The sequence below is a fragment of the Leeuwenhoekiella marinoflava DSM 3653 genome, assembly GCF_900129005.1.
Lineage (GTDB): Bacteria > Bacteroidota > Bacteroidia > Flavobacteriales > Flavobacteriaceae > Leeuwenhoekiella > Leeuwenhoekiella marinoflava.
In genome coordinates this window covers 57,672-115,342 of sequence record NZ_FQUN01000005.1, presented here as the reverse complement: position 1 = coordinate 115,342, position 57,671 = coordinate 57,672, and the positions used below count along the sequence as shown (strand labels likewise).

53 protein-coding genes (1 of these 53 only partly in view) are annotated in these 57,671 nt (G+C 35.5%); 31 read left to right on the top strand and 22 right to left on the bottom strand.

All coding sequences use genetic code 11. The annotated features are described in order from the left end of the window. Positions 1–796, bottom strand: partial view of a DHH family phosphoesterase gene (locus tag BUB91_RS04175; RefSeq protein ID WP_073097395.1) — the 5' portion only. 221 nt of this gene lie to the left of the window's left edge; the window shows 796 of its 1,017 coding nt (coding positions 1–796); its start codon is at positions 794–796; the stop codon falls past the left edge of the window. Between the two features lie 79 nt (positions 797–875). Between BUB91_RS04175 and BUB91_RS21220 the strand changes: the two genes are divergently transcribed. The 3 genes from BUB91_RS21220 (at position 876) to BUB91_RS04165 (ending at position 2,428) form a co-directional block, all read left to right on the top strand. Further along, the gene (locus BUB91_RS21220; RefSeq protein WP_241652563.1) at positions 876–1,184 is read left to right on the top strand and encodes a metallophosphoesterase family protein; all 309 of its coding nucleotides are present in this window, start codon (positions 876–878) and stop codon (positions 1,182–1,184) included. An 87-nt stretch (positions 1,185–1,271) separates the two neighbouring features. Further along, complete coding sequence (locus BUB91_RS21215) at positions 1,272–1,898, top strand: alkaline phosphatase D family protein (protein WP_241652564.1); 627 nt, start codon at positions 1,272–1,274, stop codon at positions 1,896–1,898. A 110-nt stretch (positions 1,899–2,008) separates the two neighbouring features. Next, complete coding sequence (locus BUB91_RS04165) at positions 2,009–2,428, top strand: nucleoside-diphosphate kinase (protein ID WP_073097393.1); 420 nt, start codon at positions 2,009–2,011, stop codon at positions 2,426–2,428. Positions 2,429–2,495: 67 nt separating this feature from the next. Here the strand turns inward: BUB91_RS04165 and BUB91_RS04160 are convergent, their stop codons facing one another. From BUB91_RS04160 to recF, 3 genes are read right to left on the bottom strand one after another with little or no spacing between them, the layout of a single operon-like run. Further along, positions 2,496–2,792, bottom strand: coding sequence for a DciA family protein (locus BUB91_RS04160; RefSeq protein WP_073097391.1), 297 nt, complete (start codon positions 2,790–2,792; stop codon positions 2,496–2,498). Beyond that, positions 2,792–3,211, bottom strand: a complete 420-nt coding sequence (locus BUB91_RS04155) for a hypothetical protein (RefSeq protein WP_073097389.1) — start codon at positions 3,209–3,211, stop codon at positions 2,792–2,794. The genes BUB91_RS04160 and BUB91_RS04155 overlap by 1 nt, the downstream gene beginning before the upstream one ends. After that, entirely contained in the window at positions 3,208–4,287 is a 1,080-nt protein-coding gene (recF, locus tag BUB91_RS04150) for a DNA replication/repair protein RecF (protein WP_073097387.1), read from the bottom strand. Before recF ends, BUB91_RS04155 begins: the two co-directional genes overlap by 4 nt. A gap of 151 nt (positions 4,288–4,438) precedes the next feature. On the opposite strand from recF, the gene BUB91_RS04145 reads away from it, so the two are divergent. From BUB91_RS04145 to BUB91_RS04115, 7 genes are all read left to right on the top strand, one after another. Next, positions 4,439–5,203, top strand: coding sequence for a tetratricopeptide repeat protein (locus tag BUB91_RS04145; protein WP_073097385.1), 765 nt, complete (start codon positions 4,439–4,441; stop codon positions 5,201–5,203). Positions 5,204–5,215: 12 nt separating this feature from the next. Next, complete coding sequence (gene ribH, locus BUB91_RS04140; RefSeq protein WP_073097383.1) at positions 5,216–5,707, top strand: 6,7-dimethyl-8-ribityllumazine synthase; 492 nt, start codon at positions 5,216–5,218, stop codon at positions 5,705–5,707. Positions 5,708–5,854: 147 nt separating this feature from the next. Beyond that, positions 5,855–6,136, top strand: a complete 282-nt coding sequence (locus BUB91_RS04135) for a riboflavin synthase subunit beta (protein WP_073097381.1) — start codon at positions 5,855–5,857, stop codon at positions 6,134–6,136. An 89-nt stretch (positions 6,137–6,225) separates the two neighbouring features. Beyond that, positions 6,226–8,112 carry a DNA mismatch repair endonuclease MutL gene (gene mutL, locus BUB91_RS04130; protein WP_073097379.1) on the top strand — a complete coding sequence of 629 codons (1,887 nt, stop codon included), beginning with the start codon at positions 6,226–6,228 and terminating at the stop codon, positions 8,110–8,112. 42 nt (positions 8,113–8,154) lie between these two features. Then, the gene (locus tag BUB91_RS04125) at positions 8,155–8,922 is read left to right on the top strand and encodes a rhomboid family intramembrane serine protease (protein WP_073097377.1); all 768 of its coding nucleotides are present in this window, start codon (positions 8,155–8,157) and stop codon (positions 8,920–8,922) included. A gap of 3 nt (positions 8,923–8,925) precedes the next feature. Beyond that, positions 8,926–9,810 carry a rhomboid family protein gene (locus BUB91_RS04120; RefSeq protein ID WP_073097375.1) on the top strand — a complete coding sequence of 295 codons (885 nt, stop codon included), beginning with the start codon at positions 8,926–8,928 and terminating at the stop codon, positions 9,808–9,810. Beyond that, the gene (locus BUB91_RS04115) at positions 9,810–10,835 is read left to right on the top strand and encodes an endonuclease/exonuclease/phosphatase family protein (protein WP_073097373.1); all 1,026 of its coding nucleotides are present in this window, start codon (positions 9,810–9,812) and stop codon (positions 10,833–10,835) included. Before BUB91_RS04120 ends, BUB91_RS04115 begins: the two co-directional genes overlap by 1 nt. Here BUB91_RS04115 and BUB91_RS04110 read toward each other — a convergent pair. After that, positions 10,830–11,453, bottom strand: a complete 624-nt coding sequence (locus tag BUB91_RS04110; protein WP_073097370.1) for a WbqC family protein — start codon at positions 11,451–11,453, stop codon at positions 10,830–10,832. The two genes, BUB91_RS04115 and BUB91_RS04110, sit on opposite strands and share 6 nt — an antisense overlap. Positions 11,454–11,677: 224 nt before the next feature. Between BUB91_RS04110 and BUB91_RS04105 the strand changes: the two genes are divergently transcribed. Beyond that, complete coding sequence (locus BUB91_RS04105) at positions 11,678–13,924, top strand: tetratricopeptide repeat-containing hybrid sensor histidine kinase/response regulator (RefSeq protein ID WP_073097368.1); 2,247 nt, start codon at positions 11,678–11,680, stop codon at positions 13,922–13,924. On the opposite strand, the gene BUB91_RS04100 is transcribed toward BUB91_RS04105, so the two are convergent. Together BUB91_RS04100 and BUB91_RS04095 are read right to left on the bottom strand one after the other, a co-directional pair. Next, positions 13,911–14,444: an ExbD/TolR family protein gene (locus BUB91_RS04100; protein WP_073097366.1), complete on the bottom strand. Its 534-nt coding sequence runs from the start codon at positions 14,442–14,444 to the stop codon at positions 13,911–13,913. The two genes, BUB91_RS04105 and BUB91_RS04100, sit on opposite strands and share 14 nt — an antisense overlap. A gap of 55 nt (positions 14,445–14,499) precedes the next feature. After that, positions 14,500–15,795 carry a carboxypeptidase-like regulatory domain-containing protein gene (locus BUB91_RS04095; RefSeq protein WP_073097364.1) on the bottom strand — a complete coding sequence of 432 codons (1,296 nt, stop codon included), beginning with the start codon at positions 15,793–15,795 and terminating at the stop codon, positions 14,500–14,502. A 264-nt stretch (positions 15,796–16,059) separates the two neighbouring features. Here BUB91_RS04095 and BUB91_RS04090 point away from each other — a divergent pair, with 264 nt between their 5' ends. Next, a complete protein-coding gene (locus BUB91_RS04090; RefSeq protein WP_128759299.1) occupies positions 16,060–16,704 on the top strand; it encodes a hypothetical protein in 645 nt (214 codons plus the stop codon). 78 nt (positions 16,705–16,782) lie between these two features. Here BUB91_RS04090 and BUB91_RS04085 read toward each other — a convergent pair whose 3' ends face one another. Further along, complete coding sequence (locus BUB91_RS04085; RefSeq protein ID WP_073097360.1) at positions 16,783–17,049, bottom strand: hypothetical protein; 267 nt, start codon at positions 17,047–17,049, stop codon at positions 16,783–16,785. Between the two features lie 174 nt (positions 17,050–17,223). Between BUB91_RS04085 and BUB91_RS04080 the strand changes: the two genes are divergently transcribed. Together BUB91_RS04080 and tamL are read left to right on the top strand one after the other, a co-directional pair. Then, the gene (locus BUB91_RS04080; RefSeq protein ID WP_073097358.1) at positions 17,224–22,206 is read left to right on the top strand and encodes a translocation/assembly module TamB domain-containing protein; all 4,983 of its coding nucleotides are present in this window, start codon (positions 17,224–17,226) and stop codon (positions 22,204–22,206) included. Continuing rightward, positions 22,199–24,493 (top strand): translocation and assembly module lipoprotein TamL, encoded by a 2,295-nt coding sequence (gene tamL, locus BUB91_RS04075; RefSeq protein WP_073097718.1) that lies wholly within the window; start codon positions 22,199–22,201, stop codon positions 24,491–24,493. Before BUB91_RS04080 ends, tamL begins: the two co-directional genes overlap by 8 nt. Before the next feature lie 6 nt (positions 24,494–24,499). On the opposite strand, the gene BUB91_RS04070 is transcribed toward tamL, so the two are convergent. Continuing rightward, a complete protein-coding gene (locus tag BUB91_RS04070; RefSeq protein ID WP_073097355.1) occupies positions 24,500–25,234 on the bottom strand; it encodes a phosphatase PAP2 family protein in 735 nt (244 codons plus the stop codon). A 121-nt stretch (positions 25,235–25,355) separates the two neighbouring features. Beyond that, positions 25,356–26,300 (bottom strand): ion channel, encoded by a 945-nt coding sequence (locus tag BUB91_RS04065; protein WP_073097353.1) that lies wholly within the window; start codon positions 26,298–26,300, stop codon positions 25,356–25,358. 227 nt (positions 26,301–26,527) lie between these two features. Between BUB91_RS04065 and BUB91_RS04060 the strand changes: the two genes are divergently transcribed. Then, positions 26,528–27,001: a ferritin-like domain-containing protein gene (locus tag BUB91_RS04060; RefSeq protein ID WP_073097351.1), complete on the top strand. Its 474-nt coding sequence runs from the start codon at positions 26,528–26,530 to the stop codon at positions 26,999–27,001. Positions 27,002–27,052: 51 nt separating this feature from the next. Here the strand turns inward: BUB91_RS04060 and BUB91_RS04055 are convergent, their stop codons facing one another. Both BUB91_RS04055 and BUB91_RS04050 read right to left on the bottom strand, forming a co-directional pair. Then, positions 27,053–27,802 (bottom strand): YyaL domain-containing protein, encoded by a 750-nt coding sequence (locus BUB91_RS04055; RefSeq protein WP_128759300.1) that lies wholly within the window; start codon positions 27,800–27,802, stop codon positions 27,053–27,055. A gap of 43 nt (positions 27,803–27,845) precedes the next feature. Further along, a complete protein-coding gene (locus tag BUB91_RS04050) occupies positions 27,846–28,871 on the bottom strand; it encodes a thioredoxin domain-containing protein (RefSeq protein ID WP_073097347.1) in 1,026 nt (341 codons plus the stop codon). A gap of 301 nt (positions 28,872–29,172) precedes the next feature. Between BUB91_RS04050 and BUB91_RS04045 the strand changes: the two genes are divergently transcribed. The 3 genes from BUB91_RS04045 (at position 29,173) to BUB91_RS04035 (ending at position 33,232) form a co-directional block, all read left to right on the top strand. Then, on the top strand, positions 29,173–29,973 hold the full coding sequence (locus BUB91_RS04045; protein ID WP_073097345.1) for a 2Fe-2S iron-sulfur cluster-binding protein: 801 nt from the start codon (positions 29,173–29,175) through the stop codon (positions 29,971–29,973). A gap of 64 nt (positions 29,974–30,037) precedes the next feature. Beyond that, entirely contained in the window at positions 30,038–31,030 is a 993-nt protein-coding gene (locus BUB91_RS04040; RefSeq protein ID WP_073097343.1) for an FAD binding domain-containing protein, read from the top strand. Positions 31,031–31,057: 27 nt separating this feature from the next. Continuing rightward, positions 31,058–33,232: a xanthine dehydrogenase family protein molybdopterin-binding subunit gene (locus tag BUB91_RS04035; RefSeq protein ID WP_073097341.1), complete on the top strand. Its 2,175-nt coding sequence runs from the start codon at positions 31,058–31,060 to the stop codon at positions 33,230–33,232. Between the two features lie 72 nt (positions 33,233–33,304). On the opposite strand, the gene BUB91_RS04030 is transcribed toward BUB91_RS04035, so the two are convergent. Then, positions 33,305–34,339: an XdhC family protein gene (locus BUB91_RS04030; RefSeq protein ID WP_073097339.1), complete on the bottom strand. Its 1,035-nt coding sequence runs from the start codon at positions 34,337–34,339 to the stop codon at positions 33,305–33,307. Positions 34,340–34,630: 291 nt separating this feature from the next. On the opposite strand from BUB91_RS04030, the gene BUB91_RS04025 reads away from it, so the two are divergent. The 5 genes from BUB91_RS04025 (at position 34,631) to BUB91_RS04010 (ending at position 40,276) form a co-directional block, all read left to right on the top strand. Further along, complete coding sequence (locus BUB91_RS04025; protein ID WP_073097336.1) at positions 34,631–36,469, top strand: glycoside hydrolase family 15 protein; 1,839 nt, start codon at positions 34,631–34,633, stop codon at positions 36,467–36,469. 496 nt (positions 36,470–36,965) lie between these two features. Then, the gene (locus BUB91_RS04020; protein WP_073097335.1) at positions 36,966–38,069 is read left to right on the top strand and encodes a formylglycine-generating enzyme family protein; all 1,104 of its coding nucleotides are present in this window, start codon (positions 36,966–36,968) and stop codon (positions 38,067–38,069) included. A gap of 103 nt (positions 38,070–38,172) precedes the next feature. Further along, positions 38,173–39,243, top strand: coding sequence for a glycoside hydrolase family 43 protein (locus tag BUB91_RS04015; RefSeq protein ID WP_073097334.1), 1,071 nt, complete (start codon positions 38,173–38,175; stop codon positions 39,241–39,243). 111 nt (positions 39,244–39,354) lie between these two features. Beyond that, positions 39,355–39,579, top strand: coding sequence for a hypothetical protein (locus BUB91_RS20735; RefSeq protein WP_128759301.1), 225 nt, complete (start codon positions 39,355–39,357; stop codon positions 39,577–39,579). Continuing rightward, on the top strand, positions 39,557–40,276 hold the full coding sequence (locus tag BUB91_RS04010; RefSeq protein WP_073097332.1) for an MFS transporter: 720 nt from the start codon (positions 39,557–39,559) through the stop codon (positions 40,274–40,276). Before BUB91_RS20735 ends, BUB91_RS04010 begins: the two co-directional genes overlap by 23 nt. 180 nt (positions 40,277–40,456) lie before the next feature. Here BUB91_RS04010 and BUB91_RS04005 read toward each other — a convergent pair whose 3' ends face one another. The 3 genes from BUB91_RS04005 to BUB91_RS03995 form a co-directional block, all read right to left on the bottom strand. Continuing rightward, positions 40,457–42,979 (bottom strand): M14 family zinc carboxypeptidase, encoded by a 2,523-nt coding sequence (locus BUB91_RS04005; protein WP_073097330.1) that lies wholly within the window; start codon positions 42,977–42,979, stop codon positions 40,457–40,459. A 194-nt stretch (positions 42,980–43,173) separates the two neighbouring features. Beyond that, the gene (locus BUB91_RS04000) at positions 43,174–43,548 is read right to left on the bottom strand and encodes a PUR family DNA/RNA-binding protein (RefSeq protein ID WP_073097328.1); all 375 of its coding nucleotides are present in this window, start codon (positions 43,546–43,548) and stop codon (positions 43,174–43,176) included. Between the two features lie 67 nt (positions 43,549–43,615). Next, entirely contained in the window at positions 43,616–45,373 is a 1,758-nt protein-coding gene (locus tag BUB91_RS03995) for an ABC transporter ATP-binding protein (RefSeq protein ID WP_073097325.1), read from the bottom strand. A gap of 244 nt (positions 45,374–45,617) precedes the next feature. On the opposite strand from BUB91_RS03995, the gene nusB reads away from it, so the two are divergent. From nusB to yajC, 3 genes are read left to right on the top strand one after another with little or no spacing between them, the layout of a single operon-like run. Next, positions 45,618–46,565 carry a transcription antitermination factor NusB gene (nusB, locus tag BUB91_RS03990; protein ID WP_073097323.1) on the top strand — a complete coding sequence of 316 codons (948 nt, stop codon included), beginning with the start codon at positions 45,618–45,620 and terminating at the stop codon, positions 46,563–46,565. Positions 46,566–46,607: 42 nt separating this feature from the next. After that, the gene (locus BUB91_RS03985) at positions 46,608–47,075 is read left to right on the top strand and encodes a DUF1573 domain-containing protein (protein ID WP_073097320.1); all 468 of its coding nucleotides are present in this window, start codon (positions 46,608–46,610) and stop codon (positions 47,073–47,075) included. A 10-nt stretch (positions 47,076–47,085) separates the two neighbouring features. Beyond that, entirely contained in the window at positions 47,086–47,379 is a 294-nt protein-coding gene (yajC, locus tag BUB91_RS03980; RefSeq protein WP_073097317.1) for a preprotein translocase subunit YajC, read from the top strand. Positions 47,380–47,518: 139 nt separating this feature from the next. On the opposite strand, the gene BUB91_RS03975 is transcribed toward yajC, so the two are convergent. From BUB91_RS03975 to BUB91_RS03955, 5 genes are all read right to left on the bottom strand, one after another. Continuing rightward, complete coding sequence (locus BUB91_RS03975) at positions 47,519–48,358, bottom strand: ferritin-like domain-containing protein (protein ID WP_073097315.1); 840 nt, start codon at positions 48,356–48,358, stop codon at positions 47,519–47,521. Between the two features lie 25 nt (positions 48,359–48,383). After that, the gene (locus BUB91_RS03970; RefSeq protein ID WP_073097313.1) at positions 48,384–49,109 is read right to left on the bottom strand and encodes a ferritin-like domain-containing protein; all 726 of its coding nucleotides are present in this window, start codon (positions 49,107–49,109) and stop codon (positions 48,384–48,386) included. Positions 49,110–49,416: 307 nt separating this feature from the next. After that, complete coding sequence (locus tag BUB91_RS03965) at positions 49,417–50,028, bottom strand: M15 family metallopeptidase (RefSeq protein ID WP_073097311.1); 612 nt, start codon at positions 50,026–50,028, stop codon at positions 49,417–49,419. Positions 50,029–50,040: 12 nt separating this feature from the next. After that, positions 50,041–50,322 (bottom strand): DUF3817 domain-containing protein, encoded by a 282-nt coding sequence (locus tag BUB91_RS03960; protein ID WP_073097309.1) that lies wholly within the window; start codon positions 50,320–50,322, stop codon positions 50,041–50,043. After that, the gene (locus tag BUB91_RS03955) at positions 50,323–50,940 is read right to left on the bottom strand and encodes a YqaA family protein (RefSeq protein WP_073097307.1); all 618 of its coding nucleotides are present in this window, start codon (positions 50,938–50,940) and stop codon (positions 50,323–50,325) included. A 137-nt stretch (positions 50,941–51,077) separates the two neighbouring features. On the opposite strand from BUB91_RS03955, the gene BUB91_RS03950 reads away from it, so the two are divergent. After that, positions 51,078–51,797 carry an SDR family oxidoreductase gene (locus tag BUB91_RS03950; RefSeq protein ID WP_073097305.1) on the top strand — a complete coding sequence of 240 codons (720 nt, stop codon included), beginning with the start codon at positions 51,078–51,080 and terminating at the stop codon, positions 51,795–51,797. Between the two features lie 79 nt (positions 51,798–51,876). Here BUB91_RS03950 and BUB91_RS03945 read toward each other — a convergent pair whose 3' ends face one another. Then, the gene (locus BUB91_RS03945) at positions 51,877–52,260 is read right to left on the bottom strand and encodes a hypothetical protein (RefSeq protein ID WP_073097303.1); all 384 of its coding nucleotides are present in this window, start codon (positions 52,258–52,260) and stop codon (positions 51,877–51,879) included. Between the two features lie 254 nt (positions 52,261–52,514). Here BUB91_RS03945 and BUB91_RS03940 point away from each other — a divergent pair, with 254 nt between their 5' ends. The 4 genes from BUB91_RS03940 to BUB91_RS03925 all read left to right on the top strand — a co-directional run bounded on the left by BUB91_RS03940 (position 52,515) and on the right by BUB91_RS03925 (position 57,667). Beyond that, complete coding sequence (locus BUB91_RS03940) at positions 52,515–54,044, top strand: DEAD/DEAH box helicase (protein WP_073097301.1); 1,530 nt, start codon at positions 52,515–52,517, stop codon at positions 54,042–54,044. 81 nt (positions 54,045–54,125) lie between these two features. Beyond that, positions 54,126–54,770 (top strand): DUF2490 domain-containing protein, encoded by a 645-nt coding sequence (locus BUB91_RS03935; RefSeq protein WP_164917822.1) that lies wholly within the window; start codon positions 54,126–54,128, stop codon positions 54,768–54,770. A gap of 23 nt (positions 54,771–54,793) precedes the next feature. After that, positions 54,794–55,111: a hypothetical protein gene (locus tag BUB91_RS03930; protein ID WP_073097297.1), complete on the top strand. Its 318-nt coding sequence runs from the start codon at positions 54,794–54,796 to the stop codon at positions 55,109–55,111. 147 nt (positions 55,112–55,258) lie between these two features. Then, positions 55,259–57,667 carry a TonB-dependent receptor gene (locus BUB91_RS03925; protein WP_073097295.1) on the top strand — a complete coding sequence of 803 codons (2,409 nt, stop codon included), beginning with the start codon at positions 55,259–55,261 and terminating at the stop codon, positions 57,665–57,667. Positions 57,668–57,671: the final 4 nt, after the last annotated feature.

The following is a 57,671-nucleotide window of genomic DNA, read 5'->3' as shown; positions in this document are numbered from 1 at the left end:
TGTTTTCTAATGAAAGACCATAATTCACAAAACCTTCGGTATCTCCTTTTTGATAATCGTGGGCATCTAATTCCTCTTGAGAAAGCGTGATATAAGCAGCTCTGTATTCTTCTAGGCGGTGTAAGTTCGTAAGCGCTGTGCCTAATAATTGTAATCTTGAGAAATTATTAGCGTCGTAAATTTTCTCATGAATAAAGGCATTATCTGCGCCTTTTTCTATAAGATCTGCAATAACGCGATGTGTAGTAGCGGTTGTTGATCTAAATCTAAACGAGCCGGTATCGGTCATGATACCAGTGTATAAACAGGTCGCCATTTTTGCATCAACTAGATCAGTAGCATTAAGCATTTCAAACGTATGGTAAACCATTTGGCAGGTAGCGCAAACTGTGATGTCGCTATAGGTGACAACTGCGTAATCGTCTGGTTGCTGATGATGGTCTATCATTACAAATTTAGCAGTAGCCTTTTGCAGTGTAGTTTCCATCTCTGCAACTCTAGATAAAGCATTAAAATCTAGCGTAAAAATGAGTTCTGCTTCCTTGATAAGTCTTACTGCTTTCTTGTTTTGTAAATCATATTTTACAACCGTATTTTCAAAAGGTAACCATTTTAAAAACTTGGGGTAATCATTAGGTGAAATAACGTTAGCTGAATGACCGGTTTTATTTAAATACTGATAAAGTGCAAGAGTAGAACCCATTGCGTCACCATCAGGATTTTTATGAGGAATTATTACAATTTTTTTCGGTGTAGCTAAAAGCTCTTTAAGTAAGGCTAATTCTGATTCTTTCATAGGTGGCGAATATACAATTTCTTCATCTAGACTTAATATGGGAAATCTTATTTTTGAAATATTCTAACTCGTACTTTCAATGTTTAAAATTTCTAAAACCAATATTTATCTTCTTTTAATAACGCTTTTTTACTTTAGTTTTTTAGAAGCCCAAGAGCAAAATCCAGATGTTTTTAGAATCGCTTTTGGTTCTTGTAATAAAGTAGATTTACCCAATCCGTTTTGGGAAGATATGGGCAATCGTAATCCCGATCTTTTTATCTGGGGAGGTGATGTGATTTATGCAGATACCGAAGATATGTCTAAGATGGAAGCGATGTATGCAGAGCAAAAAAGCAATCCTGCGTATCGCGATTTTATAGTACATACCGAAGTTTTAGGGACTTGAGATGATCACGATTATGGTATAAATGACGGTGGTGCAGCTTACGCTAAAAAACACGAGAGTCAGAACTTATTTCTTGATTTTCTAGATGTGCCTGATGATGCACCTTCACGGAAGAAAGAGGGAATATATAATTCGAAAACTTATTCAAAAAATGGAAAGTTTATAAAAATAATTGTCTTAGATACCCGCTATTTTAGAACGTCGCTTGAAGCTTCAGCAAATCCTGATAAGCGTTATGAACCGCATCGAGCTAAAAATGGAACTATTTTAGGGGAGCAGCAATGGCAGTGGTTTAAAAAGCAGCTTGCAGAAAAAACGGACTTTACAATTATAATGAGCAGTATTCAATTATTGAGTGCTGAACACGGTTTTGAAACTTGGGGTAATTTTCCGAAGGAAGTAAAGCGGTTTATAAAAGTTGTAAAAAGATCAAATGCTAATGCTGTTTTGGTTTTAAGCGGTGATCGGCATATTTCAGAATTTTCTAAAAAGGTTATGAAAGATCTCGATTACCCCTTAATTGATTTTACTTCAAGCGGATTGACACATTCTTATACAGCTTATGATGGAGAGCCTAATAAGTACCGAGTAGGCGAGGTGGTAAGTGTCAGAAGTTATGGTTTGGTAGATATAAGCTTGAATTCAAATAGAATAGATATGAAAATCATCGGTGTAGGCGGTGAGATTTTAGGCGAAATGCAACAGGATTACTAATAATCGCTAAGCTACTCGCTATTGTAATTAAAAGAATTACTTTTGCACCGATTTTAAAAACAAGAAATTTTGCTTCTATATTGAAAAGCAAAATTATTAAAACACAAAAAATGGCAACAAACAGAACGTTTACCATGATTAAGCCAGATGCTGTTGAAAACGGACACATCGGTGCAATATTAGAGAAAATAACAGCTTCAGGATTTCGTATTGTAGCTTTAAAATTAACTCAGATGACTGTTGCAGATGCAAAAGAGTTTTATGCAGTGCACAGCGAGCGTCCTTTTTATGGCGAGCTTGTTGAGTTTATGAGCAGAGGACCTATTGTTGCTGCTATATTAGAAAAAGAAAATGCTGTTGAAGATTTTAGAACTTTAATAGGTGCTACTAACCCTGCTGATGCAGCGGAAGGTACTATTAGAAAGTTATATGCTACTTCTTTAGGGGAAAATGCAGTACACGGTAGTGATAGTGATGAGAATGCTGCTATTGAAGGTGCTTTTCATTTTTCAGGTAGAGAGTTGTTCTAATTCTTTATCATTTAGACCTAAAAAAAGCGACTCATAGGTCGCTTTTTTTAGGTCTACTTTTTTGTAATTATCTCAAGATTAATTTCTTAATAATTTCTCTGTCTAATTCTTCATTGAGATTACGTTGAATTTTTTCTTTTCCGTAGCTTAGTTCTTCTCGTAGCACAGATGAACTCAACTGAATAATCAAGCGATCTCCGTCTAATTTTATTTGTGTGGTATATTTTGCGATAGCTGGTCCCATTACATTGCGCCAAGCTTCAGCGACATCAACTTTGTCTATTCCTTTTTGAAGTTTATTTTTTTCTACAAATGCGCCCAATACATCTCGCATAGATTTAGGGTCTGCTTCACGTCTAGCCATTAATCAGTAATATTTATTTTTTCAAATTTAGAATAGGTATAAATCATACCTCGGTTATTTTTAACCTGTAATTCGTTACCATCTGCTTTTAAAACAGTTTCTATCCACTTATCAAATGGAGTGCTGTAATTTAAACGTAATGAGTCGTTTATTATTCTTGCAATAATAGTTTCTTTGGTATCACTATTTACAAAAGTACCATCTATTCGCGGAAGCACTTTAGTTCTAAAACCTATGCTATCTTGTAGCTCTATATAATCTACCCGCTCGTTGAATTTGTAAGCTCTATCATTTCCGAAAGGAGAATCAACAGATTTTATTTCCCAATAGCCATTAAGGTTTTTAAGTTGCTCTTTGGGATTATTTTCGGCACAGCCAAAAAGAGCTAATGCTAAGATGCTTATTAGTATTTTTCTCAAAGTTTAAAAAGTTTATAGGTTTGATGAATTTCTTTTACAATTGCTTCGGTGCGATCTGCGTGCGTATCACTTATAAATAACTGTCCGAAATTTTCATCGTTGACCAGATCTATAATTTGCATTACCCGACTCTCGTCTAACTTATCAAAAATATCATCCAATAACAAAATAGGCGTGGTGTTACTTTGTGCTTTTATGAAATCAAACTGCGCCAATTTTAAAGCGATGAGATATGATTTTTGCTGTCCCTGACTGCCAAATTTCTTGATGGGATGCGACTCGATTTTAAAACTCAAATCATCCCGATGTGTTCCTGCGCTGGTGTATTGCAAAGCACGGTCCTTCTTAAGGTTTTCTGTGAAAAGTTTGTCTAAAGGAGCATCGTTAAGTTGGCTTTTGTACTTCAATTTTACTTCTTCTTTGTCTCCACTTATTGCAGCATAGCGCTTTTTAAAAATTGGAGTGAAGGCTTCTAGAAAGGCTTTTCGTTTTTCATAAATAACGTTACCCAGAGCAGTCATTTGCTCATTATATATCGCTAAGGTTTCCGGGTTGAACGTATGATTTAGGTTGAAATATTTCAGTAAAGCATTGCGTTGAGAAAGAGTTTTATTGTACTTGATCAGTGTGTCAAGATAGTTCTTATCGCTTTGCGAAATAACACCATCCATAAATTTACGACGGGTCTCACTGCCTTCAATAATTAAATCCCTGTCTGCTGGCGAAATGATAACGAGTGGTAAAAAACCTATATGATCAGAAAAACGCTCATAAACTTTAGCATTGCGTTTGATTACCTTTTTTTGACCTCTTTTAGCACTTACTATCACCTTTTCTTCCCGGTCATGTTTTTCGTAAATTCCATCAATTACAAAAAAATCAGCAGCGTGATTGATGTTTTGAGTGGTGATGGGATTAAAGTAGCTTTTTCCGAAAGAAAGATGGTAGACTGCATCAAGTATATTTGTTTTTCCAACCCCGTTATTCCCTACAAAACAGTTAATTTTTGAATCGAGTGTAAAAGACGCAGTTTCAAAATTTTTATAGTTAATAAGCGAAAGAGCTTTGAGAATCATAAAGTAATATGCGAGTTTAAAATACTAAAACCCTGTAAAATAAAGGGTTGAAATATAATTGTAGCTTATGCAAATTATTGAAAAATAACAAAACAATACGCTATTAATATTGAATAAAAATTTTATTTTTGCGCCCAACAAAAGTTAAAGTATGGCCACATATCAAAAAAGGGGTTATAAACCTAAGACCAAAGAAGAAGTAGAGGAGCAGGTGCACGAAGAAAGTGCAACGGCAGAAGTTTTTGATTCACTTGATGAAGGTGCAACCAGAACCGAAGCTTGGGTAGAAGAAAATCAAAAACCTATTTTCATTGGTATTGCAGTAATTGTACTTGCAGTGTTAGGGTATCTGGCATTTGAAAAATTTATTCAAGAGCCTAAAGAGTTAGAAGCATCTAATGAGATGTATCAAGCTCAGAATTATTTTAACGAAGCTATAGAGGGTAGCGTAGAAAAAGATTCTTTATTTAGTCTTGCTCTTAATGGAGGTGAAGGTAAATATGGTTTTCTTGATATTATAGATAATTACGGAAGTACAAAAGCCGGTAATCTTGCACATTATTATGCGGGGATGGCATTTTTGAATACTAATAAATATCAGGAAGCTATAGATCAGTTAGAAGATTTTAGCAGTGATGATATGATGCTTGCGCCTCTTGCTAAAGGGGCTATAGGTGATGCATTTATGCAACTGGAGCAGCCTGAAGATGCACTTTCTTATTATGAGAAAGCTGCAGAAATGAAAGCAAACGACTTTACAACCCCACGCTTTTTAATGAAAGCTGCACAAACTGCAATTGCTCTTGGCGAAAATGACAAAGCTGCTTCTTTTTTAAATACTATTGAAGAAGATTATAGCGAGTCTGCAGAAGCAGCAAACGTGCCTTTGTATTTAGGTATGACAAAAGCTGATTAAAAAATATAAATTATGGCTACAACAGACTTGTCTGTTTACGATAAAACAACAATCCCAAGCGCGAAAGATTTTCGGTTTGGGATTGTTGTTTCTGAATGGAATCATGACATCACAGAAGGTCTTTTTCAAGGTGCTTTTGATACATTTATAGACTGCGGCGTTCTTAAAGAAAATGTCGTAAGATGGAATGTCCCGGGAAGTTTTGAATTGATTTATGGTTGCAAAAAAATGCAGCAGTGTTATGATATGCTCGATGCGGTTATTGCTGTAGGAAGTGTTATACAGGGGCAGACGAAGCATTTTGATTTTGTTTGTGACGGGGTAACTCAGGGTATAAAAGACTTGAATATTCAGAGTGATATTCCTGTTATTTTTTGTGTCCTTACCGATAATACGATGCAACAGGCTATAGATCGTAGCGGAGGTCAGCACGGCAATAAAGGTGTAGAAGCTGCAGTTGCTGCTATTAAAATGGCGCAATTACGTAAAGATGCAAAATTTTAGTCAACCTACTTTTTAAAATTCGTATTGCAATAGTTTGCGTAACTTTAGCTTAAGGCAAATCTAAAAGTTGGAATGCTTTTTGAATATCAAAGTCCGAAGCTTTGCAAAGCTTTCTATCAATTATTGTAACTTTGAATTTTAAGAATTATGGGAATTTTAAAAACACGTAAGAATAAGAAATACAGCTACAGTCCTCGTTATTTTGAGGGAGAAGGTAGTCCTTACAAATTAGAATCTAAATTTGATAAGTACCGCAAAGCTACGCTGGAGTCTAAAGGTTTAAAATCTAAGTTCAACACAGCAATAGACGATTTTAAATACAATCCAGATCAACGTGCAAACCGGCTTACCTTATATATTGTTCTTGTACTTGTTTTTCTATTCTTAGTTGTTATCGATTTTGATTTGAGTATCTTTTTCGGACAATAATTATTTAAAATTCTCAAGCTCACTTTTTAATTAAACGATACCCGCAATACCTATAACAGGTATCTTTAGGGCTTAAGTAAACACACTTCATGTTTGATATCATTAAGCTTTTACCCGATCACGTAGCAAACCAGATAGCTGCCGGTGAAGTTGTGCAGCGACCAGCTTCTGTGGTAAAAGAGTTATTAGAAAATGCCATAGATGCCGGTGCTTCACAGATCAAATTAATTATTAAAGAAGCAGGTCGTACGCTTGTTCAGGTGATAGATGATGGTAAAGGGATGAGCACGACAGATGCACGTCTGAGTTTTGAGCGTCACGCTACTTCAAAGATCAATTCTGCAGATGATCTTTTTGCATTGAATACAAAAGGTTTTAGAGGCGAAGCTCTGGCTTCAATAGCGGCAGTTGCACACGTAGAATTAAAGACTAGACCTGAAGGTGAAGAGGTAGGAACTCAAATAGAAATTGAAGGTAGTGTTATCAAATCTCAGGAGGTTTGTGCGACACTTCAAGGAACCTCTATAGCTGTAAAAAATTTATTTTTCAATATTCCCGCAAGGCGAAATTTCCTTAAATCAGATTCTGTAGAATTACGTCATATAATTGACGAGTTTCAGCGTGTAGCATTAGCTCATGAGTCTATTGTGTTTATGTTATATCACAACGATAGCGAACTATTTAATTTACCTAAAGCGAATAAACGTCAACGAATTGTAGGTGTTTTTGGGCCAAAAACCAATGAGAAACTGGTGCCGGTTACTGAAGATACAGAGATTGTAAATATTGACGGATTTATCGTAAAACCTGAATTTTCGAAGAAAACTAAAGGAGAACAGTTTTTCTTTGTCAATGATCGTTTTATCAAACATCCGTATTTAAATCATTCGGTGAGTGCTGCTTTTGATGGTTTGTTACCAGATCGTGCGCGAGCGAGTTATTTCATCTATCTAAAAGTTGATCCTAAATCAATCGATATCAATATTCACCCAACTAAAACAGAGGTGAAGTTTGAAGATGAACACGCGATTTATACACTTTTACGCGCAGCAGTAAAACACAGTTTAGGTCAGTTTAATATTGCTCCGGTACTTGATTTTAACCGAGAATCTAATATGGATACTCCGTATTCCTATAAAAATAAAGAAGCGCAAGTACCCAAAGTAGAAGTAGACCGTCATTTTAATCCGTTTGAGCAAGAGCAGAAAGTGAAGACCAATAGCTTTACTGGAACTCCTCATTACGAAAAGAAAAGTGCAGCGGGATGGGAGAATATTTACGAAGGACTTGATAAAAGAAATAGTTCTAATTCTTTCAGTCATTTACAAATAGAAAATGAATCGGAACCGGAATCTCTTTTTGTAGAACACGAGAGCAAAGGGTTTAACGATTTAAAAGAAACGGATAGCGATTCAGCAAATACCTATCAGCTACATAATAAATATATCGTAAGCGCGATAAAGAGTGGTATGATGCTTATAGATCAGCAGCGAGCGCATCAACGTGTGCTTTATGAAGAATTCCTTCGGAATATTACTGTGAAAGAATCTGTGAGTCAGCAATTGCTATTTCCTTTACGATTGGATTATTCTCCCGCCGAACTTGCAATATTTAAAGATTTAAAAGAGTCTTTAGAGAATACAGGTTTTGCACTTGATATGCCCGAAGACGGTGTTCTTGAAGTTTCTGGTATACCTGCGAGTATTCAGGAAAGTGAAGTTTCTATCGTTTTGGAACAATTATTAAGTGATGTAGAACAAGAAGTGCCAGACACCGGTTTTAGTCAGACCGATGTTTTGGCAAAAAGTATGGCAAAAAGTATGGCTGTTAAAACCGGTGAGAAATTAGACGAATTGTCCAGAGAGCATTTGGTCAACAAATTATTTGCCTGTACAGAACCTACGATGTCTCCATTTCTTAAAAAAACCTTTATTACGCTTACTGTAGACGAGCTGGATCGTAAATTTAACGCATAATTAAAAGCGCCATTGTGCGTTTAAACATTTCAAACCAGATTAATGGGTAGAATAACTGAAACTGTAAAAGTACTTTTAATCATCAATGTGATTTTCTTTTTAGGATCACAATTTTTATTACCTAACGCGGTTCAACTCTTTGGACTGTGGTTTCCTGAGAATCCTAATTTTCAGTTCTGGCAGCCTTTTACGCATATGTTTATGCACGACCAGAACAGTATTTTCCACATTCTTTTTAATATGTATGCGCTATGGGCTTTTGGAGGTCCTGTAGAGCAGACGTTGGGACGTAATAAGTTTATATTCTTTTATTTTTCAGCAGGTTTGGGAGCTGCTTTAATACATACTTTAGTGGGGTATTATCATTATCAGGCGGGTTATGAGGTTTTAATAAATGCCGGTTTGACTCCAGCAGAAATATCAGAAACACTAAATAAAGCATTTACGGGTATTCAACAATCTGGTCAATATTCATATCCTAATGTAGGAGATCCTGAGAAAGTACGTGGTATGATTGAGGCATTTTCCACTTCAGCAGTAGGAGCTTCTGGAGCAATATATGGAGTGTTGGTGGCTTTTGGAATGCTATTCCCTAATGCAGAATTGATGCTCATATTTTTACCGATACCGATCAAGGCTAAATTTTTTATACCTGGGTTAATTCTTTTAGATTTATTTTCTGGTGTTACTGGTTTTTCTTTGTTTGGTCAGAATATTGCAAACTTCGCTCATATTGGAGGAGCAATCTTTGGATTTATAATGATGTGGTATTGGAAAAAGAATAGTTTTAATGATAAACGCTGGTATTAAAATATGGCAAGTCCCAGTCTAAGTTACCAATTTAAAACAGCAAATATTGTTGTAAAACTTATCGTGATCAATGTTTTGATCTGGATAGGTTTTATGCTTTTAGAATGGGTGCTCAATTCTGGTGCGGTTATTACCCAGTGGTTTAGTTTGCCTACAGATTTAGGGAGATTAATTATTCAGCCTTGGTCGTTACTTACATATGCCTTTCTACACGGTGATTTTTGGCATATCTTCTGGAATATGTTGGTTTTATACTGGTTTGGTCAAATTGTTTTAAATCTTTTTACCGAAAAGCGCTTTTTAACCATTTATCTTCTGGGAGCCTTAGCTGGCGGAGTTCTGTTCGTAACTGCATATAACCTGTTTCCGGTCTTGATTAGCTCTAGCGCTTATTTAGTAGGAGCCAGTGCTGCGGTACGAGCGATAATGATTTTTATAGCTGCATATACGCCTAACACTGAAGTACGCATTATTTTCTTCAATGTCAAACTCTGGCATATAGGAGTCTTTGTTGTGCTTACTGATTTGATACAAATCCCATCTTCTGGTAATGCAGGCGGATTACTTGCGCATGTGGGAGGGGCAATCTTTGGTTATGCTTATGCTCAGCAATTGGGCAAAGGAAATGATATAGGAGCCTGGTGGGAGCGATTTATGAATACAGTTGTAAATTATTTTAAACCGAAGCCTAAATCTGAAAAGAAAGCCAAAATGAAAACGGTTTATAAAAACAGATCAACAGCAACCAAGCGCCCAGCAGCCGGAATGTCTAAAAGTGAAAAGCAAGTGCGTGTAGATACCATTTTAGATAAAATCAGTAAAAGTGGTTACGACAGCTTGTCTAAGGAAGATAAAGATTTTCTCTTTAAAGCAGGAAAGGAAAATTAATGAAGAAGTTAAGCTTTTGGAACAAATTAGTCTTTTTACTCAACAGCTTATTTGCTGTGTTATTACTAGTAAGCTATATTTTACCTTATTTTCCACCTAAAATTTTCCCACCCTTATCGGTTTTAACCTTGGTTATTCCCGTATTGATAGCTGCAAATATTTTGTTTGTTATTTATTGGTTGTTGCTTTTAAAAAAGCAACTTTTACTTTCTGCTTTAGTGTTGATTATTTGGTTTTTTCAAGGAAGTACGTTGTATAAATTAAGTTCAGGAATAGCGCCAGATCAAATTGTAAAAACTCAAAGACAACTAAAAATATTCAGTTATAACGCACACGTTTTTAGAAGTGAAATTTTTTCTTCCGAAGAGATTAAAAAAGGTGTTTTAGATCTTATAGAAAAGACTAATCCTGATATCATTTGTTTTCAAGAATTTTCAAAACATGGAGCTCCGCAACTGGATTACCCGTATTCTTATTTTGGAGAAAAAGATGGAAAGCACGCTAATGTACAAGCTATTTATTCTAAATATAAAATTGTTAAAGCCGGTTCGCTCGAGTTTGAAAGCACCTTTAATAATGCACTTTTTGCTGATATTGTAAAAGATAAGGACACGCTGCGCATATATAATATGCATATGCAGTCTCTAGCGCTAACTCCTGAGCTGGGAGCGCTTGAAAAAGAAAATACGAAGTCATTGATAGGAAGGTTAGGAAGATCCTTTAAAAAGCAGCAAGAACAAACCAATTTATTTTTGACTCACGAGAAAAATTGTCGTTATAAGAAAATTGTAGCAGGAGATTTTAATAATACGGTGTTCTCTTACACCTATCATAAAATACGAGGAGAAAAAAAGGATGCTTTTGTAGAAAAAGGTAGTGGTTTTGGCCAGACCTTTATATTCGATATTATTCCCTTGCGAATAGATTTTATTTTACCAGATCCACAGATTGAAGTGGCAGCTTTTAAAACCTTTGATGTTGAGTACTCAGATCATTTTCCTATCGAAGCAGTATTGAATTTATAGATTCAAATCCAAATTCTTTAAGTAAGTAATTGCTTCTGGACCTAGGTTGAAGATGAGATCTAGAACGGTTAGATAAGATATAAAACCGTTTGGTTCTTCAAAAACTTGTCTGTAAGCAGGCATTTTTAATTTGTCTTTTCGCTTTGCGTTTGCTAAAAATCTCAGATCAGTTTTGTCAGAATAATCTTTAATGTATCTCTGAGTAAGCGCCAAGTCTATATCAACATCCAGCATTTCTAAAACACAAGCAATACTTGCTCGGTTGAATTCTAATAGAGAATTATATTCTTTGTGAAATATAGGATAAAGATCATCTTCATAAAATTCAAAAAAAGGTGAAGTTCTGTATGCAATAACAAGAGAACGCCAATGTTGTCGCTGCCATAGGAAATTATTTTCTATTAAAGCTTCAGCAGTTTTTTTATGACCTTCTTTTTTTGTGTGCTTTATGGGTATGTTGAGAAGCAATTTACCATTAGCCGTAGCTATGTACATTCGGTTTCTATAGCTCTGTTTTTGATAATTATCACAGACCTCTAAGGTTATGTTATCAGCTTGAATAAGCGCTGCAGTAGTTATAATATCCGGAAAGTAAGTGGGGTTGATGATAATATTCATTTTAAGCTTTTTGAAGTCGCAAATATAAACGATTTCTAAAGTACTGAATAGAGAAGAAAATTCATTTTATGTCTGTAGTAAAATTACTACAAATAAAGACTAAATTAATTTATATATAACACTTTTATTTAATATTTCAATATTTGAACGGAATAAATGTCGGATAAAAAGATATTTTTTAACGTTAAAAATTTATTTTTGACCTGCTTTAAAATCTCAACTCATTGAAACGTAAGTCCATTATAATTTTAATTGCTCTATTTGTACTTTGTTATTTTAACAAAGCTAGTGGAGCGAGTGGCTTCAAAGCTGTTTTAATTTACCAACAAAAAAATCTTCAGAAACAAGTAGATAGTATTCTTGAAGTTACAGATAATAAAGAATACGATCTGGCTATAGAAATGGCTTCTTCACTTATAAATGAGGCAGAAAAAAGAAATGAACCTGGCTTTCTTTTTCATGGTTATAATTTATTAAGTATTACTTATGATCAGCTACAGGACTCTGTTCCTGCTCTTGACTACGCCAAAAAAGCTTTACATTTTGCAAAGATTTCTAAAAATGATACGTTAATAGCTTGGGGGTATAATAATTTGGCTGCTAGTCTTTCTGAATATCCAGAGACGCGTAATCAAGCTTTAGATTTTTATAAAGAGTCCCTTAAGATTCAACGTCGCCTCAATGATGGTGAGTTTTTAGATGCTGCATTAAATATTGCAGAGCTATATAGAGATGAGAAAAATTACACGATGATGTACCCTTATCTCAAAGAAGCTGAGAAAAGCTATGATGGAGCGTACTTTTACTATGATGATCCAAAGGTTTATATAAATATTCTCTGGGGAGATTATTATAGAGGTCTTGATTTTCCGGATAGGGCTTTTATGTATTATAATACGGCTTATGATTTAGCTGAAGAAAAAAAGATGGATTATTTAGCGCTTGACTTTTACAATCATTTTGCAGATTTTCTTACAGAATACGGTAAACCGAAGCAGGCTTTAAAAGTTTACAAGCGCTATTTGTATTATTACAAAAACAAAGAACAGGTTACTAGTCAGGAGACCTTTCAACTTGCTCAAGCTCATATGGAGGCTGAAGAGTTAAGACGTGCTCGTAATGATGCCGAATTAAAACAGCAAATTTTAGATCAGGATTTACAGCGTAAAAAGACGCAATCAGTTCTTCTGGGTTCGATAATTGGCCTTATGGTTTTGTTTCTTGCTTATTTATTTTATAGTGAGCGTTTGAGGTTAGGGTTGATCAAAAATCTAAAAATTAATAATAAACATTTAAAAAAGGCTAAAGACCTTGCGGTAAAAAGTGAACGCTCTAAGACCAAATTCTTTTCAACATTGAGTCATGAGATGCGTACACCACTTTACGGGGTTACAGGTATTATTTCAATATTAGAAAAGAAAGATGCTTTTGCAGATTATAAAGAAGAAATAGGTTCTTTAAAATTTAGTGCAGATCATCTTCTTGATATAATAAATGACCTTTTAGATATTTCTAAACTTGAGGATGATAATTTTAAACTTATAAAGAAACCTTTCAATATTAAGTTGTTGGTTGAAGAGCTTGTAAGTAGTTTTCAGCAGAATAGTTTAAAGAACTCTAATTGTCAGATTATTTGTGATGTAGATTCTTCAGTGCCTAATTATGTTGTAGGAGACTCTAGAAGAATCTCTCAGATTTTACTCAATATTTTAGGTAACGCTGTCAAATTCACTCCAAAAGGAATTATAGCCATTCGTCTTCGAAGTAAAATTTTAAGCAGCGGTCTGTATAAAATTCGCTTTGAAATTGAAGATAATGGAATAGGTATTCCAAAAGAAAATCACGAGTCAATATTTGATGAATTCAGTCAGTTAGACGGTATACAATCTGAGAATAAGGGGACTGGTCTTGGTCTTCCTATCGTACGTAAGTTATTGAATAAAATGGGCTCAGATATTACGCTTAAGAGTGAGCCTGAACAAGGAAGCGTATTTACTTTTGCAATTGAGTTTGCTGAAGCTACACCAGAACAAGTAATAGGTAAAAACACGTCTCGAAGTTCTGAAGAAGAATTAGAGCTCACTAATCTTAAAGATCTACGCATTTTGATAGTAGATGATAATAAGATTAATAGAATGGTTACCAGACGTGTTCTTGAGAATCAGCATGCTACAATATTTGAAGCTCAAAATGGCGAAGAGGCTTTAGAACGCACGCGTAAGCATCATTTTGATATGATACTTATGGATATTAATATGCCGGGTATAAATGGTTATGAGACCTCAAAAGCTATACGTGTTTTTGATAAGTCAACTCCCATTATAGCTTTGACGGCTGCTGAAGCTTCTTACGTAAAACAAAAGGTTAAAGAGAGTGGTATGAATGATGTCATAACTAAACCCTATAACCTTAAAAAATTCTCTGATGTTATTGCTAAAGAGATTAAAGGTGGGAATCTTATTCCTGGTTGATTTCTGCTATACCCGTAGATTCTGCTAATTGAAATGGATACGCTTTGAGAACATGCTGGGTCTCTAATGCCGAAAGCTGAATGTAGGTTTTATCAAATTTTAATTTGCTATAGTTTTCTCGTAAAATTGAATAAGCAGCTTTAACCTCGTCTAGAACCTGAACATAATTCGTATAATTTAAGCTTCTAGAGATATCTAAATTAACATAAACTTTTTGAGGGGAAGCTGGCATTGATTCCAAATTATCTGTATTCTCAATAAATTCAATTAACTTTTGTTTCAATTCAGAAAGCTGCATTTTTTGATTTTGAATCAAATAATCACCATCACCATTCACCGAAATCTGAAATATATTTCGTTCTGCTATTTCAGAGGAACAATCACCTTGTTCGCAGGGTTGCGGCAAAGTTTGATCTAATCCTTTGTCTGTTGCAATAGTAGTTGTAGTTAAAAAGAAAATCAGCATCAAGAAGGCGATGTCTGCCATAGATCCTGCATTTACACTAGTAGAAGCTCTCATAATGATACATTTTTAAGTTAATATTTAAAAATGTATCAATTAGTATGCCTTGTTTTTAAGATTTTACCATTTTAATCTGCCGTTGGATTTTTTCAATAGCTTGTTGAATAGATTTTTCCGGTTCTATGACATTGTAGGTTCCCCAAAAATCAGGATCTGCAAAACCCGAAGCTTCATCAGCTAGAATTGTACTTGCTTTAAATTTTGTTCGGTTTGAAATAGATTCAGCATTTATCTGCAGCTCCCAATCGGTTATAAGCATTTCGCTTGTAATTCGATATTTGTTATTGAATAATTTACGCTTCCAGTTCACTACAAATTCCAGATTTACATTGCTGTAGCCATAATACCATTTACCGTCTGTATTTCTGTAATCTACACGATAACTGATTTCGGTAGGATAAACTTTTACGCGATTGGGTTTTTTCTTGACAAATAGGGCAGAAGCCAACTCTCTGTTTTCTACATTTATATTGTATATAGCATTAGTTAAGGCATATGTTTTAGCTTCGATATAAAGCTTACCGTAGTATAGCGGATCAATGATGGTTTCTTTCTGTTTAAAATTTACTACGTAGATCATTTTACCGTCATTCATAAGTGACTCTCCAAAATTAAATTCGTAATTAGATAAAGATTCCAGCGTCATAAAATACTCCGGATACTTTACCAAATCCGCATATAAAGCGTTTAATGGTCCTCCCTGTAATTTGATAGCCAAGGTATCTAGTCTATTGTAGTTTGTACTTTTGCGAGCTTTATAAATGGCAACAAGATCATTGCCTGCATTGATGTAGGGTTGTTTCTTTATAGCGACTACAGCTTCTGCTAGAGATGCGCTGCGATTACGTTTATTAATAGCTTCTCTATAAAATGCGGTCATATAGGTTTGCTCTTCGAGATAATTATCTTTTCGATTAGCAAATACTTTAGAGATCAAGCTTTTTGCATCTTTAGGGCGAGTAATATTTATTTCATCAAGTTCTAAAGCTTGAGGCTCTAATTCAATTGTGTTTTTAATATTAGTGAAATCTGCAAGTATGATAAGCAGTTTTTTGTAGCCGGGATAGGTAACGGAAACTTTAGCCTGAGGCATCGCCTCATTAATTTTAAGCGAAAAATCACCTTCAGAATTAGTGACTGTTGCAATGTTAGTTCCGGCAATTTCGAGGTTTACAAATGGCAAAGGATCTTTAGTGTTTTGGTCAATAATCCTTCCCTTGTATTCAATTAATTGTTTAGTTTCTTGTGCTAATCCGTACTTCTGTATAAATAGAATTGCCGTAAAAATTAAAATAATCTTGAAAAGAGCAGGAAAACCAGTTTGTTTTAAGGAATTATAAGTTTTCATAAGCACATGTTGATTTTTTTTATTTTGAATTTACGATTTTTTAAGAATATTATAAAGTATAATTATTAGCTAAAAACTACTGGCACGATTTCTGTTTAACTATTAAAAATTAAATTTGTGCTGCGTTGCAACATATTGCAGTATATCACGTAATTATTGTTAGATAAAGAACACTTGAAAAAAACACCGAAATATAATTCTCATTTTTACAAATACATTAAGGAGTTTGGGCTTGTGTGTGCTTTTATTTTTATGAGTTTTGCTATGCAAGCGCAGATAGATAATTCTTCGGGTTCATTTAAAATACCAGCTGTAGAAGATTCAACCGGTACCCCCACACCCGTTCCTGCAGATATTCCTAAAGCTAAGCCAGATGTTCCTGCATCGCGAGGTGGTCTTATGCTAGATTCTGATGGAAAACTGGTAGAACGTCCTGTTTTAAAAGCTCCAGAATCTTCTAATTTTTATATGCTAAAACGGGAAGATTTTGCAGATGCCGGTCAGCGGTATACAGATATTATGAATGATCGTGAGGCTAATCGAACGAGTGATCGTTCAAACATGCCAGCTCATCAATCTGATCAGGATTTGGGAACCTTTCACAGTGGTGCTCAGCAGGTAAAAATAATGTGTAGAGATTATCAGTTTGTAGATGGTGATCGTGTTGCTGTGCTGGTTAACGATGAGATAGTCGTACCTAGTATTTGGCTTACAGCTTCGTGGTCAAGTTTTTATGTTCCATTAAATCCAGGCTTTAATAGGGTTTCATTCAAAGCTTTAAATCAAGGTTCTTCAGGTCCTAATACTGCGGCATTTATAGTTTATGATGATTCTGGAAATGTAATAGTTTCTAATGAATGGAATTTACTCACAGGAGTTAAAGCAAACATTATGATAGTTAAAGAATAATATTTTATTAGACAAAGCAAAGAAAGAGGCGCAATTTGCGCCTCTTTCTTTGCTTTTGGTTTAGTGTATTTTAAAATTTTATAACTCGCCTTTTTGTTCTTCCAGGTTGTTATTTCTGGAACCTCCCTGACTATACAATTTGTTTTCTTCATCCTTAAGATTAGTCGTTTTTTCTTCCGTAGGAATGTCTAAATCTTTACCTGTGAAATCTACATCTTTTACGCGATCACGCAATTGCTCATCAACACCACCATCTTTATGGATATTCTTTTGATTTAAAATGTCTAGGTCATCTTTGGTAAGATCAGAATTGTAATCTGCTTTTGTTTTCTCTTTAGTACTCATATCTTTTCTTTTTTGTAAGCTAGGGTTTGGCTATCGTTTTCAAGGCATTTTTAACTGCATTTATAGAAAATTATAACAAGGTTTTAATATGAGATAGTGTTTTGAGCGCTAGTATTAATAGTATTTTAGCACTTTCAAAGTTCTTTATACACCTACTTTGTTATAATAGTTTCTATGAGTAAAAAAGGCAAGCGCATTTTTTTTAAAATCCTGAGAATTCTTGGTAAGACACTTGCGGTTATTCTCCTTTTATTTTTACTCTTGGTGCTTTTTATTCGCAGTCCGTGGGGGCAAGGTATTATCGTAGATAAAGCGATTAATTACATTACAGATAAAACCAATACAGAGATTCAAATCAAAAAACTCTTTGTGACTTTTGATGGAAATATTTCTTTAGATGGTCTTTATCTGGAAGATACAAAAGGAGATACGCTGGTTTACAGCAAACATCTTGAAGCAGAAATACCATTGTGGTCAATAATTAAAGGAGGAGCAATAGGTGTAGATGACGTAACCTGGGAAGGGGCTAAAGCAAACGTGATCAGAAAAGATTCGGTTGCAGGGTTTAATTACCAGTTTTTAATAAATGCTTTTGCTACTACCGATACTACAACGGTAAATCAAACTGCTGCAGATACAACGGCGCTTCAACTCAATCTAGGAGACTTTACTTTTAAAGATTTTGATCTGAATTACCTTGATGAAGTGGGGGGTATGCAAGCTCGTTTAAATCTCAAAGAACTGGAGCTGAATATGCGTAAGACAGATCTTGAGAATATGAACTTTGATGTGGGTGACGTTTATTTAAATGATACAAAGCTTGTTTATAAGCAAACTAAACCGTTACCGGTTTCGGAGGATTCTTCTGAAGTTCCTATGCCTAAGTTCAGCGTGCAGAATTTAAGAATCAATCAGGTTACGGTAGATTATACCTCAGTGCCAGATGGTATCGCTGCAGTAGCAGAACTAGGAGATTTTGAGACCGATATTCCACAAGTTGATTTACAAACTAATTATGCTGAAATAGGGGAAGTACTGCTCAATAATTCGGTTGTTCAGGTGGCGATGACAACAGTTGAAAAACCTGCTGCTGCTGAAACTTCAACTGCTTCAACTTCAGTTTGGCCGGAGTTTACTATACTGATTGATCGTATAAATCTTGCTGATAACTCCATAAATTATATATTAGACGGTGCGCAAGTTACTCCGGGTATTTTTAATGCGAATGCCATAGCACTAACCGATCTTAATCTGGATATCGAAAACATTCAGTTGAAGGATAAAGCATTTAAAGCTGATTTTATCTCAGCTAGTTTTATCGAAGCTTCAGGATTGAATTTAGAGGAGTTAGCATTCAATTTAAATGTAACGGATCAAAATCTTGATTTCAACAATCTATCACTTGCGCTCAATCAGAATAAACTTCAGGGAGATGCAAAGCTCAAGTATAATTCGTTAGATGGATTAATTGAAAATCCCGGTTCAGCTCAACTTAATTTACAAATACCACAAATTGTAGCAGATCTTAACACGGTTTTTAGGTTTCAGCCAGACTTAAGAAGTAATGAATATATAGCTACTTTAAGTAAGCGTTTACTAACCGGTAGCTTAAGAATGAGCGGTAGTCTTGATGCTTTAAATATAAAACCCACACGTTTTAGTTGGGGAAGTCAAACCAACTTAAGCCTTCAAGGATCTATCTATAATGCGACAACTCCTGAGCAATTAGCCTTTAATATTCCGGTTTATAAAGTTAACAGTACAAAACCTGATCTGAATCGATTTTTAAATGAGCAGGAGTTAGGCGTTCAATTACCTGAAAATGTTCAGCTTGCGGGTTCTTTTAAAGGAAACACAACAAAAATCATTACAAAAAGCAAATTGACCACTACAGATGGGGTGGTAAGCTTAGATGGTACAGCTGGTTTTGGTGAAACTATAAATTTTGAAGGTGATGTTATCGCTACGCAAATTCAACTGGGTACTTTGATGCAAAATGAGATGCTGGGCGTTTTAGATATGAAACTGACCGCTACAGGTTCTGGTAGCACATTAAATGACCTTAACGCAACATTAAAAGCCACGGTTGACAGCTTAGGTTTTAATGATTATCTTTTTAAAGATCTTAACCTCAACGGAACTTTTAAAAATGGAGAAGGGAATTTAGTTTCGGCTTACAAAGACGATAATTTGAACATGAAGTTAAACGCTTCTGTAATTCTGGACTCTGTAGCTTCTGCAGCTACCGTTGACTTAGACCTTATTGGAGCAGATCTGCAAGCTCTAGGTTTAACCGAACAAAATATCAAAACTGCTCTTACACTCAAAGGTTATTTTAAAGGAGTTCCTGAAGATTATGAGATCAAATCTGAGATTAATAGAGGAGTGGCTGTTTACGATGATAAAGCCTATCAATTGGGCGATTTAGATATTGCTATTTTTGTAAAACCTGATACCACATCTTTAGATATTAGCAATCGTATTTTAAGTCTGGATTTAGAATCTAATGCGAGTCCGCAACAATTTTTGACTGCTGTTCAACGTCATTTTAAACGTTATTTGGATAAGGATTCTAAAATAGATACCCTTGTAAATCCTGTTCTGATGAAAATTCGGGGTTCTGTGCATCAGGCACCTATTTTAGGTGAAGTATTTATACCGAATCTTAGAGAGTTAGATACTGTAGATATTGCGATAGACTTTGATGAATATAAGCGAACACTTACCGCAGATATCGAGTTGCCATATATAAATTATAACGGCTATACCATAGACAGTCTGGCTTTTAAAATGCGTTCTGATAAGGAAAATATGGATTTTGGTCTGGGGCTTAAAGAGCTGATCGCAGGTCCTGTAGATATGAAAAATACCCGTCTGGGCGGAAGGGTTACAAACAGTATGATGTATTTAGATTTCTTGTCTATGCATGATGAAGAAAAACTGATGCATGTGTTATCTAAAATAATGCTTGAAGAAGATAATATTAAGGTAAGTATAGATCCTGAAGATTTTATTCTGAACACTAAAAAATGGGACGTAAATCCCAATAATAGTATAACGTTTACAGAGTCTAATACCATTTTTGAAGATTTTGTTTTGTCATATCAGGATCAGCAAATTGAAGCCGGTAATAACCTTTCGGGTATTTCTAAAGAACATTTGGGTGTTAGTTTTATCAATTTTAAACTGGCAAATATTATGTCGCTGTTAAATCCAAACGAGTCTCTTGCAAGGGGGAAACTCAGCGGTCAGTTTGCAGTAGAGGATCCATATACAAGTCCAGGGATGGTACTGGATCTTAAAATTATTGATTTTGAGGTTATAGAGACTAATATGGGCGTGCTTACTGCAACCGGAAATTCAATAGTAAATAAGGGATATGATTTTGATTTAAAAATAAAAGAAGGTGTAGCAGATATGGAGCTTACCGGTACTTATACAGCTAACGAAACAGCCGCTTCTATTGATATGAGTCTAGATATGAATCGCTTCGATGTAAATGCATTGGAGAACTTTTCGATGGGAGAACTTTCTGAAGCCTCAGGAACTATAAGTGGAACAATTTCGCTAAGCGGAACCACTTTAGAACCGAAATATGAAGGTAATTTTAAATTCAATCAGGCACAATTTGAAGTTACTAAACTGAATGCTCCGTTTTTATTAGCCAACGAAGAAATTCAACTAGACAATAAGGCGGTATATTTTAGTGATTTTAAAATTCAGGATGCCAGTTCAAATGCTATTGTGGTTAATGGAGAAGTAGGTACCGAAAGTTTTGTGAATCCAACTTTTGACCTAACGATGAAGGCTGAAAATTTCAAAGCTTTAAATTCAACAAAAGATGATTTTGATTTGGTTTACGGGACTGTAGTTTTTGATGCTGAAACTAAGATTACGGGAGATTTAATACTGCCTAAGGTTAATTTAGATCTAACTGTGAGTTCAGCAACAGATGTTACCTATGTGCTTCCACCCTCTGAGGTACAGATTGAGTCGAAAGATGGTGTTGTGATTTTTGTAAATAAAGAAAATCCAGACGCAATATTGACTAATGGAGAAGAGGAATCTTATACAGTTTCTGGTTTTGCAATTGATGCTGCTTTTAAAATTGCAAAAGGAGCCAAGTTTAATTTAATTATAGATGAACAAACAGGTGATAATTTTCAGGTAAGCGGTACGGGTGATTTTGAGTTTGATATGTATCCTAACGGAAGAATGACGTTAAGCGGTCGTTATGATGTTACAGAAGGTCATTATGAGATGAACCTCTACAATCTGGTAAACCGAAGATTTGAGCTAGCTCCTGATAGTCGTATAACCTGGTCTGGAGATCCGTTTGATGCAGATTTGGACATCAAAGCCTATTATAGTGTTGAAACTTCAGCAAGTGGCTTGATGGCTTCACAGACTAGTGGTGCAGACTTGAGCACGCAAATGCAATACCGTCAGGAGGTTCCCTTTCAGGTTTATATTAATATCAATGGAGAATTGATGCAGCCAGTTATCAATTTCAATTTAGATATTCCTGAGGCAAGCAGAGGAGCAGTAGGTGGTCAGGTTTATACGCGCGTACAACAACTGAATCAACAGGAGAACGAACTTAACAAACAGGTTTTTTCATTATTGGTTCTCAACCGCTTTTTCCCCAGTTCTTCCAGCGATGGTAGTGGAGGCGGAACGGCAAGTATTGCACGGGATAACCTGAACGATGCTATTTCAGATCAGTTGAATGTTTTTTCTGATAAATTATTAGGTAATACCGGTTTTGACCTCAATTTTGGTCTGGATAGTTACACAGATTATCAAGGTAGTGCACCGCAAGATCGTACAACACTGGATGTTGCAGCTCAAAAAAAGTTATTTGATGATCGTCTTGTAGTGAGTGTAGGTAGTGCTGTAGATCTTCAGGGAAGCGGTAATTCTGATAACGGAACTGCACCTGTAGTGGGAAATGTTAGTATAGAATACTTATTAACCGAAGATGGCAGGTATCGCTTACGCGGATACAGACGCAGTCAGTTTGAGAATATAATTGATGGGCAAATAATCGTAAACGGAATTTCACTGTTGTTTACACGCGAGTTTAACAAGTTTACAGAATTGTGGCAATCCATGTTTCCTGCAAAAACCGAAGAGGAGAATGAAAGTAATGAATAATAAAAAAACAATTTTTTCGATAAGTACAGCTCAAATTTTACTTACTCTTCTTGCTGTATTGTTTCTATACAGTTGTTCAGTAGACCGTTTTATACCGGAAGATAAGTTTCTATATACTAAAGAAACGGTCATACTTACGCCAGATTCTGTTGTAAATGATATTGCAGATATAGAATTGGATTTAAAAGCTGCTTTACGACCAGAGCCCATAAGTTCGGTTTTGGGTGGATATCCGGGTTTGTATTTTCATTATAAAGCCAATAGGGAAAAACCGGGTTTTATAAATAAATTTCTAAATAAAAAAATGGGTCAGGAACCTCTTTATGATACAGATATTGAAACCTATGAGATGGAGCAAATTCTGTTGAATCGTTTAGAAAATAAAGGCTTTTTTTACAGTGTGGCAAACTCAAAAATTGTGCGTGATACCGCAAATAAAGAGGCAGAGGCTATTTATAATTTATGCTTATCTAAACCATACCGACTCAAAACTTTTCAGTTAGATAATGATACGCTTCCAGTTTATGGTAAAATAAAAAACTCGTTTTCAGAAACCTTAATTAAACCTGATATGCGTTTCAGTCTTAATGCAATGAAAGCAGAGCGGGAACGTATTGATACGTATTTAAAAGCAGAAGGTTATTATAATTTCAACTCTGGATTTTTAATTTTTGAGACCGATACTAATCAGTATAAGAACAAAAAATTTGACTTGTTTCTAAGGTTAAAAAAAGACGTTCCGAAGAAATCAATTGTACCTTATAAAATCGCTAAGGTAAATATCTACCCTAATAATCGGGTAGACTTAGATAGCACAGCTTTAGATACAATCCGCTTTGCAGAAAAAGATTTCATTCAAGATGAAGTGTATTTTAAACCCAAACGCTTAGATCCTTTTGTTTTAATCGAAGAAGGTGATTTCTATAGTCCGTCAACTTCAAAAGCAACAGGAAGACGTCTGGGTTCTATAGGCGCATATAAATTTGTGAATATCAGATATGATGAGCTAGAAAATAATGATGAAGATAGTCTAGGGCAGTTGTCTGCAAATATTTTCTTATCGCCATTAAATAAGCGTGCAGTACGCGCAGAAGTAAAAGCTGTAACAAAATCTAATGGATTTTCCGGGCCGGGCTTGGGCCTTACTTTTATAAATCGAAACTTGTTTAAAGGTGGTGAAACCTTGAATATTTCTTTAGATGGGGCTTATGAAATACAAGCCGGAGGATCGGGTAACAACCAAGGTTCATCTAGTATTCAGCTAGGGGTTAGTGGTGAACTTATTTTCCCCAGAATGCTTTTTCCTATTGAAATTTCTAAGAACTATTTTAAATATGATATTCCTAAAACCAGAATGCAACTGGGAGTATCCTATTTAAACCGTACGCAGTATTTCACTTTAGGTTCTGTGGAAGCTAAATTTGGTTATGTGTGGCAGGCTAATAAATATGTAACGCACGAGATCAATCCGGTTTCTATAAATTATGTTTCACTTGCAAATACCACCGCTGCTTTTGATGAAATTCTTGCTGCAAATCCATTTTTACAGACCAGTTTTGATCAGCAGTTTATTTCGGGTTTGACGTATTCCTTTATTTATAATGGAATGGTGGACACCGGCAAAAAGCATCAAATCTATTTTAATGGAAATTTTGAAACTGCAGGAAACAGCTTGAGTCTGATCGCTGGTGGAGATAAACCACAAACTATTTTTGGATTAGAATATGCACAATTTGCGCGTATTGATGGAGACATCAGATATCATTTTAATTTTGCTGAAAAGCAAACCATTGCAGCTCGGCTTTTTGCAGGTATAGGTATACCTTATGGAAATTCTGATGTTGTGCCATATACTAAGCAATATTTTGCGGGTGGTCCTTATAGCGTGCGTGCATTTAGAACTCGCTCGTTAGGTCCCGGTACTTATCAACCAGATGATAGTCAAACTTACAGTTACTATGACCAGACCGGTAATTTAAGGTTAGAAGCTAATCTAGAATACCGTTTTCCGTTAATTAGCTTACTTCAGGGAGCATTTTTCGTAGACGCTGGTAATGTGTGGAATACTACAGATAACGAAGCCTTAGATGGCGATACTTTTGGTAGTGATTTTATGAATCAACTGGGAATAGGTGGTGGTTTTGGAATGCGTGTAGATATTCAGAATTTTGTAATTCGTTTAGATCTTGGAGCACCCTTTCACGATCCTAGTTTAGCCGAAGGTGAACGTTGGTCTTGGGATTTTGAAAACCCTATACTCAACTTTGCAATCGGTTATCCATTCTAAAAAGCTTTAGGATTTTGTTTGTGGATCTCTTTTAAAGAGTTCAATGATGTTGAATAAAAGAATACAAAAGATCACCCAGATAAATCCTGCTATAAATCCGCCTGCAATATCAGAAGGGAAGTGCACACCTAAGTAAATTCGGCTGATACCAATACTTATTAAAAGAGCGGTTAGCACAGTTATAGAAACAAATTTTAAAAGTGTATTCATTTTAAATTGCGTAAACAAATAAATGAGAAACCCATAGAAAGCCATTGCGCTCATAGCGTGACCGCTAGGATAACTCAATGTTTCTACTGAAACTAAGTGCTCTATACTCGGTCGCGCGCGATCTATAAAGCGTTTTAAAATAACATTAGAAACTGATGCTAAAGCTAGAACAAGTGTTGTTTGCAAGACATACTTCCATCGTTTAAAAACAAAGAAAGAAACTCCAAAGAAGATTCCCAGAACAATCAGGTAACCATACAAATCACCAACGTCTGTCACAAACATAAAATATTTAGTAAGTGCTGGATTTCTATAGGAAAGTACATAATCTGTAACGGAAGTATCCCATGCGGAAAGTGTTTCAGACTCTAGCGTATCTGTAAGCTCTATAAAAAGGTTTGTCCCAATTATTACAATAATCAATGCAATGGTAACCGTTAAGATATAAGGTAGATTTGCATTGTATTGCTTGAATTTTTGAGCAAGAACATTCCGTAGTTTATAAATAAATTCAAATAGGGATCTTCTCATAAATTCTGAATGCGTTTTGTTACAATTGAATTGCTTACATAGGCAAGTCTTACAAACATATTAATCTACAACCTTTAAGACCGTCTATTTAATGAAACTTTAAAAGTATTGTTAATCAGCGTTAATTAAGAAGGGCTTTTTCGGTCTTGCTGATTCCGCTTACATCTATGGCAGATTTTCCGTTTTTGTGCGAGATTAGATATGTGAATTTTGCTCCCCATTCTATTTCAGCATATTTATAAGAAGACCGGGAATAAACAGATTGCGAGAAGGTTTCATCAAAAGCTTTAATAACAACTATAATCTCAACATCCTTTCTTAAAAAATCTTCTTTGGAAATTCTATAAAACGGACTATCATCAGTTATAGGATGTACGATTGTCCATGCAGCTGGTAGCAGAACCACATTAGAACGTTCCAGATCAAGAGTATAAAAATCTCTCAATTGAGAATTATCCCGAAGCATAGATAACGACACGCTGGCTTCAACCTCAAGCAATTGATTTCCGTGCGGATTAACTACTCTAAACATAAAACCATTAATTTCTCTATAAGGCGCAATCACCGCATTCTGACTGTATTTTAATTTTGCAGCCGGTTTAGAAAATCTTCCGTAAACCATACCGGTAGCAAGTGCGAATCCTAGAAGTCCCATCATAGATTCTGTAGCAGCAACAATATTGGCTAAAATACCGGTAGGTGCAACCTGACCATAACCTAAAGTAGTAATGGTTTGCGCACTAAAAAAGAAAGCTTCAACAAATTGTTCTACGGTTGTTGTACCATAAATTCCAGTGAGGTGTTCGATACCAATAAGCATATAAATCGAAGCAAAAATGAGATTAACACAGAAATAAGAGGAAAGAACAATAGCAAAAAACTTGATCCACTTCATAGATACTAAAGCGTGGAAGAAATTTATTTTTTCCCAAAAAGCTACATTTTCTTTTCTGATATTAAATGAGCCGTCTTTATTTAGAACTCTATAATGGCCAGCAGTAGCTTTTTCTCCAAGACCAAAGTCGTCGTATTCTTTTTGTTTAGAAGTTCTGGGGGTTGTTCTCATAATTTACCGGCTCTCACTAAATGAGCTAAGTTATAAAACTATTTATTTAAAACCCGACTAACAATGACTTATAGCTTAAGTTAAATTAACGCAGAGACGTTAAACTGTATTAATTGAAATAATATACGAGCAGTTGTATTTTAATTTTATGTGAGAAAACGAATAAGATGTATTACTTATAAAAATACATAGCCTTATTAGAAATTTTTCAACTAACAATTCATATTATGCAAACTACGATAGAAAAAGCAAGAGGAAAATCTCACGAAGAAACAGTAACCAATCTTCAACATTTATTAGAGAAAAATTATGATGCAGAAAAGGGATACAAAGAAGCAATGGTAAAAGCTAAGGATGTAAATCTGAAAGAATATTTGAAACAGAAGTCAGCTTTACGCAATCGCTTTTCAACAGAGATCAGTGATGTTTTAGTCAATTTAAATGAAACACCAAAAGAATCAGGAAGCGCTGCAGGCTCTTTACATAGAACTTGGATGAATGTTAAAGAATCATTGAGTTCAGATAAGGATGAAGCAATTTTAGAAGAATGCATCCGTGGTGAGAAAGCTAGTGTAGAAGAATATCAAGAAGTTTTATACAGTAAAAACTTTAGTCCAGAAATTACTTCTATGATTAAGAATCAGAAATTAGAGGTTGAAAAGTCTTTAAATACTATTGAAAGACTTGAAGATCTTTCATAGAAACTTAAACATATAGAATGGAAGTCCACCAATTTAGGTGGACTTTTGTTATTAGTATCTTTCGGTTTCCATCTGTTCTAATGCTTCATCAACCGTTTGCACGGGCAATTTACAAGCGCGTTCTTCAGAAACGTAGATATACGTTTCACCGGCTACAAAACGGCTTTCAAATAGATTTTGGTTTTTAGGTTTACTGCTTCCTACTACGATAGCATTGGGTAAATGTTTGGTATTAAATTCTGAGAGCAGAGTAGGAGCTTTATTACCCACAACAGCTATCTCATAATACGGAAAAGTCATATTGAGTTGAAGTGCAAACCACTGTGAATAGCTTTCTGGAAAGGAAGCGATTTTCTCATGCATTGCGATCAACATATTTTTAGATTCATTTAAATAAGCTTCGTTATAATAGAAATGACCTAGCTTGAGAAGGTTTTGTGCCATTACCGCATTTGCCGAAGGTTGAACCCCATCATTTGTGGTAATGATTTTAGAAATCAATTCTTTCCCAGAATTAAACTTATAAAAAACTGATTCGCTATCTGTAAATTTTTCTTTAGTTTGGTTTAAGAGTTTAGTGGCTTGATCCAGATATTCTAATTCTGTTGTAACGGAATATAAATCAAAAGATGCTTTGGTCATAAAAACATAATCATCTAAAAAAGCAGCAACGAGCTTGCTGTTTTTTTTGTACGAATGCACCAGATTTTGAAACCTGTAAGCATTCTTTAATAGTGAAGTATAAACTTTCTGAGCTTCATGAAGATATTTAACATCACCCAGAGCCTTATAAACATCCACCAGCCCAGAAATCAACAGCGCATTCCAAGAAACGATGATCTTATCATCTTTTTTTTGATTTAAAAATGGTATTTAAAAATTGATAGGTTTCTTCAATACGTTCTTTATAGAGCGGGTTTTTAAAAACCTTATAGGCATTAGCATACACACTAAGCAATTGCGCATTATCATAAAGCATTTTCTCAAAATGTGGGAGTTGCCATTTTGTATCTACACTATACCTAAAAAAGCCACCTTCTACGTGATCGTAAACACCTCTTAATGCCATATTATTTAACGAAAGCTTGATATATTTTTTTGCTTGCGCATCGTTACTTAATATTACATAATCTAGTAAAAAGTTGATATTAGCCGGAAGCATAAATTTCTGTTGTCCTTTTAATCCTCCATAGGTTAAATCCCAATTTTCTTTTAACGTAGTGATGTTTGTATTCAATAATTCTTTTGAAAAGAAAACGCTTCCTTTTTCTGTACCAAATTCATTTTTTTCTTGAATACCTGCTGCAATTCGATTTGCGAATTCAGTAGTTTTTTCCGGTTGTTCTTTATAGGTTTTAGAAAGAGAGTTTAGGAGTTTAATCCAGTCTGTTTTGGTTTGATACGTACCGCCATAAAGTGGTTTACCGTTAGGCAAAACAATCACGTTAAGCGGCCAGCCGACACGGCCTTGTATAAGTTGAACTGCGGTCATGTAAACTTGATCTACATCAGGACGTTCTTCACGATCTACTTTAATATTTATAAAATTCTCATTCATTACCTGCGCAACATCTTCCTGCGAAAAAGTTTCTTCTTCCATTACGTGACACCAGTGACACGAAGAGTAGCCTATGCTAACAATTACCAATTTGTTTTGAGATTTCGCTTGCTCAAATGCTGCTTCACTCCACGGTTGCCAGTTTACGAGATTGTGGGCGTGTTGCAATAAATAAGGACTCGTCTCATTTATCAGTGCATTAGTGTGCTTAAAACCTGAAGTTAGTTTTTGACTAAACGAAACTGCGGAAAATAACAAGATGTAAACCCAAATCAATTGGGAAATAAAAGAGAACACTGATTGCTTGTGCATAAAGGTTTAGAATATTCTCAAAATTTCTGTATTAAATCTTAATCTACCAACAAAAGTTTTCTTTTTAATACTGAAATACTAGACTTAAAACTCAAAGACTTTCCATTAATTTAAATATTTATGAATTCATATTGATTTCTTTAAGAGACATTTAGTACTGATCTTTAAAGGAGTATTTGTTTAAGCAATATATTGTAATCGATAGTTTTAGCTTCTTTTTTTTCTTCTAAAATATAAATTGCTATACATCTGATTTGGGAAATCATTTTGCTAACTATCCTAAAACTACAATCTTTTGCTCATGAAAAAGCTCAACAAAAAAGCACATTACGAAAACGAAAAATTAACCGAAGATGAAGAACAAATTTTAAATCAGTTAGGACTCTTTGGAGATTCAAGAAGACGATTTTTAGGTAAGGTTTCTGCTGCAGGAGTAAGCGTTATGGCTTCCTCTTATTTTACTTCAGAATTGTTTGGAAACACAACAAACGCAGATTTGCCTAAGGATTTAAAAGCCTTTTTAAACGAGGTAGAAGTGAAACTTCACGTTAATAACAAAGTAGAACTCCTTACTTTAGATTCCAGAACTTCTTTACTAGATGCTTTACGCGAACACCTGCACTTTACAGGAACAAAAAAAGGTTGCGACCATGGTCAGTGCGGGGCTTGTACGGTACTGATAGATGGCAAGCGTAAACTTTCTTGCCTAAGCCTTGCAGCCACATGTAAAGACAAAAAGATTACTACAGTAGAAGGTCTGGCAGAGAATTCTCAATTACATCCAATGCAACAAGCTTTCTTAAAGCATGACGGGTATCAATGTGGCTATTGTACTCCTGGACAGCTTTGTTCTTCTGTTGCTCTATTGGAAGAAGCTAAAAACGGAGAAGCCAGTTACGTTACAGAAGATTTTACTACTGTTAAAAGCGACTTAGAACTTTCTGAGGAAGAAATCAGAGAACGTATGTCTGGTAACATTTGCCGCTGTGGGGCTTATAATAATATAGTACAGGCTGTTAAAGAAGTGCAATCTGGTGTTGAAGAAAAACCAAAATGGAAATTTGCTACTATGGAGCAAATGAATGAAGCGAGTAATTCTTAAACCTATTTTCTTCACACTGATTAATGTCTTTTGAATTTCCAAGAGACAGACCAAAAAACAAATTATGAGACCATTTACATATACTCAAGCGAAAACAATACAAGAAGCTTTAACGGCTTCTGCAAACAATACTGAAGCAAAATATCTTGGAGGAGGAACAAATCTAGTTGATTTGATGAAAGAGGATGTTGAAAGACCTTCACAAATCATTGAAGTTGCCGACCTTGATTTTGATACGATTACATCAAACGATACCGGCGGTTTTACACTTGGCGCAATGCTGAGCAATTCAGAAACTGCAAATCATCCTGATATTAGAAAGAACTATCCGCTACTGTCTATGGCGATGTTATCTGCTGCTACGGCACAGATTCGTAATATGGCAACAAACGGCGGTAATTTATTACAACGCACGCGTTGCCCTTACTTCTTTGAAGCTTCTATGCCGTGTAACAAGCGTGAGCCGGGTAGTGGTTGCGGTGCATTAGAAGGTGCTAATGCAAAACACGCCATCTTTGGTTGGAGCGAAAGCTGTGTGGCAACACATCCTTCAGATATGTGTGTGGCGCTGGCAGCATTAGGAGCTACTGTGATCCTTCAAAAACCGGATCGAACATCACGAACTATCGAGTTTACAGATTTTCACAGATTGCCAGGCGAGCAACCGGAAAAAGATAATACGATACTTCCGGGGGAAATCATCACGGCAATTGATTTAACGCAGCCAAAATTTAAAACCAATTATCACTATCTGAAAATCAGAGAGCGTAGCAGTTATGCTTTTGCATTGATATCTGTTGCAGCCGGACTTAAAATTTTCGGAGGAATGATTACAGATATTGGTCTTGCTATGGGTGGTGTTGCTCACAAACCCTGGAAACTTACTAAAGCTGAAGCGTTCCTAACCGGGAAGATGCCAACAACCGCCAATTTTGAACAGGCTGCTAAACTCGCGCTAAAAGATGCTAAAATCCTTTCTGAAAATGAATACAAGGTCACAATGGGAAAAAAAGCAATCGTGAGAGCATTAGAGCAAGCACTGGCAAAAACGGCTTAGTAGTAAATCACCACAAAATTTAAAGAAATGGATACAGATATATCAATAGGAACCGGAAACCCAATAGACCGTGTAGAAGGTCGGCTTAAGGTGATGGGGCTGGCTAAATATGCTTCAGAATTCAATGTGAAAAATTTAGCCTATGCGCAAGGAATCAACAGCACGATAGCTAAAGGTACAATCACAGCAATAGATACCAGCGAAGCCGAAAAACAAAAAGGAGTCATTAAGATTCTTACCTATAAGAATGCAGATAAACTGAAGCATTACGAAGAAGAATTGCCTGCCATTTCAACTTCAAGTATTCAGCCGGTATTACAAAATGCTGATGTGCATTATTACGGGGAGTACGTAGGTCTTGTTATAGCGGAAACTTTTGAGCAGGCACAATATGCAGCAAGTTTAGTAAAATATACTTATAGCGAAAAGAAACCGGATATTGACTTTGACAGTTCTCGAGGTAAAGCATACAAACCCACAGAAAAATCAGACTATTCCAGAGGTAATATAATGCAGGGAATGGCAGAAGCAGATGTCACTTTAGAACAGACATATAATACTCCAATAGAGCATCATCACCCTATGGAGCTTCATGCAATTATTGCTTCTTGGAATAATGGTGATGTTCAGGCATATGCAAGTCAGCAAATAATAGACGATGCAACCATAACAATCGCAGATACCTTTCAGATTGAAAAGAAAAATGTACGGGTAATTGCGCCTTTTGTAGGTGGTGGTTTTGGATCAAAACTTCATGCAAAACAGCACGTGATTTTGGGAGTAATGGCTTCTAAACAAATAGGCAGACCAGTACAGATGACCGTTACGCGAAATCAAATGTTTACCAACACCAATCTGAGACAGCGTAACGAACAAAAAATACAAGTGGGTGCAAAGTCAGACGGTAGCTTAACGGCTCTATCACACGATACCTTATCACACACTTCTACCTATGAAGAGTTTCAAGAATCTTGTGGTACGGTTACTAAGATGTTATACAAAACACCAAATAATAAAGTTACACACCGCCTGATGCCGATGAATTTGCAAACTCCGTTTGCAATGCGAGCTCCGGGAGAAGCAACCGGTAGTTTTGCGTTAGAATCTGCTATGGATGAAATGGCGTGGAAACTTAAAATGGATCCTGTAGATTTTAGAGTGAAAAATGACACACAGGTTGATCCTAGCAGTGATAAACCTTTTTCCTCTAGATTACTCAATGAATGCCTCAAGATAGGTGCTGAAGAATTTGGCTGGAAAAACAGACCACAAGAGCCCGGAACTAAAGAAGAAGGAAATTGGCTGGTAGGTTACGGCGTAAGTGGTGCTTCACGACGCGCCCCTTATCAGAAGACTTCTGCTAAAGTTATTTTAGAACTTAAAGATACTAAGGTTCGTGCTACTATTCAAATGGATGCGACCGATATAGGTACGGGTAGTTACACCATTATTGCACAGACCGCTTCAGAATATTTAAATATTTCTGTATCCCAGATAGATGTAGAATTGGGAGATTCAGATTTCCCTAAAACTCCGGGTTCCGGTGGTTCTTGGGGTGCCGCTTCGTTTTCAAATGGAGCGCGCGCAGCTTGTGAAAATGCCCTTACTGCTTTGGAAGAAAAATCAGGATTGAAAGCTGCTGATGCAGGTATCGCTAAAATGATGCAAGCCGGAAACCTCAATTTGTTTGAAGCTGAAGGAACAGCAGAACCTGATGAAGAATTTAAGAAGCATTCGGTGTTTTCTTTTGGAGCCAACTTTACTGAAGTTTGGGTGGATAAAGACACAGGAGTTTTTAGAATCAAAAGAATGCTTAATGTAGCTTCCTGTGGAAAAATTCTAAATCCCAAGACAGCTTTTGGTCAAATTATTGGCGGTTGTGCTATGGGGGCCGGTATGGCGATAGCTGAACAGACAAAAGTAGAACCTAATTATGGTAATTTTATCACCCGTTCTTTCGCAGATTATCACGTGCCGGTGAATCTGGATATGGCGAATATTGATGTTATCTTTTTACCGGAAGAAGATAAGATTGCAAATAAAATGGGAATTAAAGGTGTTGGTGAACTCGGTATCACCAGTGTTGCGGCTTCTATAGCCAATGCGATATTTAATGCGACTGGTAAGCGTATGCGTGATTTACCAATCACTCCAGAAAAATTAATAGTAGCTCAAAAAGAACCGGAGTTGCTTAACTGGTAAATTTTGATATAAAAAAGGTTTTAAATGAAACAGTTAAAGCCTTTTTTTATAGAGTGAATTTTCTGGCTTTGATTAATTGTTGTGAGAAGTAGCGTGTTTGATTTTATCCCGAAGCGATTGTATTTCGCGTTTTCGCTTTAGAGCTAGAATTTCAGCAGTAACAGAAAGAGCGATTTCTTGTGGAGTAATAGCTCCTATATCTATTCCCGCCGGCCCGTAAATGGTGTCTAAGGTTTCTTCAAATAGTTCGGGTTTATAATCCATGAGTTCGTTGAATAATTTTTCACGTCTTTTTGAACTTCCTAAAACACCGATATAATTGGGTTTTTTATCAATTATGTTTACCAAAAAATTGAGATCTGTAGCGTAGTTATGATTCATAAGTACCACAGCAGATTCTTCGTCAATAGTAAGCATAGTAGCATCTTGAGGTGTTAAATGTAGAACTTGATGAACTCCTGGAAAATTAGCTTTGGTTTTAGGGTCTTTTGGAGAGGCAATTACTGTGACTTGCCAACCCAATTGTGATGCGGTAATACCCAACTGAACCGCATCGTGTTCAGAACCAAATAAAAACAGCTGAAACAACGGAGGTAATTCTTGCTTAAAAACCAAACTAGTTTCTGTATTGATTTGCTCATCAGAAATAGGAGATAAGTAAAGTTTCTCACCGGTACTTAAAATAATTTGAGTTCTCAAAATATTTGAGACCTCTTCCACAGATCTGCTGTAAAATGATTCTAGCTTGAGGTTGGTTCGGTTTATAAGTTCGTTGTTGAACTTTTCAAAAAGCATTTCAGTAACGACAACAGGTTCAATTAAAATATAAATAACACCTTCACAGCCCAAACGGTAACGCCCGTCATAGGTCATCATTTTGGATTTTCCGGTTTCAAAAACTTCCGCAGCCTGAAACAGAACCTCTTTCTCAACACAGCCACCGCTAACGGCGCCGGTCATTGTGTCGCTTTCAGAAATAAGCATACGCACACCGGGCTTTCTGTACGAAGAGCCATCCAGATCAACCACGCTTGCCATCACACATCTTTCTTGGTTTTTATGGTAGTTAAAAGCTGAGGCAATGAGTTCTTTTAATTCGTGTGTCATTTGTAGTATTTACTCGATAATCGAGATTTAAATGCTTCTAGGCTTGCCCAAGAAGATTTACTCAATAATCAGGATATAAATCATTTGTAACTTAATTGGTCGAGTAATTTAAATCTATTTTTTACTATCATACGGTATCAGTAGAATTTTTACAAGATTTTATGAATTTTGAGTAGCTCCACAACTTAGCTTATGAAGCAGATTTTACCTTTATTTTAATAAAAAAAGGCTGCATTAATCAGTAATTTTTCGGTTTATAGATAATAAACCTTTAAACAAGCAAACTTATAAATGATTGATTTTTCTGAGTACCCCGCAATTGAATCATATGGACTAATAGGAAATTGTAGAACCTGCGCATTAATTCAAAAAGAAGGGGCCATTGAGTTTATGAGTTTTCCTGAATTTGATTCACACTCAGTTTTTGGATCTATTTTAGACCGAAATAAAGGCGGTTATTTTGTCACAAAACCTCAGGGAGATTTCACTAAATGTTTTCAGGAATATGTGTTAGATACGAGTGTCTTGACCACGCGTTTTTTATCTGAAACTTATACAGTAGCGTTTACAGATTTTATGCCCATAGGAATAGGTAAAGAAGTTCCCAATCAACTGATAAGAAAGATAGAAGTTATCCGCGGAAGCGTAAACTTTGATCTGGATATTAAAGTGCAACTCAATTACGGTAAAGTTTCAACCGAAACTCAAATAACAGACAATCATACTTTAAGTTTCACAAATAAAAATTTTGACAAAGGACTCAAATTTTCGGCTTCTGTTCCATTAGTAGCAGAGGGAAATACAATCAACGAGTTTCAGTTAAAAGAAGGAGAGCAAGCTTATTTTATTATCGAAAGTGATTCGGAGAAAGAAAGTTACACCTTTGATAGTCATGGTGAAGAAACTATAGCAAACAAACTAGAAGAGACTTTGCAATTCTGGAAAAACTGGATTAAAACCTGCACCTATAAAGGAGATTTCGCGCAGCATATGAAGCGTTCTGCAATCACCTTAAAATTGCTCACAAGTTCTAAATATGGTGCACCCATTGCTGCTCCTACATACGCATTACCTGAAACTTTAGGAGGTGATAAGAACTGGGATTATCGTTATGTATGGATTAGGGATGCGGCATTTACGATGTATGCTTTTATGAGATTGGGCTTTATAAACGAGGCTTCAGATTTTATGAAGTGGGTCTATGAGCGTATAGATGCAGATATAAATGGTGATGTAGAGTTACAGATTATGTATCGCTTAGATGGCGGGCGTGATCTGGATGAAGAAGAGTTGGATTTTGCCGGCTATAAAGAGTCAAAACCGGTGCGTATAGGTAATGCTGCGACAGGTCAATTGCAGTTGGATGTTTTTGGCGAATTGATGGATACGATTTATTTATTTGACAAGTACGGCCAGCAGGTGATGTATTCATTCTGGAAAAATGTTGAAAAACTAATCGATTTTGTTTGTGAAAATTGGGAGTCACCAGATCACGGTATCTGGGAAGTACGTGAGGTGAAAAGACATTATCTGTATTCCAGATTGATGTGTTGGGTAGCTTTAGATCGAGCAATTAGATTGGTAAGAAAGCGCTCGTTGCCCACAGACGTCACCAAATGGATAGAAAACCGAAACCTGATTTTTAAAGATATCTATGATAATTTTTGGGATGAAGAATTACAGAGTTATGTGCATTTTAAAGGAGCCAAAACCGTAGACTCCTCATTGCTGATGATGCCGTTGATGAAGTTTATAAGTCCGTACGACAAGCGCTGGTTAAAAACCCGTAAAGTAATCGAAGAACAATTGATAATTGATGAGGTTCTTGTTTATCGAAACCTTCACGACAGTATCCCTGTAAAAAATGAAAATCGGGAAGGCTCTTTTACAATTGGTTCATTCTGGTATCTAGAATGCTTATCGCGTGGAGGTGAAGTAGAAAAAGCTTCCAGATACTTTCAGAAATTAATGAGTTATAGTAATCATCTGAATCTATTCTCAGAAGAATTGGATCTGTCTGGAGCTCATTTAGGTAACTTTCCGCAAGGATTTTCTCACTTGGGATTAATTAGTGCTTTGTTTTCTATCGATCGTCAAAAAGGCTCTAATAAACTTGTACTGAAAGGTTAATTTTAAAATGATTGAATTTTTACCGGTTGCTCTGGTAGGTGCGCATTGATTTCAGGCATGTATTCTTCAGTGGTAGAAGGGAGCAGTACAAGCATTTTAGTTGTTTTTTTTAAGAGGATCTTTGTAGTATATTCTGAGTTTATAATTTACAGGGTGATCTTCATCGTGATAATCTCCTGTTTCTAAATCAAAACCACCATCATTAGTATAAGCCAAACTAATAATTTCGGCTTTTTCACCTTTTGAAGGTTTACAAGTTCTTTATTACTAAGTTTATAACGGTTGAGTAATGTGTTAAGGGTCTTGAAAAAATGATTATCTCCACTGAATAACATAGTTTTATTTTTTAGAATAATATAAAATTATTTTTAAATACATTAATAACCAATTTTAGAGTGGGAATTGGCTTAAGTTTAATAGAGAATTTTAAAATTTAGTTAATAGTATTCTATGAATCTTAGATTTATTTATTCTGATAACCGTAAATTTGAGCTATATGAAAGTAACTAGAACCATAAGTATTTTAGTTTTTAGTTCAGCATTAATATTACTTGTTGGCTGCAAAAATGAAAAAGATAAAGAAGCAGATTCTGTTGTAAAGAAGGAAACTATTACAGAGTTAATTGTAAAACAACCAGATAGTATTGAAGCTCCAAAAAATATGGTTTGGGTTTCAGGAATACGCTTTACACAGGGTGCTCAATCTGGGGATCAACTCGCATTACCTAGGGAGAAACCGGCTCATCCTGTTGCAATAGATGGTTTTTTTATAGATAAAACCGAAGTTACCAATGCCCAGTTTAAAGAATTTGTAAAAGCTACCGGTTATATAACTACCGCAGAGCGACCAGTTGACTGGGAAGAGATGAAAAAAAACTTACCTTCCGGAACTCCAAAACCTGTAGACAGCCTATTGAAACCCGGCTCTTTAATCTTTAATAGAGAAGTAGTAAATGTTACTGATCTGAACAATTATGCACAATGGTGGGAATGGAAGATAGGAGCCAATTGGCAACACCCGCAAGGTCCGGAAAGTGATATTGTAGATAAAGATAATTATCCTGTAGTACATGTGACCTACGAAGATGCTTTAGCTTACTGTAAATGGGCGAACAGAAGATTACCAACAGAGGCGGAATGGGAAGCCGCAGCTCATGGTAAAATGTCTGGCGGTATATATACGTGGGGTGATGATGATTCAGCTCTAAGTGATAAAGCAAATACGTGGCAAGGTACATTTCCTACTAAAAATTCTGAAGAAGACGGCTACGCCTATGCTGCACCGGTTGCAACATATGATTCCAATTCCTTAGGTATTTTTGATATGTCTGGTAACGTGTGGGAGCTTACTCAAGATTGGTTTTCAGTGCGTTATTATCAGGATATTTCTGGTAAAGAGATGGTAAACCCTCGAGGACCTTTAGACTCATACAACCCAGTGAATCCGTATCAGCCAGAAAAAGTAATTAAAGGTGGCTCTTTTCTTTGTAATGTTTCGTATTGTGCGAGTTACCGTATTTCTGCTCGGATGGGGCAGGCGTTAGATTCTTCTTCAGATCACAGTGGATTTAGAACAGTAGCAGATCTAGCGATGCTTTAGCCTTAATTCATTTTTAAATATTCAAATTAGTTCAAAGGATTTCGTATTATTGTTTTATAAATGTAAATTAAACACTTTTAATTAGTTTTAAACTTCATATAGTATGTTTTCTAAAATTTTCAGTCTTCACGGGTATATCCTTTTAGGTTTCTTTTCAGTTTTAATGATTTTCAGTTCTTGTAAAAAAGAAATAGACAAAGAAATTATCATTGAAGAAGATCTTGTTCAAAATGAGGCAGAAGAGATGCCATATAACAATCCTATAGTTGGTCAGCGAGCAGATCCCTGGGTTTATAAAGATACTGATGGAACCTATTATTTTATTGCTACAGCTCCGGAATATGATCGCATTGAAATTAGAAAAGCAAATACTATTAATGGATTAGGAACAGCAGAACCTCAAGTTATCTGGACGAAGCACGAAACCGGAAATATGGGACATCACATTTGGGCTCCTGAGTTACACAAAATTGATGGAAAATGGTATGTTTATTTTGCTGCCGGGGAAGTTGAAGATGTTTGGAAAATACGCATGTTTACTCTTTCTACAGACGCAGCAGATCCTACTCAAGGAAAATGGGTAGAAGAGGGTCAAATTGCTACAGAGCGAGATTCTTTCTCTCTTGATGCCACAACTTTTGAACATAACGGAAAACGTTATTTAATATGGGCACAGAGTGTTCGTGAAGGTGAAAACACCTCACTTGTTATGTCTGAGATGGAAACACCTACAAAACTTAAAGGTCCAGAAATTATTATAACTGACCCGGAATTTGACTGGGAACGTATAGGTTATAAAGTAAATGAGGGTCCGGCAGTTCTTAAACGAAATGGTAAAATATTTGTCACGTATTCTGCAAGTGCGACAGATGCAAATTATGCGGTTGGTTTGTTATGGGCAGATGCCGATGCAGACCTAATGAATGAAAAATCCTGGAATAAATCTAAAGAACCCGTTTTTTATACCAATGCTGAAGTAAGACGTTTTGGACCCGGGCACAATTCTTTTACCAAATCTGAGGACGGAGAAGAGGATGTTATGATCTATCACACACGTGTTTATGAGCAAATACGTGGAAATTCTTTATACGATTTTAACAGACACACTCGTGCACGTGTTATCGGTTGGGATAAAAATGGTTTTCCTGACTTCAGGCAAGACACTCGTGACTAGTTTATCAAATAGCATTTAATTTTTTGACAATTGTCACAATGATATAAAGCCTCACAGGAGTTGAATACTTTTGTGAGGCTTAACTTTACACACTGCATAGAGATAGAACAAATGAGTGCAGAACGAGTCAAAAAAACGCCAATTTTAATTATAGTTCTAGGTTTTCTTACTGTGCTAGAGCCTATTGCTAAAGATATTTATTTACCAGCATTTGAAGACATCGCTGATAAGTTGAATACACACATCAGCCCCATTTCTTATACACTATCTAGTTTCTTTATAGGGCTTTCTGCACGACAATTGATGTTATTCTATGCTGGAGTGTTTTGGCCGTAAAAAGCCTATTTATGTAGGGCTAGCTATTTACTTTCTAGCTTCTTTAGGTTGTGCACTTTCTGGTGATATTTATATTTTAATTGTTTTACGATTTTTTCAGGCGGTAGGAGCTTGTGCCAATATGGTTGCTGCTCGCGCATTAGTACGAGATCTATTTGAAGATAAAGAACTAGCTCAGGTATTTTCTTTATTGATGGTTGTAGTTGCTGTATCATCTATTTTGGCACCTACATTGGGCGGACTTATCACTATTCAGTTTGGATGGAGATTGTTTTTTGCCAGTTTAAGTATACTTACCTTATTGACATTTTTTGGAGTTTACTTTAGGTTGTCTCAAGGGAAATCGGCCAATGTAACGCATTCTTTAAAACTGAAGCCGGTATTGCGTAATTACAGAGAAGTTATTTTAAATAAGCAATTTGCTATTTATGCAATTTCAGGATCTATATCGTATGCAGGAATTTATTCGTATTTGAGCGGATCACCCCATATTTATATGGAACTCTATAAAGTTTCAAAAACCACATATAGCATCATTTTTGCAATCATCGCAGCCGGATTAATCGGTTCTGCGTTGGTGAGTTATTTTCAGGCGCGTACAGATATGGCAATGATCCTAGTGATGAGCGGAGCTGAATTTTTTGCATTCATACTTCTTAATTTCGGAAGAAAAAAATGGAAGCAACTTACGCTTTAACAAAATAAACCACCTTAGGACAAGTCCACAAGGCATTAAAAGGAGACAGCTTTTAACTTCGAGGCAAGTCTCGGAGCATTTAAATTTCGATTATCGAGTAAACGTTTCAAGTTAGTTGATTAACAAAAAAACTCGTATAATAAACATACGAGCTTTTTTGTTTAGAAAAACATGTTCAGTTTACATAGCTTCATTTAAGAAAATAGCATTCATAAACAGCTTTGTTGTACCATACCAGAATGCTCTAAAATTCGTGTTATCTGTAAATAAAATCACATTACCCCGGCCCGTAGATTGCTGTACAAAAGGTCTTGTTCCCTTTATGGCTTCATAATTTATATCGCTTATATAACCACTTACTAAAGGCTCATCAGTATAACTTATAGGGTTTTTATAACTGGTTTCATCAGTCTCTATAAAGAGTGTTGTATCTCTAAAAAGATTTATCTCTGAAGAATCATAACCAAAAGCGATAGGGTGGGAGCGATCGATTTTTGCTTTAAAAATGGCACCACCTATTACTTGAGCTCCATTAAAATCTCTGCGTTGCTCAAAAGTCACATTAGTCGCGGGATTGTCTGTTTCTACTGTTGTGAAGTCAATTAAACCCTGACGTTTCATCCAGCGGGCAGCATTTTTAAAACCAATGAAGTTTCCGCCACCGCGAACCCATTCACTAATTTTATCGCCGCTAGACTCATCTATACCGCCACCCCAGCCACTTGTAGGCATTATGAGTGTTGTGTATTTCGATAGATCAGTTCTGCTTAAACTTTTAGTGTCTAGTTTTGTAATGCTGATGTGGAAACGGGTATCTAAAAGATGCCAAATTTCTCCGGCATCCGTTGCGTTAATACCGTCGCCAACTAGAAGTGCTATTTTTTGAGGTTCTAATGCGATGAATTTCCGGCTACCTAGATCAATTCCGTCAGTTAAGCCGGTTTTTACAGGATTAATGCTAAGGTGCGTATCTTTAGCAACTTTATCTAAGAATTGGTTTAATTCTTCAGCATTCATTTTTTGATTCTGTACAGGAATCATTACCGTTCCATAATCATAAGTAACACCTCCTGAAGTAAAAGGTTGTATCCCAACTTTAGCACGTAAACCTGCATTTAAAATTTCGTTTAACGCCTGTGGCGCGTAATAATCTCCCCAAGGAAGTAAATAGGCATAATCACTTTTGGATAAGGTTAAAGGTGTGGGAAGGGATACGCTGTCTATTTTAGAACTAGCTAAACTTGATGGCGCATTCTCACTAAAATCAAGATTAAATGCTAACGGAAAACTCCATGCAGAGATGTCATAGAAAAGGCTATCTTTAAAAGTAGTTCGTTTTTCAAACATACCTTGAAGTAGCCTGCTGTGCTTTTGATTTTTAGGTATCACATAGCTGCTTTTTTTGTCAAATTTTAAACCCTTTGATTCATAATTTTTATCAGCTTCATAAACTGAAATTTGATGACGTTGTAGTAACTGCGCTAAGTGAGCTGCACGAGCAGGATCATTTTTACTACCAAATATATAAGCATCGCCACCCGCTTCTGATCTGGAACTCGCATAAAAATCACGTTGATAATTGAGCAGTTTGATGCGCATAGCTTGTGCTGCTTCAATAGTTGAAAGAAAAGCAGTAAATTGATTTCTTATCGTAAAAGGAAAAGTAAGTAATCCGTTATCTGTTTCCTGTATGTGACCGCGTGAACTCGCTTGTTCAAAAAGAATACCGATACTACCATTAATATCCGGAAAGGTTGAACCTTTTCCGTAGTAAAAATCATCATAATCTTCTTCGGTGTAGTAGAACGAACCAATTTTATCAAATGCCGCAGCGTGATATTTACCAATTTCTGCGGTTAATTCTTGATTGAGTTTTGGAGTCAAAGGATGTGTACGACTCTGAATTCCCGGTTGAAAGAAAAACGAAGAGTTGCTTCCCATTTCATGATGATCTGTTAAGATGTTAGGATGCCAAGCATGATAGGTTTTAATACGTGCCTGGGATTCTGGTAATTCTGCCGGAAGCCAGTCGCGATTGAGATCAAACCAATAGTGGTTATAGCGACCACCAGGCCATACTTCGCGATATTCTCTATCCTGTGGATCAGAGGTAAGACTTTGGTTTTTATTGGTATTTGCCCAGTAAGAAAAGTGTTGTAAACCATCAGGATTAAAAGAGGGATCAAATAAGATAACAACATTTTCTAACATCAAATCAATCGCGGGGCCTTCTGCAGCAGCTAAATAATAGATAGCCAATAAACCCGCGTTAGAACCACTGGCTTCATTTCCGTGAATACTCATCCCTTGATAGGTGACAATAGGCATAGTGTCTGTATCTAAGCTTTCAGAACCACTATCAGTAAGTGCTGCGTGTTGCTTTTTAATTTTAGCAATATTCTTGTGATTTTCTGGAGATGTAACCGTTAGTAACAATATAGGTCTACCTTCAAAGGTTCTGCCTCGATTTTCAATAGTAATACGGGGAGAAGAAGCAGCCATTTTTTCCATATAGCTTACCAATAAATCATGGCTTACATGCCATTCACCGGGAACATAGCCTAAAAGCTCTTGTGGAGTAGGAATCTCGGGATTGTAACTTACATTATCTGGTAAATAATAATCTAGTGTAGGATGCGATACTTGCGCATAGGTAAAAGGTATAAACAGGAGTAGAAAAACTCTAAGTAGCGTTTGCTTCATATATTTTTTGAAAATGGTTTATGAATGATTTTAAAGATATTAATTTTAAAACTAAACCGTTTTCTATTTGTACTAAAAGCCAGTAATTGAAGAATTGTACAATTAAATTTATTTTTCATAAATTATAAATCCTTAAAATTGAAGCATAAAAAAAGCCGCATATTTGCGGCTTTAAAATCTAAGTTGTCAATTATTTAAATATCGTCAAAACTTACATCAGTAAATGCTTTTGCAGATTTTGTTTCAAAAACAGGTTCTTTTTCCTCTTCTTTTACATAATCGCTTTGGTGGCGCTCGCTAATTACTTCTTCTCCTTTTTCATTAAGGATGTAGCTGGTCATTTCGTTTAAAATTTCAGAGAACCCATCAAAATCTTCTTTATAAAGGTAGATTTTGTGTTTCTTGTAGTGAAAGGAACCATCTTCATTTGTGAATTTTTTACTCTCGGTAATGGTTAGGTAATAATCTCCTGCACGAGTAGAACGTACATCAAAAAAATAGGTGCGACGCCCTGCTCTTAACACTTTCGAGAATATCTCATCATTCCCCTTCATTTCATTATTGCTCATAATCTTGGTTTAATTAATACGCTTTATTCTGTCAAAAATGGAAAAAAATTAGTTGGCGTACAAAATTTTATTCCATTTCTTTTTCATCTAGTTGTTTGCGGTAAAGTTCTTGATAATAACCCGGTTGTTTTACCAAATCTTCGTGGGTACCTTGCTGAATGATTTCTCCTTCTTCAAGAATAATGATTTTATCAGCATTTTTTGCTGAAGAAATGCGGTGACTTACTAGAATTGTAGTCTTCTCAGTAGAGATATTTTTTAGGTTTGAGAGAATCTCTTCTTCGGTTTCTGTATCTACTGCAGAAAGGCTATCATCAAATAAAAGAATCTGCGGATCTTTAATGATTGCCCGAGCAATAGAAACCCGCTGTTTTTGCCCACCACTCAAGGTGATACCACGCTCTCCTAAAATAGTATCATAAGCTTTAGAGAAATCAACGATATTTTTATGAACAACTGCATTTTTAGCCGCTGCTATGACTTCTTCATCAGAAGCATTTTTTTTACCGAATTTGATGTTTTCTTTGATACTGTCGCTAAACAAAAAGGCTTCTTGCGGGACATAACCTATTGCGGTTCTCAAGTCCTTTAAATTGAGCTTTTCAATAGGAGTTTTATCAATGTTTATCGCTCCATTTGTAGTGTCGTAAAGGCGTCCTATAAGCTCTAGAATTGTAGATTTACCAGAACCGGTTTTACCAATTATAGCTAGTGTTTCTCCTTTATTTACTTCAAATGAAACATCTTTTAGAGCAGTAATATTGGTGTCTTCATAAGTGAAGGTTACCTTATCAAAACGAATACTTCCTTCAATAGGAGTGTGTTCTTTTGTGTGATTGACGATATCAGGCTTTTCATTGAGAAATTCATTAATACGTTTTTGTGAAGCTTCAGCTTGTTGTACTAATGAGGTGATCCAGCCCACAGAGGCTACTGGCCAGGTTAGCATATTTACATATATGAGAAATTCAACAATAACTCCCAGATCAGGGATGCTTCCATTAATGTATTTTCTCCCACCTATATAGATTACCAGCAAGTTACTTACTCCAATTAAAGCAATCATTAAAGGGAAAAAGAATGCCTGAACTTTTACAAGATCCAAGTTTTTGTCTTTGTTGGTTTCGCTTAGCTCTTCAAAATTCTTATAGGTTTGCGGTTCAATTCCATAAGCTTTAATAACCCCAATACCACTGAACGATTCTTGAGTAAATGTGCTTAAATGCGATAAATATTGTTGAACAACTGTACTGCGTTTATGAATAAGTCTGCTTAATTGATAGATGGCAACAGATAAAATGGGTAAAGGGATTAGCACATACAAGGTAAGCTCTGGTGCGCTGTAGTACATATAGGGTATAACAGTTGCAAAAAGTATCACAGTTGTCACACCATACATAATTGCAGGACCTAGATACATACGCACTTTACTGACATCTTCACTAATACGGTTCATCAAATCACCTGTACGGTTTTTCTTGTAAAAATTTAGCGAAAGATTCTGGTATTGCTCGTAAACTTCGTTTTTAAGATCTGCTTCCATATAACGGGAAACAACAATAAACATTTGTCGCATCAAAAAGGTGAAAAAGGCAGAAAATAGGGCAGCTCCTAGAAGCATTAAAAGAGTAACAAGTAGCTGGTGCTTTAGTTCACTTATTTCACCACCATTGTTTAAAAAATCTTCTACATACTTTATCATATCACCAGAAAATTTAGGTGTAAGTATGGCAAATATGCGGGCTATAAAAACAATAAAGAAGCCCAGAATGAGCTTCCATTTGTATTTTTTAAAATACTTATTGAGATGTTGAAGTTCTTTCATAAATAGTAGTTCTGCCGGGATGCCCTCAACTAAAGTTTGTAAGCATCGGTCTTTTTTATAAAGAGCCGCGCAAAGATACGTGATTAGACTGTAAAACGTGTATAGAGTTTTTTAAGATAAAAAAGTAATTAGGGTGTTTAGAACCCTAATAAAATGTATTTTTGCAACGTTTTTGAACTTTTCGGTATACAACCGTTTAGCTCTAAGTTATGATAATCTCAAACAACCTAAGTTCTTTAAAATTATGCTTAACAGAAGGCACATTCGCATAAAAGTAATGCAAGCACTTTATGCCTTAAGTCAGTCAGAACAACCTGATTTACTTAAAGAAGAAAAATTCTTGAACGCGAGTACAGCTCAGATGTACGATCTCTATTTGGTATTGATAGACTTGGTTGTTGAAATTCACGCCCATGCTAAGGATATGATGGAGCGTTCTCAGCTAAAAATGCTGGCAACAGAATCTGAAAAAAATCCCAATCTTAAATTTATTAATAACGAAGTTTTAGTGAAACTTTCTGAAAACGAATTGCTTCAGAAGGAACTAAAAAAAGCAAAACTCAATAACTGGAGACTTGATAACGAGTACGTTGTTTTGATTTACAACGAGCTTATGAAAAGTGATTTTTATGATGCTTATATGTCTGATACTGAATCAGATTTTAAAAAAGATCGTGATTTTGTTATTGATTTTTTTAGTGAATTTGTAGCTCCTAATGATAAGCTTTATGATTATCTTGAGGATTACCGAATTACCTGGGTAGACGATCTACCGGTTGTAAACACTACAATTGTTAAGCGCCTAGGGAAGATAAAACCTAATTCTCCGGAAAGCACCATTATTCCTAAACTGTATAAAGACGAAGAAGACCGTCAATATACTAAAGATCTTTTGTTGCGTACCGCTCGTAATAATGAAGAATATGAAGCAGAGATTTTGGGTAATACACCTAACTGGGATCAAGATCGTATAGCTACTTTAGATAAAATCTTAATCAAGATGGCACTTTGTGAATTCTTGAGATTCCCATCAATTCCTATTAAAGTCACCATTAATGAATATTTAGAGTTGTCTAAAGAATATTCAACGCCTAAGAGTAGCATTTTTGTGAATGGTGTCTTAGATCGTTTGGTTAAAAAATATAAGAAAGAAAGCAGGTTAAACAAAGCAGGCAGGGGCTTGATTGAGTAATAAATAAAATTGTATTTTTGAGATTCTAAAAATAAAACTATTATGAAAAAAGCATTTTTTGCAGTTGGTCTAGTAGCTGCATTAGCGTTTACAAGTTGTAAAGACAACGCTTCAGACAAAGTGAAAGGAGAAAACGTAGAAATGGCAGCAACTCGTGATGCAGATGCTACTGTTTTTCCTTCAATGGAATTTGAAGAAACAGCATATGATTTCGGAAATATCGCACGTGGTACAGCTGTAGAGCATGTATTTAAATTTAAAAATACTGGTAAAGCACCTTTAGTAATTGTTGATGCAACAAGTACTTGTGGATGTACAGTACCAAGTTATCCTAAAGAGCCTATTCAACCAGGGGAGACGGGGGAACTCTTAGTTAAATATAATGGTAGTGGGTTGAATGCTGTAACTAAAGTTGTTACTGTAAAATCTAATACCGAAAAAGGATCTGAAACTGTAAAAATCACCGCTTTTGTGCAGCCTTCTGAAGGGCCTGCTGCAACAAACGGATAAGCAACTATAAATGGAACAATTAACTAGCTTTTTACCCATTCTTTTAATGATTGCGGTTGTGTATCTTTTTATGATACGCCCACAAATGAAACGTCAAAAGGATGAAAAGAAATTTGCTGAAGAATTAAAAAGAGGAGATCGTGTAATTACTAAAAGCGGGCTTCACGGAAAAATTTTAGACTTGAATGATACTACTGTAATCCTAGAATCTGGTGCCGGTAAATTAAAATTTGAGCGTTCTGCATTGTCTTTAGAACTAACTAAAAAATTAAATGAGCCTGCAAAGGTAGAGAAGAAGAAATAAGCTTCTTTTCTATATCAAATAAAAAACTCCCGAAGTATAATACTTCGGGAGTTTTTTATTTATAAGATAGTTTTAAATATAAAAACCCTGCCTTTATAATAAAAGCAGGATTTTCGCATTCACAAAAGAAACTTAATTGTTATGATACGATAAATAGACTTGCTATTGCTACAGCCTCATCACCAGTTAAAATCTCGTCATATGCTTGAGTAGAAGCATCAACAGTAAATGGAGATCCAGAACCAAGACTTGTAACATCTAAACCACCTTGCATAATATTTGCTTCGGTAGTAGCCCCGTCGTATACAGCTTGTGTAGCTTCCGGCATACCAGCTCCTCTTTGGTTTCCTGTAATCCATCCCTCAAGACCACGAAGTCTTCTTACTTCTGATGCATGTCTAGCTTCAACTGAATGTATTTGTAAAGCAGCAGTTAGAACACCCGGATTTCCCATTAGGTTTCCTGCTTGACCTTTATATGCACGTACTCCAGTATCTTCAAATGCTTGAGCTAGCGCTAATAATTGTGCATAAGCTGTTGCTGGTCCAGCACCATTATCATTGAATGGATCAAAAGCACCACCAACTGTAAAATCAAAAGTAGGTTTTGCCACGGGTGTAGCACCTGAACCTTCTATCGCAGCAGTTAAGAAATCAACGTGCTGTGATTCGTGCTTTGAGATTTGCATATATATAGCTTCTGCTTTAGCATTTCCTGAAAGAACACCAGAATCTAGAGCCATAGCATAAAATTCATCTTCAAGATATTCTAATGTAAGAGCTAGATTTAAAACATCAACAACACTAGAGCTAGATTGAGCCATAGCTTTGTTAGACATTGTAGCCAATCCAAATGGTACGGCAGCGATTGCAGCTTTTTTTGTCAAGCTTCCTAATTGACCAAACATTGCACGTCTGGATGTGTTAGGTTCTTGTAATTTATCAGTAGTAAATTCGTCTAAAAATTTTATTAAATTCATTTCGGTATTTTTTAATGGTTAGTAATTACGCTTGTGGATTTTTGTATGTAAACGGAGTTACAAAGAACCCTCCTGCTGCAGAAATAACATCTGCAGGTGATGCAGCCAAGTCAAGCCCGTTATCATCTATGATATCGTCTCCGGCAAATGCAGTGTAATCTGCACTACCACTAATAATTGATCTAATAGCTGCAGCGTGTCGCGCTTCTATAGATACAATTTTACCCGCTAAAGTAAGATAAGCAGCAGTCTGAATATATTGACCTGCGCCATTGTATGCACTTACTCCTGTATCTTCTAATACGCGTGCAGTACCTAACACAGAATCTCTATTACCAAAATCTACAGAGCTGAAGTCAAATTCTAAATCAGCAGTAAGCTGTTGCTCCATAGGTACATTTGCACCAATAGCAGCTTTAAAGAATTCACGGTGATTCACTTCGTGATTGTATAAATCTAATAAGATTGCTTTTTCATCAGCAGAGGCACTGGCATAAAAAGAACCGTTCACTACATTAGTATAAAAAGCGGCTTCTAGTTGTTCTAGAGCATAAGCATAATTTAAAACACCTACGTCACCAGTACCTAAATCAAAAGTACCGCCTAGCATATTTCCGTTATCATCGTCATCACTACATGATGCTAACAATAAACCTGAACCTGCTATAGCAAGACCACTTACTTTTAAAAAGTTTCTGCGGTTTCTACCTACAGTTTGAGTTGTTACCTCAATTGATTTTTTCTTTTTCATAATTTGAGTTTCTTTGGTTATTAATACTTATTAAAACTTACGTGGAAAAAGAGTGGTCGGTTTTTGAGCTATTGTCTTTTAACAAGGATTTGGGAAAATCCGGGTCAAAACCGAGTGATTTTAAGAGTTATTATCAAAAAAAAATCCCTCACTATAAAGATAATTTTGTGTAATAAGACAAAACTGAAGCTTTAAAATTGCCTTTTTTTCAATTTTGAACAGATGAAAATGCGAATTGTTTAAAATTCACCTAAAAAAATGAATTAATAGTAATTTGAAGCCGGTTTTGAAATTTTATTGAAGCTTGTTAATTACATTCAAAATCGAAGTCGATGATTTTGTAAGAATAATTTTTCTTGTAGTTAAAATGCCACCATTCTGTACGAATAGTTTCAAAGCCGAAACGAATCATCCCTTCCTGAAGTAACTTTCTATTAGCTAAAACTTCTTTGGGAAGCGTCATATTATCTATATGTGCTTCTCTCCCAAAAAAGTCATGATCAGTACCCATATCAACCGGAGTACCATCTAATTTCTCGAGACTTATATCTACAGCTGCACCACGATTGTGAACAGAGCCCGTAGTATACGGGTTCGCGACATATTGTGCATTAGGATAAACGGCCCACATTTTCTTCTGAGCGCTAACAGGCCTGTAACAGTCAAAAAGAACAATACGGTACCCTTTTTCACAGAAATAATGATTAGCGTCTTTTAAAGCTTGAGCGACTTCGGGTCTTAAATAACACGCAGCGCAATCGTAAAAAGCCTCTTTTAAGAAGTTATTGTCGCTTGCGTATCTAATATCATAGGTAAAGCCATGTTTTAAAGTATCTAATTTAACTAAAGGTTTTTTGCTCTCTTGTGCTGATACTGAAACAGAAACTAAAGTTAAAATCGAAACCATAAGTGCTTTCATATTAATGATACTTTATGCTTTTCCTTTCAAATAGCGTTTGTCCATCCAGAATGTTCCAAATGGAATAATAGAACAAACTAAAACTATAAGTAAGATTTTGAAATTCCAGCTCAATTCAGATTTCACTAAAATCGCCATCACTACATACGTCAAAAATAGGAGTCCGTGTGCCATACCAATTATTTGGTTGGGTTCAGGATTATCAAAACCATATTTTAAAGGCATAGTGACAAACAATATTAGAAGTAGAGAAATACCTTCTAAAATACTAATGATCTGAAAAGCTTTAATCATTTAAACTAAATTGAAAATTGCGGCTCCATAAATTGCAAAACGCACAAAGCGTAGTAAGCCGAAAAGTAAATAATTAATAAAAGGATATTTTATCATACCTGCCGCCATACTACTTACAGCAAAAGGAACCGGTAAAATTGCTCCTACAACAATTAAAAAACCACCCCACTTACGTGCATTTTTAAGATGTTTAGCCATTTTAACTTCAAGATAATTGTGCACTGCGTTAATTTTGGTTGAAGCTCTACCCATAAAGTAACTAATAATTCCACCTGCATAAGATAGAACAGCAATCAAAGAAAGATAAAGAATAGGGTCTGGCATTTTATCACTCCAAGCAATAAAGATTTCCGGAGGAATGAGTCCTAGAATACTTTCAGAAATAAAAAAGACAGTTAATACCCAAAAAGGAGGGAAGGTGTCTGTCATCTTTATTAACAAGTCGTTGATGTCGATAACAAAAAAGTGAACACAAAGAAGGGCTATTACAAATAGCACTATAGGAGTGAGAGCTTTTTTAAGACTTCCGCCTAAAAAAGAATAAAATCCAGTGAATTTATAATACTGATGTAAGAGTCTAATTCTAGACTTTTTCTTGGTTTTTGTGTGTTGACTCATTAATTTTTTTGCAAATATAACTTATGGTTTATGCGCTAACAAAATAGTGGTGCTAATATTGTTATAAAAATTGAGATTTAAGAAAACTTTAATCCGGCCTCACTTGTTAAAATTGCAATAACTCTTATTTTTAATTTATGGAGAAATTTAAAAATAAAGTGGCCCTGATAACGGGCGGAACTAAAGGAATAGGAAGAGGAGTTGCAGAAGCTTTTCTTGAATTAGGAATGAATGTAGCAGTAACTAGCCGCACACTTACGTCTGCTGAAAAAGCTGCAGATGAATTAAATAAAAATAGTAAAGGAAAAGCGCTTGGAGTTAAAGCTGATGTGCGTTCTATGGAAAGTCAAGTTCAGGCTGTAGATGCAGTAATTGCTGAATTTGGACAAATAGACGTTTTAGTAGCAAACGCCGGCTTAGGACATTTTGCAAGTATTGAAGATATGACCGTAGATCAATGGCAAGAGACTATTGATACTAATTTAACCGGTGTATTCTATAGTGTCAAAGCATCTTTAGATGCATTGAAACAATCTAAAGGATACATTTTTACCATTTCAAGTCTTGCCGGAACTAATTTCTTTGCAAACGGTTCTGCATACAATGCTAGTAAATTTGGTTTAACAGGTTTTAGTCAAGCAATAATGTTAGACTTGCGTCAGGATGATATAAAAGTTTCGACTATAATGCCGGGTTCTGTAGCTACACATTTTAATGGTAATGAACCTTCTAATAAAGATGACTGGAAAATTCAAAGTGAAGATATCGGTGAATTAGTAGTAGATTTATTAAAAATGAATCCACGAACTTTGCCAAGTAAAATAGAAGTAAGACCTTCTAAACCACCAAAGAAATAATTCTGCAAACGTATCAAAACAAAAAAACACCTGCTGATTAATTAGCAGGTGTTTTTTATTTAGTATAAACGATTTATGCTCAGTTCTCTTCAGCATATTCCTGAAGAGCTTCAACATATGACCGCAAGTCAAGACGGTTAGTTTTATTTTCTGGTTCTGCAATAAGATTAAGTAAGTAAAGTAAACTTTCAGCAGGAACAAATGTGGTTTCTTCTTCCTCTTCCAGTAATTCTTCATAACCTTCAATAGGCTCTTCTTCAGGAATAGGAATATCAAAAGTTTGGTATGCTTCGATATGCTCAAATACCAATCTGATGGTCTTTGCTAATAAAGGACGATTTTCTTCAATCGCATACGGTCTTAGATTTTGCAAGTCTTCTACAATAGTATTTGTAATGATACCGTTTTGCTCAACTTCATCAATGAGCTTATTTAAAAGTTTTATCGCTTTTGTATTCTTCAAAATGATCTGTTTTATTTTGACACAAAGGTAACAGATTAGGTATTTCCTAATGTTGTGCTTTGCTTATTTTTTTCAGTTTTCTGTTAGGGTACACAAAGTTTTTATCACCCTTTTAAAATTTTGGCTATCTACGAGTATTATTTAAGAAAACAATTCGTCAAAATTATTAATTTTGCAATTCCCATAGCAATCTTTCGATAAGCCCTTTAAATGCCTTATTTTTGCAAAATTCATCATTTAAATATACCTAACTTTTGAGTAAAAAGGCACAAGAGCAAGACACGAGTAACGGAAAAGAATTATACAGCTATCAATTAAATGATCTTGATAGAATTTTTAACTGTATAGAAGAGGAGTCTGATGATTTTAACCTTCTGTATCAACTTCCTACAGGTGGTGGTAAGACAGTTATTTTTTCTGAAATCGTACGTAGATACATTGCGGAAAAAAAGAAAAAAGTTGTCATTCTAACGCACCGTATTGAGCTTTCTTCTCAGACTTCAAAAATGTTAAAAGGCTTTGATGTACCTAATATGGTTATCAATAGCAAAGTCAAAACTCTAGAGGGTAATGAAGACTACATGTGTTATGTAGCGATGGTTGAAACCTTAAACAATCGCCTACAAGATGAACAAATAGATATAAAAGACATTGGGCTCGTTATTATTGATGAAGCGCATTACAATTCTTTTAGAAAACTGTTTAGTTATTTTAAAGACGCGTTTATATTAGGGGTAACGGCTACGCCTTTAAGCTCTAACGTTAAGTTGCCTATGAAAGACAACTACCGTAAACTTATAATAGGAGAAAGTATAGGTTCTCTTATTGAAAAAGGATTTTTAGCAAAGGCTAATATGCATACTTATGATGTAGGTTTAAAAACCCTCCAGGTAGGTATAAATGGAGATTATACGGTAAAGTCTTCAGAGATTTTATATACTAATCATAGTATGCAAGAAAAATTACTTGCTGCCTATGAAGAACGTGCAAAAGGAACTAAAACCCTAATCTTTAATAATGGTATAAATACGTCTCGTTACGTATATGAAACTTTTAAAGAAGCTGGCTATGATGTGCGTCACTTAGACAATACACACACAAATAAGGAGCGAAAAGATATTTTGAAGTGGTTTAAGAATACTCCTGATGCGATTTTAACTTCGGTGAGTATTTTGACAACAGGTTTTGATGAACCTTCTGTTGAAACTATTATTCTAAACCGTGCAACGCGATCGTTAACCTTATACTTTCAAATGATTGGTAGGGGATCTCGTGTATTGGCAGACAAGAAGAAATTTGAAGTTATAGATTTAGGTAATAATATGGCGCGTTTCGGTCTTTGGGATGCACCTATGGATTGGAATGACATTTTCTTATATCCTGACTTTTACCTTGAAAACCTCGTGAGTGATGAGGAGATTGAACGTAATTTTGAATATGTTATGCCTCCTGAATTACGAGCACAATTCAGTAATAGTGAAAGTATAGAATTTGATATTAAAAAAGAATATGAGGATGTTTTTGCTAAAGGGTTAAAATCTAAAGAAGCATTAGAGCGCTCAATAGATCAGCATGCAAAAATTGTTTTTGAAAACACCGAAGATGTTTTTGATGCACGTATTCTGGCTCGCGAACTAAAAGAAGAGATACAATACCGTATACGTCTGTACTCATATTGTATTATGAAAAACACAAAGAACTATAAAGACTGGTTAGAAGAAGATTATATGCGTAAATTGAGACTTAAACTCAGTCAGATGTACGCAAATGTACCGGCTCAATAGTCTTAATCTATGTGCTGTACTCTTAAAAAATCTAAATTAATATTACTCTTTTTTGTTTTTCTAATACTTTCTTTTAAAAGTTTGCAAGCACAAGAAGGCAATCATGAGCTAGGGGGTTGGTACGGGTATTTTTTTGATTCTGATTTTGGTGAAAGTAATTTTGGCATTATGGCTGATGTACAACAGCGCAGTTTTAATGTTACTAATGATTTTCAGCAATTGATTTTAAGAGCTGGACTTTCTTATAAGATTCCAAATTCATCTTTGAGAGCAGTTGCCGGTTACTCGTATTTTAACAGTGGCACTTTTGGCCCTAGCAATTCTCAAACCTTTGAAAATCGCTTGTATCAAGATTTAATCTGGAGCAGTACGTTTTTTGATGGACGTATAGCCTTATTACATCGTATACGTATAGAAGAACGTTTTATAGAAAATCAGGACATTAGAACACGATACCGTTATTTCTTAAATGCTAAATTTCCCTTAAATAAAAAGCAAATGGGACCTAAAACATTTTTTGCTTGGGCAGCAGGAGAAGTGTTTGTTAATGGTCAGCAGCAAATAGGTAACGGTCAGACTGTGAGTCTTTATGATAGAACATGGCTGTTTACTGGGGTAGGATATCAAATAAAATCTGGATTAAGAGCAGAGCTTGCTTACATGCGAGAAGTGACTAATGCGCAAACAAAAGGGCAGCTCATTGTGAGTTTGTTTCATACATTCTAAAAACTTTGTTTTAATTTTGTAATATGATTTCAATAAGTAAAAACTTTAAAGCCACGTTCAGCATCTTGCTGGTACTGGCTATTTTTGCTTTTAAAATTGTAGATCTTCACCAATACGTTCACGATAAAGATTCTGTAAAAGGATTGCATTGTGAGTTGTGTTTACTAACTCATAAACAGAAACAAAACTTAGATTTTGATTTACCTCCTGTTTATGATTTTCTATTAGAACCACCTGTTGTATCTTATGAAACCCCGGTTTTCTATGCCGATTTTATTAAAGTTTGTCAGTTTCCTTTTGGTATTTCGCTTAATAAAGCTCCTCCCGCATTATCAGTTTAAGCCCCTATTCTTTTTGGGTTGTCTATAAGTGATAAAACCACTTTCTCATTACTGAGTTTTTGTGTTGCAAACAATCTTTGTTTTGTACTAAGACTCCTTATTTAATAGAACTGATAATCATCCTTTTTAGGATACTAATTTTCAAATATGAAATTTTTCAGTTTGATGCTTATGCTGTTTCTGGGTATTCAGCTACAAGCTCAACAATGTAACTATAGTATCAGCGGAGTTGTGCGCGATTTTCATGACGGCGATGCATTAGTTAATTCTACTCTTAGCGTAAACGGGTACGATATTTATACGCTATCTGATTTTGATGGAAAGTATAAATTAGAAGGTTTATGTGTGGGAACATATATTATTACAATAACTCACCCGGAGTGTGAAGTTGCAGAATTTACAATCGAAGTCAATAAAAACATCACTCGAGATTTTAAATTGGAACACCACACAGAGGAACTTAATGCTGTTACTGTAAAAGGAGAAAATGCTAATAAGGGTTCGGTGTCTAGCGTTTCAACTACTCTATATTCCGAAATTTTAGAGCAATACAGCAATGCCAACTTAGGAGATGCTTTGCGTGAAATACCAGGAGTATCTTCTTTAAATACCGGTAGTACTGTGGTAAAACCTGTTATACAGGGATTGCATAGTAGTAGAGTCCTTATCATAAATAATGGTACGCGAATGGAAGATCAGGAGTGGGGAGTAGAACATGCACCTAATCTTGATTTGAATTCTGCATCAAATATTACTGTTATTAAAGGTGCTAGTGCGCTAAAGTATGGTGGCGATGCTGTGGGTGGTGTTATTGTTACAGATCCCCCCAAAGCACCGATAAAAGATACACTTTATGGCAAAACTATTTTGAGTGGAGCATCAAATGGTCGTGGTCTGGGACTTACCTCTAATTTGATGAAGGCTTATAAAAATGGTTTTTACATTCAAGGGCAGGGGACTACTAAATATGCCGGAGATCTTAAATCACCAGATTATGTTTTATCTAATACAGGTTTACGAGAAAATGATTTTTCTATAGGTTTTGGGTTGAATAAATTCACCTATGGATTTGATGCGTATTACAGCTTTTATGATTCTGAAATCGGAATATTAAGAGCCAGTCATATTGGTAACGTTAGTGATTTGGTACGCGCAATTAATAGTGGAGAACCCAATTATATTGAAGATTTCACGTACGACATAAATGCTCCTAAACAAGATGTGCAACATCATCTTGCAAAACTGAGTTTCTTTAAACGTTTTGAAAATGCCGGAAAGCTAAGTGTAGATTATTCTTTTCAGCAAAATAATAGGAAAGAATTTGATATACGCCGGGGAGATGATCGAGATAAACCTTCTTTAGATTTAAAGTTGATAACGCATTCACTTGGGACTAATTTTTTATATGATGCTGAGTCAAATTTTAAGGCAAATCTAGGAGTGCAGGCTTCTTATCAGGAGAATTATCCAAACCCCAGTACGGGGATTAGAAGGCTAATTCCAGATTATGAGATGTATACTTTAGGTGCTTATGCAACAGCAGATTATGATGTTACCGATGCACTGCGTGTAGATGCTGGTTTTAGATATGATTTCAGGAAAATTGATGCTCAGAAATATTACTTGAATAGTAGCTGGGAGGAGCGTGGTTATGAAGATGAATATGGTGATTTAGTAGTTCAGCGTTTAGAAACTCAGTTATTAGTGAATCCGGTTTTTGATTATCATAACTTTTCTGGAACAGTAGGTGCTAGATATACCTTTAAGCCTAATTGGAATGTTAAAATGAATCTAAGTACGGCTTCTCGTGCTCCTAACCCCGCAGAACTCTTTAGTGATGGTTTGCATCATTCAGCAGCAATTATAGAGTTGGGAGACCTTAGATTGAATCAAGAGCAAAGCTATAAAGCCAGTATCGAGCTAAATGGTCAGGCGGGTGGCTTTACATTTGGTTTAAATCCATTTTACAATCGTATCAATGATTTTATCATAATGGAACCTAATGGCCTTCAGTACACAACCAGAGGTGCTTTCCCGGTTTATGAATACGGTCAGGTAGATGCTCGCTTATATGGTATTGATGTTCAGGTAGTATATGCTTTTAGTGAGAATTTCAATATTCAATCAGCTTTTGCTTATGTAAACGGGCAGGATTTAGATAGAGACAGGCCGCTTATTGAAATGCCGGCACCTAATGTGACTACCACATTTGGCTTCATAAAACCAGAATGGAATAATCTTACTTTATCTTTAAGAAATCAGAGTGTTATGAAGCAATCGCGTTATCCTAATAATGATTTTGAGGTAACCTATATTAATGATTCAAACCAAGAAGTAACTGAAACCGTAGAAGTGAGCAAACCGCCATCAGCATACAGCTTATTTCATTTTTCATCTTCATTGGATTTTGAAGTATTTAAACAATCTACATTGACTGTGGGCTTATTTGTAGATAATATGTTGAATACTGCCTACAGAGATTACCTGAATCGCCAGCGTTATTTTGCTGATGATTTGGGTAGAAATTTTAGAATTCAAATTAAACTCAATTATTAAACAC

Excerpts from the sequence above, each read along its gene's own strand:
- tamL (WP_073097718.1), top strand. The coding sequence starts at position 22,199 with ATGAATAATAAAAAAACAATTTTTTCGATAAGTACAGCTCAAATTTTA.
- BUB91_RS04045 (WP_073097345.1), top strand. The coding sequence starts at position 29,173 with ATGAAAAAGCTCAACAAAAAAGCACATTACGAAAACGAAAAATTAACC.
- BUB91_RS04040 (WP_073097343.1), top strand. The coding sequence starts at position 30,038 with ATGAGACCATTTACATATACTCAAGCGAAAACAATACAAGAAGCTTTA.
- BUB91_RS04020 (WP_073097335.1), top strand. The coding sequence starts at position 36,966 with ATGAAAGTAACTAGAACCATAAGTATTTTAGTTTTTAGTTCAGCATTA.
- BUB91_RS03960 (WP_073097309.1), bottom strand. The coding sequence starts at position 50,322 with ATGATTAAAGCTTTTCAGATCATTAGTATTTTAGAAGGTATTTCTCTA.
- BUB91_RS04145 (WP_073097385.1), top strand. The coding sequence starts at position 4,439 with ATGGCCACATATCAAAAAAGGGGTTATAAACCTAAGACCAAAGAAGAA.
- BUB91_RS04070 (WP_073097355.1), bottom strand. The coding sequence starts at position 25,234 with ATGAGAAGATCCCTATTTGAATTTATTTATAAACTACGGAATGTTCTT.
- BUB91_RS04120 (WP_073097375.1), top strand. The coding sequence starts at position 8,926 with ATGGCAAGTCCCAGTCTAAGTTACCAATTTAAAACAGCAAATATTGTT.
- BUB91_RS03950 (WP_073097305.1), top strand. The coding sequence starts at position 51,078 with ATGGAGAAATTTAAAAATAAAGTGGCCCTGATAACGGGCGGAACTAAA.
- BUB91_RS03955 (WP_073097307.1), bottom strand. The coding sequence starts at position 50,940 with ATGAGTCAACACACAAAAACCAAGAAAAAGTCTAGAATTAGACTCTTA.
- BUB91_RS04125 (WP_073097377.1), top strand. The coding sequence starts at position 8,155 with ATGGGTAGAATAACTGAAACTGTAAAAGTACTTTTAATCATCAATGTG.
- BUB91_RS04065 (WP_073097353.1), bottom strand. The coding sequence starts at position 26,300 with ATGAGAACAACCCCCAGAACTTCTAAACAAAAAGAATACGACGACTTT.
- BUB91_RS04035 (WP_073097341.1), top strand. The coding sequence starts at position 31,058 with ATGGATACAGATATATCAATAGGAACCGGAAACCCAATAGACCGTGTA.
- BUB91_RS04115 (WP_073097373.1), top strand. The coding sequence starts at position 9,810 with ATGAAGAAGTTAAGCTTTTGGAACAAATTAGTCTTTTTACTCAACAGC.
- BUB91_RS03995 (WP_073097325.1), bottom strand. The coding sequence starts at position 45,373 with ATGAAAGAACTTCAACATCTCAATAAGTATTTTAAAAAATACAAATGG.
- BUB91_RS04080 (WP_073097358.1), top strand. The coding sequence starts at position 17,224 with ATGAGTAAAAAAGGCAAGCGCATTTTTTTTAAAATCCTGAGAATTCTT.
- BUB91_RS04090 (WP_128759299.1), top strand. The coding sequence starts at position 16,060 with ATGCAAGCGCAGATAGATAATTCTTCGGGTTCATTTAAAATACCAGCT.
- BUB91_RS04060 (WP_073097351.1), top strand. The coding sequence starts at position 26,528 with ATGCAAACTACGATAGAAAAAGCAAGAGGAAAATCTCACGAAGAAACA.
- recF (WP_073097387.1), bottom strand. The coding sequence starts at position 4,287 with ATGATTCTCAAAGCTCTTTCGCTTATTAACTATAAAAATTTTGAAACT.
- BUB91_RS04010 (WP_073097332.1), top strand. The coding sequence starts at position 39,557 with ATGCTGGAGTGTTTTGGCCGTAAAAAGCCTATTTATGTAGGGCTAGCT.
- BUB91_RS04015 (WP_073097334.1), top strand. The coding sequence starts at position 38,173 with ATGTTTTCTAAAATTTTCAGTCTTCACGGGTATATCCTTTTAGGTTTC.
- BUB91_RS03985 (WP_073097320.1), top strand. The coding sequence starts at position 46,608 with ATGAAAAAAGCATTTTTTGCAGTTGGTCTAGTAGCTGCATTAGCGTTT.
- BUB91_RS04085 (WP_073097360.1), bottom strand. The coding sequence starts at position 17,049 with ATGAGTACTAAAGAGAAAACAAAAGCAGATTACAATTCTGATCTTACC.
- BUB91_RS03970 (WP_073097313.1), bottom strand. The coding sequence starts at position 49,109 with ATGAAAAAGAAAAAATCAATTGAGGTAACAACTCAAACTGTAGGTAGA.
- mutL (WP_073097379.1), top strand. The coding sequence starts at position 6,226 with ATGTTTGATATCATTAAGCTTTTACCCGATCACGTAGCAAACCAGATA.
- BUB91_RS04000 (WP_073097328.1), bottom strand. The coding sequence starts at position 43,548 with ATGAGCAATAATGAAATGAAGGGGAATGATGAGATATTCTCGAAAGTG.
- BUB91_RS04030 (WP_073097339.1), bottom strand. The coding sequence starts at position 34,339 with ATGACACACGAATTAAAAGAACTCATTGCCTCAGCTTTTAACTACCAT.
- BUB91_RS04095 (WP_073097364.1), bottom strand. The coding sequence starts at position 15,795 with ATGAAAACTTATAATTCCTTAAAACAAACTGGTTTTCCTGCTCTTTTC.
- ribH (WP_073097383.1), top strand. The coding sequence starts at position 5,216 with ATGGCTACAACAGACTTGTCTGTTTACGATAAAACAACAATCCCAAGC.
- BUB91_RS04110 (WP_073097370.1), bottom strand. The coding sequence starts at position 11,453 with ATGAATATTATCATCAACCCCACTTACTTTCCGGATATTATAACTACT.
- BUB91_RS04100 (WP_073097366.1), bottom strand. The coding sequence starts at position 14,444 with ATGAGAGCTTCTACTAGTGTAAATGCAGGATCTATGGCAGACATCGCC.
- yajC (WP_073097317.1), top strand. The coding sequence starts at position 47,086 with ATGGAACAATTAACTAGCTTTTTACCCATTCTTTTAATGATTGCGGTT.
- BUB91_RS21220 (WP_241652563.1), top strand. The coding sequence starts at position 876 with ATGTTTAAAATTTCTAAAACCAATATTTATCTTCTTTTAATAACGCTT.
- BUB91_RS04050 (WP_073097347.1), bottom strand. The coding sequence starts at position 28,871 with ATGCACAAGCAATCAGTGTTCTCTTTTATTTCCCAATTGATTTGGGTT.
- BUB91_RS03965 (WP_073097311.1), bottom strand. The coding sequence starts at position 50,028 with ATGAAAGCACTTATGGTTTCGATTTTAACTTTAGTTTCTGTTTCAGTA.
- BUB91_RS04025 (WP_073097336.1), top strand. The coding sequence starts at position 34,631 with ATGATTGATTTTTCTGAGTACCCCGCAATTGAATCATATGGACTAATA.
- BUB91_RS03975 (WP_073097315.1), bottom strand. The coding sequence starts at position 48,358 with ATGAATTTAATAAAATTTTTAGACGAATTTACTACTGATAAATTACAA.
- BUB91_RS03925 (WP_073097295.1), top strand. The coding sequence starts at position 55,259 with ATGAAATTTTTCAGTTTGATGCTTATGCTGTTTCTGGGTATTCAGCTA.
- BUB91_RS04160 (WP_073097391.1), bottom strand. The coding sequence starts at position 2,792 with ATGGCTAGACGTGAAGCAGACCCTAAATCTATGCGAGATGTATTGGGC.
- BUB91_RS04135 (WP_073097381.1), top strand. The coding sequence starts at position 5,855 with ATGGGAATTTTAAAAACACGTAAGAATAAGAAATACAGCTACAGTCCT.
- nusB (WP_073097323.1), top strand. The coding sequence starts at position 45,618 with ATGCTTAACAGAAGGCACATTCGCATAAAAGTAATGCAAGCACTTTAT.
- BUB91_RS04005 (WP_073097330.1), bottom strand. The coding sequence starts at position 42,979 with ATGAAGCAAACGCTACTTAGAGTTTTTCTACTCCTGTTTATACCTTTT.
- BUB91_RS20735 (WP_128759301.1), top strand. The coding sequence starts at position 39,355 with ATGAGTGCAGAACGAGTCAAAAAAACGCCAATTTTAATTATAGTTCTA.
- BUB91_RS04165 (WP_073097393.1), top strand. The coding sequence starts at position 2,009 with ATGGCAACAAACAGAACGTTTACCATGATTAAGCCAGATGCTGTTGAA.
- BUB91_RS03930 (WP_073097297.1), top strand. The coding sequence starts at position 54,794 with ATGATTTCAATAAGTAAAAACTTTAAAGCCACGTTCAGCATCTTGCTG.